The organism is Nostoc sp. UIC 10607, assembly GCF_047228265.1.
In the GTDB taxonomy this organism is placed as follows: Bacteria; Cyanobacteriota; Cyanobacteriia; order Cyanobacteriales; family Nostocaceae; genus Nostoc; species Nostoc foliaceum_A.
The window spans coordinates 1-57671 of sequence record NZ_JBIQNW010000001.1 but is presented as its reverse complement, the minus strand read 5'-3'; the positions used below and the strand labels follow the sequence as shown (position 1 = coordinate 57671).

The following is a 57671-nucleotide window of genomic DNA, read 5'->3' as shown; positions in this document are numbered from 1 at the left end:
TTAGTCTAAATTATTGAGTAAATACATCTAATTTTTACCATTTTTATCCAATTTAGTAGTAAAACAATTTAAGTATTCTTGCTGCGGGACAGGAGTAGCTTCTTTGTTATTGTCATCTGATGCTTTGCAAGTCAAACTTATCTAAGCTAATGGCATGGCAAAATCAGAGGAGCGTGCTATATTTTACGCCATTAGCTGTGTCTTAATAACAGCGCAAAACTCAAGTGTGCGCGGTGACGGTGTGAGGATTTGCCAATATGTTGAGATATTAACGGCTCCCATGAATGTGAATTAGGAGAAAAGACTGTGAAATTACGCTGGTTACTATCCAGTACTATTGGGACTATCTTCATGTTATCGTCGCCGGCAATGGCCGCGAAACTGGAATCTTGGCGTTTTGATGCCAATCAAAACAGGCTGGAAATTAATACTTTAGGGAATGTTCAACCCCAAGCACAATTAATTTTTAACCCCACTCGTTTGGTAATAGATTTGCCAGGAACCACATTTGAGCGTCCGCAGCTAACCCAACAGGTGGGCGGTGCAATTCGCGCTATCCGTGTTGGACAGTTTGACGAACAAACAACCCGCATAGTCGTTGAACTAACTCCTGGTTATACGTTTGACCCTAAGAGAGTACAATTTGTTGGCAGAACTGGCGAATCCCCTGCGGGGACACTTCGTGAACGCTGGATGGTGCAATTACCTACGCCAGAAGCTGAAAATGTACCCTCAACAAATACTGGTGGGCAACAAGAGCAAGCTATAGCAACAGAAACTTCACCGAGAACATCTCCACCAGTCTTCTCGCCAAGAAATATTTACAACGTGGTGACAACAAGTCCTGTCAATCCACCTAAAAATGGAATGGTTGCCGCCAGGGTTACTCAAATTGATAACTTACAAGTCACAGGCGATGGTTTTTTCATCCGCACCAATGGTGGTAATCCTCAGATTCAGGTAAATCGTAGCAACGATCAAAGGGCAATTAACATCGATATTGCTGACGCTACTTTATCACCAAGCCTAGAACAGCGCGATTTGTCCATTAATCGCTATGGTGTCAGCCGCATTCAGTTCAGCCAACTGCAAACAAGCCCATCTGTTGTTCGCATGACTTTACAGGTGGACGAAAATAGTCAAAATTGGCGAGCAACTACTAGCAGTGTTGGTGGTTTTGTGGTTTTGCCCAGTCGTGGCATTGCCCAATTTCCTGGAGGTAATAGTCCACGCCCTATACCATCTACAAACACCTCACCTGCTACCATTCAGTCTGTGGAACTGGCTAATAACGGTACACAACTATTGATTAGATCCGACCAAGCTTTATCTGCTATAGGAGGCTGGGATAGAACTTCTGGTCTGTACCGCATTTCCATTAACAATGCTCAGTTAGCTCCCAAAGTTACAGGCCCGACTTTTAATGCTAATAGCCCTATCCTGCGAGTCCGCCTGCAACCACAACAGTCCAATACTGTCACTGTCTTGGTTCAACCAGCAGCTGGAGTACAAATTGGGGAACTCAACCAGCTTGGTGACCAGCTTTTGGCTTTACAATTACAACGCTCTGCTAGTGTCACACCCCCTATTGCTTTACCTCCTCTGCCATCATTAAACCAAGGTCAATTCCCAAACTCCATAGATAATCCCCGTCCTATCTCCCAACCACAGCCGCGCCCGTCGGTTCCCAAAGGGAAATTACTAGTTGTGATTGACCCAGGCCATGGTGGAAAAGACTCCGGTGCTCCTGGTCTGGGCGGACTGTTAGAAAAGGATGTAATCCTGCCTATTGGTAAAAGGGTAGCAGCCATTTTAGAGCAAAATGGTGTACAAGCAGTGCTAACACGGGATGCTGACTTTTTCGTAGAACTTCAGGGACGGGTAGACATCGCCGAGCGAGTTAATGCGACTTTGTTTGTCAGTATTCACGCTAATTCGGTTGATCGTCGTCCTGATGTGAATGGGTTAGAAGTGTATTATTACGAAAGTGGTTATGCTTTGGCTGAAGTAGTTCGCAATTCCATTCTCCAAGACATCCCCACCATTAAAGACCGGGGAACCCGCAAAGCTAGATTCTATGTTCTCAGAAAAAGCTCTATGCCCTCGATTTTAGTGGAAACAGGCTATATGAGTGGTTACGAGGATAATCCCAGATTGGGAACACCAGAGTATCAAAATCGTATGGCAGAAGCGATCGCTCGTGGCATTCTAAAATACTTACAGCGCTAATATAGTACAAATTACTAATTAAAAAGGTGGTATTTAGACTCCTTTGGCATCCAGAATTTAGTGGTCAATTAGCAAATTGTCTGCTAAATTCTGTATTTTAAATCCCAAAACCTAAATTAATATCTGCCTGTGTATTCATCTTCTATCTTTGAAGCTAATCTTGATGATTTTTCTGCTCAAGAACCCCAACGTGCCCCAATAGGTATTTTTGACAGTGGTGTGGGTGGACTGACGGTACTGCGACAACTATATCGGCAACTCCCCAATGAATCAATTATTTACTTTGGGGATACAGCTCGACTTCCTTACGGAATTCGTTCACAAGCAGAAATTTTACAATTTACGCGTGAAATTCTTACTTGGCTACAACAGCAGCGGGTAAAAATGGTAATTATGGCTTGCAACACCAGTTCTGCCCTAGCCCTAGAAACCGTGCGTCAGGAATTCAACATACCTATTTTGGGAGTAATTCTACCAGGTGCAAAAGCTGCGGTGCAGCAAGGAAAGCGGATTGGTGTAATTGCTACTCCAGCTACGGCTAAGAGTAATGCTTATAAGCACGCCATACTCGAAATTGCTCCTGATGTCCAAGTCTGGCAAGTTGGATGCCCAGAGTTTGTGCCACTAATCGAACAAAACCGCATTCACGACCCCTATACTGCTGAAGTCGCACGAGCCTATCTAGAGCCTTTACTAGAACAGGAAATTGACACTTTAGTTCATGGCTGTACCCATTATCCCCACCTTACACCAGTATTGCGATCGCTCCTCCCCTCTCAAGTCCAACTAGTTGATCCAGCTGTTCATGTTGTGGCAGCTTGTGCCCAAGAGCTAGACTTATTAAGCTTAAAAAATACCCACCTACCACTGCCAACTCGCTTCGCCGTCAGCGGGTGTCCGCAACAGTTTTCTCAGTCAGGAGTGCAATGGCTAGGCTATACCCCAATGGTTGAAGAGGTTTGCTTCACCGATACCGCTATTTCCCAACTCCAATAAAACTAATTTGTCCTTATACCAATTCTTTGTGAAACTGTACAAAATTAGGCTTAGTGAGACAAGGGGCTTAAGCCCCTTGTTTTATGCGACCTCACAGGTAATCGGTGTTAGTTCTTAGTCCTTTAATCAAAACAAATGATAAATGACGAAGAATGAAGGACAAATGACTATTGACTATTAACTGCTTCAGTCACTTTTGCCCTTACTGATATCTCTTGCTTGTGTTTTCCTTCGGCAGATGAAGGGAAAATTGTAGGAACATTCTTTGTACCCGTTCGCTTTGCCAGCGCTAATAACAGGTAGACCGTGAACAAATATCCAGACGCTAAAATAAAAATCATCATAGGTATACTTCCGTAAATCATTGTTCTACTAGCAGCTTTTCAAACGAATACAAAATTCCATAAAATTAGTAGAACCTCAGCCAACCAAGTGCATCCTTGATCGCTGTAGTTTCCTATGGTAAAATTACCTATAGAGATTAAATTCTCTACGGACAAAGAATTTATTGTTTGATGCGACTTCTTGCAGACCATAGATCCCACAGCAGTTAGATTGCCGTTTAGCAATCTAAAACTACGATTCTCAGCGGTCTACTTGATCTGCGTTATTATTGCTCACACTGCTGTGAAAAGAGCAATGCTTGCGCTCAACGTGCACTGAAGACGTGTAGCGGCTCCCATATGGGTATTGCATAGCTCCAAACCAGGAGTTTTGCATATCGTAGGAAAAATCAAAGGAATAATTCCTTTAATCTAAGCTACGACTAATTATTTTAGACTCACACCACTGATACAGTAAAACCACTTAGCAAGTGACTTACTTTTGGGGTGTGAATATCTGAAAAATTTATAATTCCTATATTTTAGCGTAACACAACAACCCTGAATTTGAAGCCCATTCGACTACTAAATTTAAATTTTTTTGAATAGCTACACTTCAGTCCTGAAGAAATTTAGTCTTACCTAATTGGTAGATATTTAAATAGCATCTATTTTGTCAATAAGCAATATTACTCAAACTGTACTTTGAATTTTAGCGATAAATGTGTACTAGGAAACTACTTAATATAATTTAAGCTGATATTTATTTTCATATACTGAGGATTCATGTTTTAAGTTAGATTAAAACCTGAGTTACCAAAAATTAAGCGTAATTGCTTATTGACAAACTCACAATTAACCTTACTTATCACCGATAAACTCATGAAAATGGGATTACCTGATGAAAACTTTGCGCTGGCACAGGGTTATCTTAAAATGAGTGTAGGATATGTAAACTTTCGTAACCTAAGTCAGAGTCCGCCCATCCATGACCCCAGCCACCTCCCTGTTTACCCCTGTGGAAGCAGACCTGCGACTACTAGCAGATAACCTAAAACAGCTAGTTGGAAACCGCCACCCCATTCTGTTTGCAGCAGCCGAACATTTATTCGGAGCTGGGGGAAAGCGTATCAGACCAGCAATTGTCCTGCTAATATCGCGGGCAACAATGTTAGATCAAGACATTACACCCCGTCATCGCCGCCTAGCTGAGATTACAGAAATGATTCATACAGCAAGCTTGGTACATGACGATGTGGTAGATGAATCAGACGTGCGGCGAGGCGTTCCTACCGTTCATAGTTTGTTCGGTAATCGCATTGCCATATTAGCAGGAGATTTTCTTTTTGCCCAATCGTCCTGGTATTTAGCAAACTTGGACAACTTGGAGGTGGTGAAACTGCTCTCAGAAGTCATTATGGATCTGGCTACTGGAGAGATCCAGCAGGGGCTGAATCGTTTTGATGCTGGCATCTCTATTGAAACTTACCTCCAAAAGAGTTATTACAAAACGGCTTCATTAATAGCCAACAGTTCTAAAGCTGCTGGGTTGCTCAGTGAAGTCTCCCGTGAAACTGTTGAGCACATGTATAGCTACGGTCGTCATTTTGGTATAGCATTTCAAATTGTTGACGATATTCTAGATTTCACCAGTACAACAGATACCTTGGGTAAACCAGTGGGGTCGGATCTTAAAAGTGGTAATCTGACTGCACCCGTTTTATTTGCTTTAGCAGAAAAACCATCCTTGGAAGTGCTGATTGACCGAGAGTTTGCTCAAGAAGGGGATTTAGAGCAAGCACTGGAACTAATTCAAGATAGTCAAGGTATACAGCAGGCACGAGAGTTAGCTGCTCACCACGCTAAGTTAGCAATTGAACATCTTGCAGTTCTCCCACCCTCAGAATCCCACCAGGCATTGATTAACATAGCTGAGTACACACTGAGTCGCCTATATTAAATCACTTACCAGTTATACAGGTACAAAATGGGGCTTTAGACCCCAAGCGAAACCTTCTACCTGTTCTTAGGTGGGAAAAATTGGCTTAATGGTAAGCTAAAATTTGAAAAATGTTCACAGATAACTGTTTGTTAACTAATTTTAGATTAAGCGGAAAATTAAGCCGATCGCTTAGTTCTTTAAAGAACTAAAAGCTTAGTGATCGGCATTAATTTCTCTTTATCAAAAACTTTTTCAAACAAATTTGAGATTTAAAATTTTGGATGTGGGATTGTATCTAAAAAATCCCACATCCAAAATTTTTCTATGCAATATCAGGGGGTATCTGTTTAGACGATCGCTGTTGTCGCAACTGTTGCTGCATAAGTTTTTCCAGATCAGTTCGCCGAATTTCAACGGTATGAGTGGTCTGACCCGGCGTTTCCAAAAAAATGATGCTATCTACGGGTTCCAATGCCACCAATTGGAACAAAATATGGGTGACAGGAATAATTTTAGCTAGCATTTGAGGGTCAAGCCCAGCAGGGGAAATTAGAGAGACATCCTGTATGGTAGGGAAAGCGTAAATCACACGCTTTTCCAATCCTGGATTAGCACGATTGCTCAATGTAGTTAAAACCCAGCTTGACTCCGAATTTTGGAGAATATAGTACTGGGAGTAACGTAATTTTTGAGCGATCGCTCTAAGGGCAGGAGCAATTGCTGCAATCAGATGTGGTGTTATACCATCGCGGGGTGCATTGTCAATCAGCAATTGAATTTGTGCTTCTAAATCCATAATGACTTGTATACGGCTCCTGGGTAATGGCAATAACATCTATCAAAGTGTGAACAATCCCATCGAAGTTGGGAATAATAAAATCAGCCACATTCTCAATGTAGGATTGGTCTGCGTTTAGCTTATACGTAAAACTGAAAAAGCCAATACCCACAGTCGTACAGGTTGTATTTAAATACTTAGGGTCTTTTGAAAACCGAGACTATGAATTCAGCCGCAACCGCAACTATTCCATCTGCAACTATTCTGGGAGAAAATTCTAAAGGCGTGGAGGTGATCTTTCAACTCCTGTCCAGGGAGTTTCAACAATCAACCAAAGCTTCGGAACAGAATTGCCACGACGTAGCAACACGTATTACCACCGAAGTATATCGGATTTGCCATGAAAGCAAACGTATCCAAGCTTCTGGAACTGTAGAAAGCTCGGCGATGACCCTGGCTCGGCATCGGCTACAGCAATGTCTCAGGTACTATCAGTTGGGTTCAAATCGGGGCAGGGTAGAATTACACAGTACTCTGAGTGCAATTATTTATCGATACATTAATCCGCCTCAGAAGCAATTGAGTTATCAAGGGCGACTGACTATAATTGAAGATTTCTTACAAAGTTTTTATCTGGAAGCATTAAACGCTTTCCGGCGAGAAAATCAACTCGGTGCTACTTATCGCCCTCAGACGCTTCTAGAATTGTCCGAGTACATGGCATTTACCGAGCGCTACGGCAAGCGACGCATTCCCTTACCAGGCCGTCAGCAGCAGCTAATTATCTTGCGGGCGCAAACTTTTTCCCAACAGCAGCCCCCAGAAACCAGCGTAGATATAGAACAAGCCGCAGAAGGCAGCAATAGTGAAGCCGATGGTTCTTGGGAAGAACCAGCAGTGCATCAATTGCGCTCCACAATGGCAACGCAAGCCGAACCTGAACCTGAAGAAGATACCTTGCGTTCCGTTGTGGTTACAGAATTAATGAATTATCTCGAACAACGGCAACAATCTGACTGTGCTGATTACTTTTCCCTCCGCCTCCAGGATCTATCAGCGCAGGAAATTGAGTCGATTTTAGGTTTAACCCCTCGTCAGAGAGATTATTTACAGCAGCGCTTCAAGTATCATTTGATTCGGTTTGCATTGTTACACCGTTGGGAATTAGTTCACGAGTGGCTGGAAGCCTCTTTGCACACCAATTTGGGCTTAACTCCCCAGCAATGGCAAGTATACACAGCACAGCTGGACAATAAGCAACGGTCTTTATTAGAGTTAAAGCAACAAGGACAAGCCGATGAAAAAATCGCAAAAACTTTAGGGCTGTCAATGGCACAACTTCAAAAACGATGGTTTAAGATTCTTGAGCAAGCTTGGGAAATTCGTAACTCATTAGTTTCCGGATCAGGTGCATCTACTCATGAATAGTGACTCAGAATCCTTACAATCTCAGTGTCTCGGTTGGTTATTGATAGATGATGTCAAAAATACCGAGCAATCTGTAGAATGTGAGCAAAATGACGGGGTAAAAAACCTCCACAATGAAGCCACTGCTTCAAAAAGCAATGAGCCAAAATTGGGAGGAACACCCCAGACCTTTCAATTGGGAGAAATTCCTACTGTGCAAGATCGTTTTCAAGCCGTCCTTAAGCGTCGGTTACAAATCCAAGCCCAAGACCACCCACCTTTGTTTCCCTGGGAAACACAATTAATCGACTATCCCGATTTTGTTGATGAGCCGTCGATGACGCTCGTTCCTGCCTGGGGGTGGATGGTACAACAGTCAAAGCTGAACCTGCCGCGTCCCTTACCGGAGAGAGTTTTCCAGCAATTGCTGGAAAAATGTCAGGCGATGGTGACATCTTCGGTACCGCTGGGAGCAAAATTAGTTCAAGTGGTGGAAAACTTTTTTCCCAACGAGTCTCAAGCACTAAACGATATCGCGGGATTGGTACTAAGAAGTACCTATCGGTCTGTAAATACTCTGGAGACAATTCCCAATATTCAGAGCGATTACTCAGATTTACAACCGCGTCAACAGATGGCTTTGTCGTTGCTAGCAGCTAAACAACTGCTGGAAAATCTGACTCTACCACTTTCAGCAACTAGTCCAGTGGTAGAAAGAGAATGGCTAACCAGTGTCGGTACTTTAAATATCAGAGTAGAGTATCAGTCTGTAGGTAAACTTACTAAGTTACTTGTCCAGGCTGATTTACCCGTTAAAGGAACTTTGACACTTCGGGGAAGTGGCACTTTAGCAATGGCAACATCTTCGACTTCGGAGTACTTAAGTGTAGAGTTAGGCTGCGAGCAACTTAACCCAACTTATACCCTGGAAGTTGAGTTTCCAGAAATAGACCAACAGCCGCTCTTATTTGTCATTAATCCCACTGTGTAACCTTAATTGCCACCGCTAGTACGTAATACTGAATATCTTAAGGTAACCTTTTCTAGCTGTTGCCTTGGGGCTTTGTCGTCTTATCGACATTACTAGCAACAGGGTGCTTACTTGTATCGTTTGCGGAATTTAAGGCGTGGAATTAACCAGTGGGTGTAGACTTACCCTCCACCCCATAACTGATTTTTTGTGGGTACTCGTCAGGACACTCGGTTACTAGCAAAGCCTGAGAAACGAGTTAGTTTCTTGTGTTATGCTGATTTTGCCTCGCCTCTATTTTACCAAGCCACCAATTTTCCAAAACAAAATTTATTCGCTGGCATTGTTTTTTATACACAACTATGTTCTTTCTTGGTATCAATACGGTTCAGTTAAGGGCTACTGGCAAAAATTTTGGGTTTTTGAGACGCAATAAATCGCCGTCTCTATAAGTTTTTTGTTCTTATCTGAACTGTATTGCTCTTGGTATTACAGTTCGTGGTAACTTCATATACCAATGTACTTGGTTAAGGCTAAAACTCTTTATCAAAGTCAATTTATTTAACTTTGACGCATTCACGGAGCTTCTGTCTGCGACACGCTGCGCGTAAGTGTCCCGCAGGGAACGTAGAGAAGCAGCTACCGCAGAGGCGCAGAGAACGCAGAGAGAAAAAAGAAATGCTTAACCCAAGCGTATCGCGTTACTTCTAAGGGAAAGTAAGCTACATCTGTTCCTTTGCTTCCCTTGTCCACCAGGAGAAGGGAAGCATAAGGAAAGGATAACAACAGGGTTTTCAAACTCCAGCGAGGGGTTTTAATTTGTAAAATACGCGCTAAACCTTCATAGTTGCTTAAAGGCAGGATAAGAAAGCTTCTTCTAAGGGGAATACTTTAAAGTAGGGCGAACAGTTTCGTCCTCAGCATAGTTTCCGTGGCATCTACACTTAGACTCGAAATGCTCAACTTATCCAAGATGAATCGGTTTTGGCGTGTCCCTGTAGGTAATTTCTGGCGGCAAAATCCGCAGGGGTCGCCTTTGATAGAAGTGGAAGATTCAATTTCCTTGCGGGTGCTGGTGCTAGCGTTGGTTATTTTGGGAATTGGGGCGACGGATATAGCGGCTGAAACTTCATTCAGTTTTTGGGCGTTACCTTTGAGTGTATTAGGTGCGATTTGGAGTTACTATCGTCGCTGCGATGCCAATGTTGCAGTTAAGTTTTGTATCGCTATAGGAATGTTAGTAGCACTGGGTGCTTTCTTTGGGCGGTTGGTGGGGGAGTTGAATGATACGCGGTTGAGTTTAGCAGAGTTATTAATTCAACTCCAGGTGTTGCACAGCTTTGATACACCCCGCCGGAAAAATTTGGGTTATTCGATTGTTATAGGACTAATTTTATTGGGTGTGGCGGCAACGCTAAGTCAAACTTTAGCATTTGCACCTGTGTTGCTGTTATTTTTAGCGATCGCTCTGCCAACTTTAATATTAGACTATCGCTCACGCTTGGGTTTGCAGCCCTTAAAAACTCAAAAGGAAAAATTCAATCAGAAGAATTCCTCAACTCTTAATTTTAAATTTTTAATTCTGACTTTTTTGCTAATTGTCAGTCTGGGGCTGGCAATTTTTGCTGTTTTACCCAGATTCCCTGGCTATCAGTTACGGAATTTTCCTGTAAGTTCTGCTATTCAAGTAAAAGGCAGTTTCACAGGACGTAGTATCATCAATCCCGGTTATGTCCGCCAAGGTAATGGTAATAATCAAGGCAGTGGTAGCGGTGGTACAGGACAAAACCAAACTGGTCAACCAGGTAAAGTAGATAATAACTTTTATTACGGTTTTAATAGCCAGATTAACCAAAACTTGAGGGGCGAGATGAAACCTAAAATTGTGATGCGGGTGCGATCGCAAGTTGAGGGTTTTTGGCGAGTACTAGGATTTGACCGTTATACAGGTAAGGGATGGGAAGTTTCCCGTAATGAAAATGTTACGACCATCAAGCGATCGCCTTGGTCTTACCAAATTTTCCTGAACCCACCTTTGATTACTGGTAAAACTCAAGAGATAGTGCAAACTTATACAGTGGTGGCGGATTTGCCTAACCTAATTCCGGCGATGGCTTATCCCAAAGAGATTTACTTTCCGACACCAATGATCGCGGTTGATACAGAAAATGGATTGCGATCGCCTGTGGAATTATCAGAAGGACTCACCTACACAGTAGTTTCTGAAGTACCATACCGCGATCGCACTTTATTAGGTCAAGCTTCTAGTAATTATCCGCAACAGATTAAAAAGCATTATCTGCAAATTCCTCCTGAAATTGCTGAAAAAGTTCGGCAACGCACCGAAGAAATTCTCGCTAACTACAATCGTGAACGAGTCGCAAAGTCTTCTAAAAGCCTAGATTCACCCTATGAAAAGACTCTCTACCTAGCTCAATACCTCAAGCAAAACTACTCTTTTCCCCAAAATCCCTTAGATTTGCCTTATTTGGGAGAAAAAGATGACTTAGTAGAAGCTTTTTTATTCAAATATAAAGGTGGTTATCCAGACCACTTCTCAACAGTTCTCACGGTAATGCTACGTTCTATTGGTATCCCAGCGCGGTTGGTAGCAGGGTTTAGTGCAGGACAATTTAATCCATTTACAGGGCTATATATTGTCCGTAATACTGACGCTTATGCGATGACGGAAGTATATTTTCCGAAATATGGCTGGTTTGCCTTTGACCCGATTCCCAATCATCCTCTGATACCACCTTCAATCGAAGATACTCAGACTTTTAGTGTATTACGCCAGTTGTGGCATTGGGTTGCTGGGTGGCTACCTTCTCCGGTGACAGGTTTGTTGAATAATGTATTTGGGACAATATTGAGGTGGGTGATTAGAGCGATCGCTTGGTTTTTAGCTTTATTCTCTCAAGGATGGTTTGGTGTATTAACTGGTTTAATTTTGACAACCACAGCAGCTTTCTTCGGTTGGCTGGGTTGGGGCCAGTGGCGAGAGTGGCGCAACCGCCGATGGTTAAAGAAATTGCCAGCAATGGAGAGCCTTTATCAACAAATGCTGCAATGGACAACCCAAAAAGGTTTAGGTAAGCATCCAGCACAAACACCTTTAGAGTATGCCAAAGGATCGTACCAGCATCATGCCCCAGCGACTGCTGAGGTTATAGATGAGATTAGCCAAGCCTATGTTGGTTGGCGTTATGGTGGTCATGCTCCTAACTTGAAGCGATTACGACAAAGATGGCAAGAACTGAAAAAGGCTGGTAAGACTGATAAGTAACCCAAGTTGTAGGTTATCAACTGATCTGTGTTTGTTACCCTCAATTCATGCGATCGCAAGATTACCTTGGTGTTTTCTTAACGCTTGATACATATTGCTAGAAATTTAAAGAGTAATTTTTGACATGGTTATTCTCAGAACTCTGAGAATAACCATGTCACTAAATCACGAAGAATGCCTTGCCATACTTGAGCAAATTCGCTGGAGTGGAAAGCCAAAATGCCCATATTGCGAATCAACCAACGCTACTGCATACAAGAATGAACGCAGGTATCACTGTAACGAATGCTTTACCTCATACAGTGTTACGGTGGGTACACTTTTTCACAAGACTCATGTAGAATTACAAAAGTGGTTTTTAGCAATTCACCTTGTCCTGAATTCACCAGGGGGTGTTAGCGTGCGTCAGCTTGCCAAAGAAATCGGAGTCAATAAGAATACTGCTTGCTACATGATTGAGCGTATCCATAAAGCTAGGGTTGAAGAGCAGGAGCTATTACAAGAAGTTATGAAAGTATAAGTATATTTTTAGATAAACCAAACTCATGTAAATGGATAGATTTAATATTTTGTTTGAATTGTAGCTCAATAATGAGAGGTTTTATATGCAAAGATATCCAGGACAAATACTAGCATGGTGTTCTGAAGTAATAGTAGGTATATTCATTACACACCTCCTTGTAAATAATCCTACACCTATGAATATAGTTATTTTCGTAATAATTATATTACTTTTATTAGGCATTCATTTTAGAAAAAATATTAATATTATGTATGACAGGATACGAAGCCAGGATAAAATTAGTGAGCTAAATGAAGAAAATAGTAGTTTGAAAGACGAAATTCATAAATTAGAATTTGCTTTAAAATACGAAAACGAAAAAATTAATAAGGCTATCAATAGCCTAACAAATAAGTTACCCTTAGATAAAGACGAAGATATACATATTCTCCAAAACGTATCTGCACGAATAGAGCAACTTGCTAACCAATTTAGCAAAGACTTAGATGTGGCAGAACGCATGAGTACGTCTCAAGCCGAGAGGATTCAAGCAGCGTTTGCCACAGAAAAAGCAGAGCAAGAAAAAGAAAAAATACAGTCGAGTACAAATTATTAAAATCATATTCAATTTAGCTATATACTCTCCAAATCACAAGTCTATGATTATAGCCGTTGCTTTAAAGCTTTTTCTATTAGCTCAAAGTAGTAATTTTGTATATCTGTAGGGTTATTTGTCTTGAGACTATTGAGCAGAGAAATATACCTTTTTAGATTCTTATAATCAGCTAACATAGACACTTTGCCATTATTAATAGGTTCAATTACCCAAGTTTTAATAATATCTAAATCACCAGCGATAATACTATAAATTACAATAGTATCCATATTAGTTATATCCTTTTTAACTTCTTCATCGGAATTTTTTCGTCCAGCAATAAATGGGTTGTTAGAATTATAGTATTGGTGAACAAGATTTTTATATTGCTGTCGCATTTGTTGTATCTTGGTTGCCAGTTGTGTGAAGTCTTGAATAGTTTTGTTTAGGTCTTTATTTTGAGACATAAATAGTCATTTTTACATTTTACCTATAAGCATGAATGGTATACACTAACTGCCAAAGGATCTACACCGCTAACTAGGACAGTGCATTTTTATTTATCTACTTTCATCAAAGCCAGAGTGAAAAGATAGTAAAACTTATGTACTATTATGCGATCGCACTCCCGCCACCAAATTCAATTTACAGCCAAGATTCGTAAGACAATTCCCTCACTTGCCTTACGCGCTCCAAATCACTATCCTGTGAAATAATTGTCACATTATGACGCAAAGCGATCGCAATTTCAGATCCCCTAGCAGTCAAAACTAACTCTGGCATAATCAAATATAGTCCGCACCTAAAAGAAGAGATTAAAGGCACTATAGTTTGCATTTATTTTGGATAATTTCTCAAATTAGCTATTATTCTGGATTTCATCTAACTTGGCACGCACTGCCTGAATATCCTGCCACATCAACCATTTCGGCGCACCTTTTTCTTTAGAAGGGTTACGCAGCAAATACGAAGGATGAAAAATTGGCATACATAAACGTCCTTCCCACTCCAGCCATTGTCCGCGAATTTTCGTAATTCCTCGCTTATCGCCAGTGATTCCTTTGACAGCAGTTGCACCTGTTAACAGGATTATTTTGGGGTCAACTAGGCGAATTTGTTCTAATAAATAGGGTAGACAAGCCGCCACTTCTGTTGGAGTAGGAACTCTATTATCTGGTGGGCGACATTTATTGATATTGGCTATGTATACATCTTGCTCGGTAGTCAAATTTACAGATGCGAGAATTTTCTCTAACAACTGCCCCGATCTACCTACAAATGGTAAACCCGTTTCGTCTTCATTTTGACCAGGCGCTTCCCCTATAACCATAATTGGGGCTTTGAGATTACCGCGTCCGACGACAGCATGAGTCCGAGTGTCTCCCAATGCACAACGGTGGCAGCGATCGCAATCCTGTGCCAACTCCGTCATGGCAGAATAAGTTCCGGGAGCGATCGGAATTTTCGCGTCTGTAGGAATCAGTTCTCGTTGGTTAAGGGTTGAGTCGTCGAAGAGGCTGAGTTGGGTTTCGCTGCTCATGAAAATTAGGATTTTGGCATCAGCACCATCTGTCTTATCTGAGTTAAATACTGCTTTGGTTGGAGATTTATCAGAATAAATAGACTTTTGCTGAATACTTAATTATTTATACAAATCTTATTGTATCAGTTAATTTGAGACAAAATTCAGTCATGATAAAAGCAATGCCGTCCTAACATGCTGGGGGAAACCATGTCACATACCCCATTTTTCGCCGATCGCACCCATGCGGGTGAGGAATTGGCGCAAGTGATTCATGATGTTTTGACTCAGCAAGCTATTGATTCTGGGGTAAAGCCTGTACCAATTGTTTATGCTTTGCCAAGAGGGGGTATACCAGTAGCAGCACCAATAGCACGTCTTTTGGATTGTCCGTTGACAATTGTTGTGGCGAAAAAGATTAGCCATCCAGAAAACCCAGAGTTAGCAATTGGTGCAGTGACTACTTTTGGAAATGTGCTTTGGACTGATCAAAAGCTATTTCGCCTTAAACATGATGCGCGGTGGCGGGAAGTAGCTTTAAATAAAGCGATCGACCAAGCTAAATCTCTTGAGGCTCAATTAATTCCTGCTTGTCCGCAGGTGAATACAGAGAATGCTACGCTCATCTTAGTTGATGATGGCATTGCTACGGGTATGACAATAGCGGTAGCGGCAGTTGCTATCAAAACGCTTTCTCCAGCAGCAGTTTGGCTATGTACTCCAGTAGCGCCACAAACATTGCTACCCTGGTTAGAACAGTGGGGCGATCGCACAATTGTCTTGGAAACACCAGAATCTTTTAGGAGTGTGAGTAATTTTTACGCCCAATTTCCCCAAGTAGATACATTAGAAGTTCTCGTATACCTCCAGCAACAAAAGACAATAGGGGAAATGGATCTGTGTGAGTAATTTTAAATTGTTTCCCTGTCTTGCTTTTTAACTATTTGGAGATGTTCCTTGCTGGTATTGCATAGCTTTGGCATAATCGCCCAAGGCGTAGCAAGCAGCTTTCAGACTCGCAAGAGCTTGTTCTTCACTGCGCCGATCTTTAATCTTCCTAGCTAATAGCAAACGTTCTTCATAATACTTCATGGCTTTAGCATAATCACCCAAAGCTTCACAGGCAACTCCTAAACTACCTAAAGACTGTTCCTCGCTACGCTTATCTTGAATTTCTTTGGCTAATTGCAAACGTTCTTCATAATACTTAATAGCTTTAGCATAATCGCCTAAGGCATAACAAGCATTCCCCAAGTTCTTTAGCACTTGAGAAGCACTGCGAACATTTTTTAATGAGCGCGCTATCACTACACATTGCTCATAATAAGCGATCGCTTTTGGGTAATTGTCCAAAGCATACCAAGCATTACCCAAATTCTTGAGTACCTGTTCCTCTCCCCAATTATCTTTGAGTTCGCGCACAATCTCTAGGCTTTGCTGCTGATACTCAATTGCTTTTGTAAAGTTGCCTAAAGCTTTATACACCAATCCCAAATTATTCAGTGCCGCCACTTGACTTCGTTTGTCTTGCAACTGTTGCGTTATTTTCAAACACTTTTCCAGAAACTCAATAGCCTTGTTATGGTCATTCAGGTGACGATATGCATTGCCTAAATGGGAAAGTGCTTGCATTTGCACTGCTAAATCTGAGGTGTTCTTGAGCAAAGACAGACACTGTTGTGAGTAGGAGATAGCACCTTTGTAATCTCCAGCGCTGTAAGTTACCAATCCTAAAAAAGAAAGTGCCTGTGCTTGTTTTTGCAAATCCCCAACTGCCTGAAACAGTCCCAAGGATTGTTGTAAAGACTTCAGTGCTGCTATTAATTCACCAGTTTGCTGCTGTTGAACTCCTTGGCGTAGTAGATTGGATGCTTCTGATAAATTTTCGTCACTTTCCTGTAAAGGTAATATTTCTGCTTGTGAACCAGAATCAAATTCATGAGTAATTGTATTACGCTTCACTGGTTTTAAGTATGTTATGGGTAATTGCAGGGGAACTGTATTTTTCGATCTGTTATTCCATTCGTCTTTAGACATCAACCCTACCTGTTAAGTCTGTTGGTAAATCTAGTGTTCCCAAAACCAGAAGGTATCTTTCATCAGGTTGGTTTACCACAGCCTACGTTTAGCAGGGGTGAGAGTTCATCATAAGCGATCGCTTCGTTATTGAATCGTTGATCGAGGCTTTCAGATTACCACCTATGAAGAGTAATAACTATAGTTGTTACTTAGCCAATAGGAAACTTTCAAATATAAAAACGTCTTTAAAGCGCAGAGTGTCAATCCTGGGAAGAATTGCTGCTTTTAACCTACTCAACAAGAATGTAAATTTCAGAAGTTTAGGCGAGTGTGTTTTTAAAACTAGAAAATATAAAAATATTTTTTCAAGGCAATGTATTACTAAAAGTGTGAGCCTAGTAATCTTAGTTTCACGCCTTTAATTGTCTGTCTCGGCTTTAATATCGATTATAAAAGTCGATATTGAAGCAAGCATTCATAGCAAGAATGTTATTTAACATTTCTATGATCAACATCTGCGCTGTATGTATGGTGCAATATCTCTCGCACCTCCATTAAAATTTTTCCTAGCATATTTTTACCACTACCATCGGCTCCGCAACCCCAGTAAAAATCGATGGGCGAGTTTTCAACAATTTCTGCATTGCCTGTGGAAAGTAAGATATCCCTGATATCTGTATGAGTTTGAAATTTACATAGGACAGCTTGCCGCATGATGTCGTCTTTAACTTGTTCCCAATCTTGACGTAGGGGACGGGTTCTTTCACGCCCCATTATTGCCGCATCTTTGGGTGTTTTGACTAGGCAGATTTGTTTTACATGAGGTGTACCTACAAACTTTTGCGCTTGAAAGTAGTGTTCGCTAGTTGGCCAATACAATCCATCTAATTCAAAACCGTGCGGCGAAAAGTTAGAGAAACAGCCATATTCTTCATGAGTGCTATAAAAGTAGATTGTCATAGAAGTTGATAAGCTGTTCTATATATAGTGTGCATATCTAAATTTAATCAAAGTCTTGTGAGATGGGCATCTTACCCGCTCTAATTATACAAGTTAAAGGTGGAACAGCTTTTTAAATTGTGTAACATAGTTTGGTTAATTCTTGCCTACTTACTTAGTTGTAGGAGTTTGCTAAAGTTAAGATAAAGAATATCAATAATTAATCCTCCCTTTCCTCCTGAAAATGCGGGGCTATGTCCGCTATTTCTGAGAGTATTTGGGAGGATGTTCAAGAGATAAATGTCACTAATCTTCTAAGTATTAATTATTGACTCAATTTAAACGCACCTGTTAAAAGTTAGGTGTTGATTCAACCAACAGGTACAGAAACATTTGGCACAGAGACATTATTTAGGATAGGCTGGCGGGTTTTCAGATCAAACTTGAAGCCATGTGGCAAGATATGAAGCTTTGCTCCGCAAATTGCCAAAGGTTCATCCTTCAATATTTCGCCCATATTGTTGTATGTAGCCTCTGATTCATCGACAATCGTAACCGCACCTTCACCAATCACTTCAATTTGGTTATCTGTAACTACCATAGCGGTATTCTCGTCAATACCGAATCCCAAAACAGCAGGTTCTAGTATTAAAGCTGAAATTAAGCGTCCCAAGCGTCCACGCTGAGAAAAATGCTGGTCAATTACCACTCCTGGTAAAAAGCCTAAACCGGGGCCCATTTCGACGGTTTCAATGCGAGGATGTGTCTGTGAATCACCTTCCACTATCATTTTATCTGGCATCACGGCTGCTCCAGCGCTTGTGCCTGCAATAACTATACCTTCAGAGAACCGTTGATGAATCGCCTTATCTATTTCGGTACCCTTAAGGATGCTGGTGATGCGAGCTTGGTCTCCCCCAGTAAAAAATACCCCAGTTGCTTTACTAATTGCTTCTAATGCGGTAGATGAAGATGCATCTTCGCGGGTTTCTGTATCAAGGATGCGAACATTCTCGGCTCCCAATCGCTCAAAAACTCTAATATAATTTTCTCCGACTTCTCTTGGTAATTCTGTCGCTGCCGTCATAATTACAATGTACGCCTTCGTACCGCCAGCGCGTCGCACAAAGTCCCGCAGAATTTGGGAATCTCCATCCTTGTCTTCAGCTCCGCCAATAATTACCAACTGCCGTTTGGAATTACTTTCCACCATGATGGCTCCTGATGTGAGTTAATAAATTTCACTAAATCATGACAATTAAACTATCAAATCATCCCTTTGGTAGATCACCTGATAGAAGGTAGTATTAAAATTTGTTTGCGATCGCATCGCAATTGGGATCAACAGATTTTTGGGAAAAATTACATAAAAAGCTATCCTCATTAATTTTCGTTGACGTAATAAAACCCATAGCACCAACTACCTCTAGAAATATTTTCTAGAGGCATTGTTGATTATCTTCTTGCTAATTGACGATTGAAAATTTATCGTGCAATTGTTAAATAACTGGTATTAACTCTAGCCAAGTAAATGAAATGTTTGATGGTCATTCCTAATGAATACGACTTCTGTAAAGCAAGTTAGTTAAGAAAAAACGTGCTTGTTCCAGTGGCAGATGCCTGGGTTTACCTTGGTAGACAATTTGATACTCATTCATGTCCGGGCCGTCACCATGCCCAGAAATCAGCTTTTGGTGAAAAGCTTCCTCAGCAAGTTGCCGAATTTCATCTCTTAGAGCAGCTTTTGTGCTATTCATGCTTTGCTGTCTTTTCAATACCGCACATTTATTTATACAAACTATTGGGTGGGTGTTGTACCCTTCAAAAGTTATATCTTTGACTATTCATGAGGATGAATTGGCTTTGCTGAGGGAGGGGTGATTTAATTATGCCTTGAGATAGTTGAAAAGAGTTACTAATAAAGTTAACTTGGGTTCTGATTAGATCAATGGCTGTTGCCATCACTCTCCAAAAATAATGTGAATCAATCTACAATCAATAAGTCTGAGTAACCATAACTCAGTATCTAAATTTCAGGGTGTTTAGCCAAAGGTTCGTAATCAATGGTTCTACAAAAAAGCAGTGATTTAGTCCGCATTAATGCTAGAAGAACGGATGTATTCGACATTTTCAACTTCAAGCATTATGTTGGGCCCAACCCCTATTTAGATATAGGGGCGCTAGTATTTGACTTTGCTCTAGTTGACTCTAGAGAGCCTTTGCCTGTTGAAGATTATATTGCAAGCATTGGCGATCGCTATCCACAACTGGGCAGCCAAAGCTACGAATCTTATGCTCATCTTTTTGCCCAAGTTGTATCCGAAGTTGGAAAGCTGGACATGGATTTGCACCTTAAACGTTGGAGTGTTAAGCCATATCCTGATTTCGTGCGGATTAGCGTCCAATCACTACATGAACGCACAACTAGAGAGGTAGTTTATTTTGTTTGGGATTGGTTTGAAGCTATTACCCAAGACGAAGACTTTACCTTTGATGAACAGTTAGTGAGGCTGCAAAATAAATTCCGCGCATCTGTCTATGGTGGCCCCACGGTTTATGCCCTATTGCGAACAGCCTACGAAAAAGGTATTCCCGCGTTTTATTTGTGGGAAGAAGGATTAATGCAATACGGCTTGGGAAAAAAACATGTCCGGGGGGTAGCCACAACATTTAACTGTGATAGTCATCTAGATTCGGAGTTTACCACCCGCAAAGATGACTGCAAGGCATTTTTAAAAACGTTGGGTTTCCCAGTCCCTGAAGGTGATATCGTCTTCTCTGAAAAGGAAGCCTTGATCACAGCCAGACAAATTGGCTACCCAGTGGCAGTTAAGCCAGTGGTAGGTCACAAAGGAATTGGTGTCACGGCTGATGTGCAAGACTCCAAAGAACTGGAATCTGCTTATAATAGGGCGCTGGCAGCGATTCCCGAAGATCAGCTAACTCGGATAATTGTTGAGAAAAGTATTTCTGGATCAGATTTTCGCTTGTTGTGTGTAAATGGCAGATTTGTTGCCGCCACAGAACGCCGTCCAGCATCGGTTGTTGGTGATGGCTACTTAACGCTTGCAGAGTTAATCCGTCTAGAGAACCGCAAACCTGCACGGCTAGACACACCTACCTCGCCGATGAGTAAAATTCAGATTGATGAAGCGATGGAACTCTACTTAGATGAACAGCGCTTATCATTAGACAGCGTTATTGAGAAGGGTCGCACTGTTTACCTCCGTAAAGTTGCCAATCTTTCCGCTGGCGGTATGAGCATCGATGCAACGCACACGGTTCATGATGACAATATTATCTTGGCGCAAGATATTGCCCAACACTTCCAGCTGACTTGCCTTGGTATTGATGTCATCACCAAAAGTCTCTCGGAATCTTGGAAATCCAGTAACTTTGCTATCTTAGAAATTAACGCTGCACCAGGCGTTTTAATGCATCTTAAACCTTCTGTTGGTGAAAGCGTTGATGTGCCTTCTCATATTTTAGAAACCTTTTTTGAGTCGGGTACAGATGCTAGGATACCGATTATTACCTTTAATAAAATATCAGTTGAAGAACTGCAAGTAACGATTGACCATATCCTTTTACAACATCCCAACTGGACAATAGGTGCTGTTTGTCGTGATGCAGTTTTTGTGAACCGGGCGAAAAAAGTATTAAGTAAAGATTACAACAGCAATGTCCAAACTTTGCTGCGTCATCCAAAACTTGATTTGCTGATTGCCGAGTATGCGGAAGACATCCTAGATGAAGAGGGCATGTTTTACCGAAGTAGCAATATGGTAGTTTTGGATAATCCCACCGAAACTGAGATGATGTTAGTCCGGGATGTTTTCGATGGTTCTACTGTGGTGATTAGAAAAGGCAACGATATTTCTATTCGTCGCAAAGGGTTGATTGAAGATTATACTTTGGGTGAAGATGAACCATTTACACGAGTTTTTTTGAAAGAAACCGGAACGATTTTGTGAGCTAAGTAAATAGGTGCTTAATTGCCTTCTCGTTTGAATGAGATATAAAGTTTTGTGATTACCACATTTTTGTAATAGTCAAATTTTCACCATCGCCCAATACGGTTCGGATAAGGTTTTTTGATGAAAGTTATAGATCACAAAGACGCGATAAATCGCCGTCTTTACAATAATCAGTCCTTTGTAGAGACGGCGATTTATCGCGTCTCTTCCCTTAACCGAACCGTATTGCACCATCGCCCGCCAGGAAATTTATTTCCTGGCTAGTAGCCCAAGTCCATTGAAATGGAGTGAAATCTTTTCTCAGTCTTCTTTAGAAGACTTTTGCTATTAGCCTAGTAATTCATTACTAGGCGGTTGTTAGAAATGGTGCAAGCTTTCTGTTTTGATTGACTTTTTAGTCTAAATGGACTATTCATCCGAATTAATCTATTTTTTAGAAGTTTAAAATATCTAATGATTCTTCTATTTCTAAATCTAATATTCTTTCTCGTGTATCTTTAAGTGCTTCTAGCTTACCTTCTTTACGATAGATATCTGCTGCTTTTTGAAAATCTCGAATTGCTCCATGCTTATCTGCTGTTTCTAAACGGATATTACCACGATTATAATAAGCATCTGCATAATTCGAATTAATCTGTATTGCCTGAGTATAATCTTCAATTGCTCCCTCCAAATCTTCTAAGTCAGAACGAGCATTACCACGGTTGTAATAAGCATCTGCATAATTTGAATTAATCTGTATTGCCTGAGTGTAATCTTCAATTGCTCCTTCCAAATCTCCTAAGTCAGAACGAGCATTGCCCCGTTTTTTATAAGCGATGGCATCTTGAGGATTAATCTTAATTGCTTGAGGAAATCCCGGTTGATATCCTAATAAATAACGAGCAATCCCACGGTTTTTATAAGCATCAGCATAATCAGGGTTAATTTTAATAGCCTGGGTATAATCTTCAATCGCTCCTTGATTATCTCCAACATGAGAACGAGCTTCAGCCCGGTTTTTATAGGCTACAGCAACATTAGGATTAATTCTAATAGCTTGCGTATAATCATTAATCGCTTCTTCTAGTCGTCCTATTTGATATAGAGCTAAACCTCGTTTATTATAAGATTTAGCATCATTAAGATTCATTTGAATGGCCTGAGAATAATCTGCGATCGCAGCTTCATAATCTCCTATTTGATAGTGAGCTAAACCTCGTTTATAATATAAATCAATATCGCTATTTTTTACTTGTAAGGCTTGATTATAGTTGGTGATTGCATTCGTGTATTCTCCTTTCTCAAAACATTCATCGCCCAATCTTACATAAAGTATATTTAAGTCTTCATTACGATATTGTAAATAGTTGTCTACTTCATGTTGAAAATAAGATTTGCTCAACTGATTATTAGTTGGCTTAGATTGAATTTCCTGCTTGGGAAGATATTTGTAAATTGATGGTTTTTGCCTAGAAGAATTATTTATAGAAGATTGTAACTGTTCTAAATAGCACCATAAACCGCCACCATACAGTAATTGTTCTATACCAAATGAAATTTTACCGGTTTTCAGCTTAATCATCCGGGTTGGCAGAAAGCCAGCTAAGAAAAGGTGATACTCAGATTGTGCTTCACTCACATCTTCTTGAATCAAAATGCAAACTACAACTGCATTTTTTTCAACCTCTTCAGAACTAATTGACCATCTAACTCTATCAATACTACCATGACGAGATTTAACCTCAATACCAATAGATGGGTCAGAAGTCAAGGTAAAATCTATATTGCCATCGCCGCCGAATCGCTTTTCATAATCGACTTCGGTAATAAAATCAGCTAAACGTTCTTTGACTACTTCCTCACCCAACTTCCCTTTAAGATAACTAATAAAAACGTCACGGACTGGCGAAACACGTTTATATTTTTCAGCCATCAACCAGCAAAATTCCCGTAGTGCCTTTAATCTCTCTCCAGAGATTATAGTTAATTCACTATGTTGACCTTCTGTTTCACAATGAAGCAGAGAACCAGATGTTAACCTTTTAATAAAATCAGACTGTAGCGATCGCAGTAGGGTAATCCAGTCCATTTATGTTTCTGCGAATCTTTTGATGAGATCATTCTAAGCTGTTACGCATTTAATTTGTACATTTACCTAATGACTGATGACTGTTGACGGTTAACAGTCATCAGTCAACAATTAAACGCATCCTACGAAGCTAAACAGTAGAGAAATTAGCCATTAAAAACGCGACTGCGCCACTTATTCAATCGCGCTTCCCCAATTGTGGCAGACCGACGGGCATCAGCAACTTGCTCTTGCAAACCTGCAATCTGTTTTGCCTGCGCGTCAGCTTGCTGTTGCAAAGATGTATATTCGTCTGTGCTGCTTACGTAACTGGAAGTCTGCCAACTACTACTAAATTTTGTTGCACCGATGCTGGCAAAGGGTCTTAAGTCTGCTAATTGTTGTTGCAAAGTTGCAATCTGGCTATCTTGCTCTTGAACCTTTTGCCGCAAGTCTTGTTCGGCTGCTGTGGGAGCTGCAAAAAATGTATTAAATGGAGCAGCAGTTTCTGGCTTGGGTTTGAATATTTCAGCAAATATTGCACTAACATCCGTGGGTTTCAATTGGCCATAAGGAGTGTTGGTAATTAGCGATCGCACCAGTTGAGGTTTATTATTCGTTACTAAGTTCTTATCGCTGCTAGAGTTGCTTCGCAGCAATTGCAGCATATTGCTAAATTCCAATATCTTTTTACCTGTTTGAGTTTTATAACCCCGGTAATATGGCACGATGTTATCCCCAAAGGCATCTAGATACTCGTCGCTATCAAGATAAGAATCAATATCCGCCTCAAAACCCTTCTCATCTAAAATATTGCTGTGATGTATCGTTTCAGAGTAGTCATCGGGAGCGCGGCCCAGCAGGTGCTTAAAGTTTAGTTCAATAGCCCGGTAGCGGTAAACGTTATCAAAAAATCTGGAGCGATACAACTCTGATTTGGCAATCTGACGCACAAACTCACGAACATCGATTATCCCTTGCTTGAGTTGGGATTCTGGAACGATCAGCCGCTCACTTTCCATAATGTAGGCATTACCCAACACTTGCCGATAAACTGCCCGAATTACAATTTCAATGTCATCAATTGAAGCATTAGCCCACAGTTCTATGGGTTCCGTTTGGGGAAATGCTTGATATTGGCTTTGTCTGGTTCCGTTGTCTATGAAAGTCTGCATAGGGTTAATGTCGGTAAAAGTGACTAATGGCTATTTTTAAAGGTAATGGGAGCTAGTACCGCTTCTCTTACGAGACGCTGCGCGATCGCAGAAGTCAAAAAGAGCTAGTGCGTTGGGTTAAGAGACTTGTACTCCTTTGGAGAACTCGTAGAGTAATAACTGGTTCTCAAAAGCCAAAAGTCTAAAAACCTTTTTGCCTATAGCTTTCAACCTGTTCTCATCTGGCTGGTTACTTCTGCCCAACAATACTAAATGGTTGTTAGTTATTAGTTATTAGTGCTTAGTTTTACCAATAACCACTAACGACTAAGCTTTACTAATTCCCTTTACAGTCATGATTAATTTATCAAGTTTTGGGGAGTCTTTTAGTTACATTTTCTAACAAACTGAGACGGCTAACTGTTAATCAGTAACAGCTAATCATTGTAAACAATTAGCAATTAAACATTAACAATTAGCCGTCAACCCCTTTAGGGAGTATTTAAAATTCAAAACTTAACTTTGAATTGCAATATAGACGATTGTCAGAAAGATTTCCGCAAGATAGCGACTCTCAAGGACGCTCATCAAATCTAGTGTAGAAACCACCGTATTTTATCCAGTATTGTTTCAAAGTATGATGAGGCGTATGTAAACTGGCTTTTGCCTGATATAAAATTACTTGACGATGATCGCCCATCCAGATTTTATTAATGGGGTCAACGGATATTACTGTTCCTCCTAAAGAAGCGACACATTGAGAGAATCTTTCAATGGTCGTATATTCTAATGTCTCGAATATAAAAAAGTTACCCGAACAAATCAAGTGGCGACTGCGAATCCAGCAGCGCATCTTTTTTTCAGCCTGTGGAGGTAACATTTTAGATTTAATAGACTCAAGCTGAATCAACATAATGCGTTCACTGCAAGTAATTCATCAGCGAAACTTGCCCGTTTTTCAAACCGCAAAGGGCCAGCAGTTGACCCCCATATTTGATCGTGGGTTTCAATATCCATACCTTTATCTAGACTTATCCAAGTATGCTCGGTTACTTCTACTTCGCTGACAAGATATGTCTGGCATCCATTGCGCTTAATCAGACATTGATTGCCCGGCTCTACACTCCCTCGAAACATTTCACCTTCTCGTTGGAAAACCATCGAACAGTGATAACGCCGTTCAATGCTCTCTGGGGTGATGGTTTTGAGGATATCTAATTCACGAGCAGCACCTGCATAAAGCATAGGGTCTTTCAAACTGTAATTTTCGATATAAATGCGATCGCCCAAATCGACTAGTCTATGTACTCCCTGGCGATAGGGTGTCCATAAATCGTGGTCATATGCTTGTTCAGAATAAAAACCGATGGCAGAAAAAAATTCAATTGGTAAAGGACGAAAAAAAATGTGAATGTGAGCGTAAAGTTGGGGATTGGCAAAAGATTGTTTGTAGTTGCTAAAATCTCCTGCCATCCAACAGGCTAAGGTGAGCAAATCGCTAGCGTTGGTGCTAGATTCACTGGGCGCTATCGTCATATTCAACCTCAGGAGTGACAAAACTAGATGATTCCTTTTATGTTTTAACCTGATATTTGCTAACTGGTTGAACTTGACAAAGAACGAATTTCTGAAGAAAAGGAAGCTGTTGTCACGCCTTTACCATCACTGGTCTTAATTGTCGCTACCCGAAATCGCAGATTTGGGGTAGCAAACCAAATGCGTTCCTCAGCAGCAGCGAGTTCATACTCTGTCAGCAGGGTAAAAATCCCATCGTCACTTAGATGATATTTAGCGACTGCTGGGATTGTTTCGGCGTATCCCTTGTCCCGCAAGAGTTTGCCGCTAGAAGGATTTTCGACACTGGGAATTGGCACCAGCACGGTACTACCAGAAATTGGTTTATCGTCCCAGTCTGACTCACCTTCCCAAGTCATCCGAAAGGGGTGGGTGATACTGCTGGGGTCAGTGTTATACAATTGACAGATTGCTAGTACCGCCGGATCATCGGTGGATAAAGACTCAATGTTAATGTCAGACAACACTTGTTCAAAATGGGCGAATGCTAAATGATGACCGCTACGCTGCGATCGCCATCGTCCAATTGAAAGTTCAAAGAATTCAGTAATTTCCATTAGAAAAGTGATTTTAAAAAGTAGCTTAAAATCCAAAATATATCTTGGATTTTAAGTTATTCTCCCAGTCTATATGCTAGCCTCCTTGACCACAACTGCATTTAGGAGTGCTGAGTGCTGAGTTATTATTCTCTCCCCAGTCCCCAGCCCCTTACTTAGACAAATCTAAGCAACTTCAGTGATACTGATGATTTTGCCGCCCGTTCTATGAATGTTTTGCACTTGCCCAGACAGTTGGTTGTAATTAACTACATATTCGAGGTTGCCCAGACGAGTACGCAGATTAGCGGAACCTTTAACCGCCTTAATCAAGAAGCGTTTGCTGGTGCTGCTTACACTAGAACCAGCGACGGGAGCCTTGATGGATGTGGGTAAGTTTGAACCTATATCGCTGATCAGCTTGGCTTTGCGATCGCTATCGCTACTAGCTACACCTCTGAGCAAAGTAAAGGTGCGGTTAAAACTAACATTCTTAATTCCTATTTGGGAGCTAGTAGTGCGAGGATAAGGAACAATATTATCGCCAAAATTCTGCTGATATTCGTCGCTATCGATATAGGATTCGATCTCAGCATCATAGCCCTGTTCGTTATAGATGCGGACGTGTTCGGAAATTTCTGCCTGATCGGCAGGAGGACGACCTAGCAGGTGTTTGAAGTTCAGTTCAATAAACCGATACTGAGATGAAGAGTTGAAAAACAGGGATTGGTAGAGTTCTGATTTAGCAATGATGTTGACGAATTCACGGATGCTGATTTTGCGATCGCGTAATTGCGATTCAGCAGTAGCTAGTCGCTCACTTTCCAACAAGTGAGCATTGCCCAAAACCTGTTTGTAAACCGCCCGAATCAGTGTTTGTAATTCACTTTCGCTGGTGTTGGGACGCAGCTCAACCTTCGGTGAATCAATAGCCCAAAGTGACATTGAAGTATCTCCTGAAAAACGTGAATTAAATGAATTTTTTGAGCATCCTACCGCTTATGGAGGTAGAATTTCGCATCAGTTGTCAGTTATTTTTGCTACTGACTAGCATTTGTAAAACTTTAGTTTTTTAAAGTGGGTTAGATATCTTCGTATATGACAACTGACAGCGGAATCGATCAAACTTCAGATCAGCGATCGCTTTGGCTAACTTTTTCTGAATGATGAACACTGAGGATTAGTGATTGGAGACCAAGGACGGCGGAAATTCTTCCCCAATCTCTAATCTCTAATCTCTAATCCCAATTTTCTATTTTTTTTCAGTAGAGCTAGTCTGCAATAGCTCTATTCTCAGCTTCTGATTTATCTTTTTCCCAAGCTCAGTTTGTGGATAGATTGTCTAGTTGACAGGAGTAATACTAGCAATCACACCGCCTTGCTTGTGAATCCGTTGATACTCTTGTGAAAGCTGATCGTATGGCACGAAATAGACCTGGTTACTGCGGCGAAACTTGGAAATGTTATTTACCACATTTGCTTTGTAGCCAGTGACTTCAACCCGGTAGGTTTTACCGCCCTCACCAGATCCCACGCCTTGACGAGTGCGAGGAGTAGATGTTGGGTTACGGAATGCAGCACCCTTGCTGGCTGGTGAAATCACAACGCTGGGCGTACTTTGAATTACCAGACTATTCAATTTTGGCTGTTTACCAGCTAAGTCACCTTTCAGGCTGCTGCTAGAAGAACCACGTACCAATTGGAACAAGTGGGTAAACTGAACCAAACCCTGGATAGCTTCGGTTTTGTAGCCGCGAATATAAGGCACAATGTTTTCGCCAAAGGTCTCTTGGTATTCGTCGCTATCTAAATATGAATCAATCTCAGCTTCAAAACCTTTTGTATCCAGAATAGTGCTGTGTGTACGCGTTTCTTCTAGATCCAATGGGGCACGACCAAGAAAATGTCTGAAATTTAATTCAATCGCCCGATAGCGAGGGACACTATCAAAAAACCGCGATCGGTAAAGTTCCGACTTTCCGACTTGACGCACAAACTCACGGACGCTAATTTCACGCCCTTTGAGTTGGGATTCAGGAACGGTAAGCCGTTCGCTCTCCATTACATAAGCATTGCCTAGAACTTGCTTGTAGACGGATCTAATTACGGTTTCAACTTCCTCATTAGAGCGACTTGGCCACAGATCAATGGGATCGGTATCTTCAAACAGAGCAACCCCTAATCGTGATGCTGGTCCAAAAGCCATTCAAACTATCTCCCAGTTAACAACTAAATTTTATGAGAAGAATATTCAGCAGATGTTAAAAAACTTTACATCTTTGTGACAAAGGAGAGGCCATTGCGACTTTTAATCCTTATTAGTCTTGATGATTTAAGTTTTTACATCGTTTGCCTTTACACATTCTGATACGATGCCGAAGCCATATGTATTAAAATTTGTTAAGTTAAATAATAGTTTAGAGAAATTTCAGCTTTTTTTTAGTATCTGATTTGCGATTGGGATACAGGTAATGGTATTGTGTTTTACCTTGACCAAGAGTATTAATAGTGCTGAGTTACGGAAGTTTATCTTGGTAAGTGGGCAAGAATAAATCAAACTATGTTACGCAATGTAAAATTAATTAAATTGACTCGTAGTAAACGGTTCTAGCGCTTACTACGAGTCAATTTGATTATTCACGCCCACTTACTTACTGAATTTGGAAAGTAGCTAGTTGGATAATTAAGTGGTCAAAATAGGGAGCAAGAGTTTCCTGCTGATTGGCTTGGCAGCGTTTCAAACTAGCAGCCTTGATGCTTTTTAAGCCTAAGACCATTGCTTCTATTGGAACTTGTAATTCTTGATAGAGCAAATTCATATAGTGCAGTCCTGTGGGATTGGTATACTCAGCGTGCCCACCTGCTATGCCATAGGTAATACAACGGAGAAAATGCCAAAAATCTCGCCAGCAAGCTTGGGCGCGTTCAGGCGGATAAAGTCCACCTCCAGGTTGGGTAATTTCAGGATAGATTGCTAAAACCTGCTCTCTAGCTTCATCCACAATTTCGGCGGCGCGATCGCGTAGCAACTGAGCAACAGGAATCAAGGCTGAATTATTGGGTGACAAGGTTTTAATCTGCAATAAATCTTCGTCACTTAAATAGCAGCGAGCATCATCCGCAGTTTGAAATATGGCGATTCCTGCTTTTGAATGGGATTGTTCCCATTCAGCAAAGCTGACAATTCTAGCTTTAGTGATTAATTCTTTGACAGTTTCGCTTAATTGAGTCATTGGTGGGTAGCGGGGAGTAGAAAGTGAGGGGAATGACATAATGCAATGCCTAATGCCCTTGATTCAATATTCTTAGAATGCGATCGCTATTTTTTGACATCTGTAAAATAAAGTAAAGAATAGCTCTACCAAATGCACCTATGGAAATCCATAAAATCCAAGCTGAACTGAAGAACCCAGATTTTCACTATCGGCTAAAGGCGATCGCAGCTCTTAATAATTATGAATCAGAAGTTGCAGTTCCTCTGCTAACAAGTAAACTTCATGACTCAGAATTTTTGGTGCGTTCATTTGTGGCCAGGGGTTTGGGTAACCAACAATCAGCGGAATCCTTTGCTGCTTTGATGCAAATTATGAAATTCGACGATACCCCTAACGTGCGAGCTGAGGCGGCAAATTCTTTATCGTTATTTGGCAGAGTCGCGGTTTCTCACCTAGTTGTGGCATTTTATCAGGATGACCACTGGCTAGTTAAGCGGAGCATTTTGGCTGCGATCGCTGAAATGGATTGCCCTGAAGAACTATTTGACATCTGCGTTCAGGGTTTAAAAGATGAAGATTTCACAGTTCAGGAATCTTCTGTTGATGCACTCGGCTTACTAGCTGATTCTGCCCAACATGCTGCGGCATTATCCCAAATACTAACGTTAGTGAATGATAAATCTTGGCGGATGCGCGTGCGAGTTAGCTATGCCCTCAAACGATTTAATGAGCCGGAAGCCAAAGCAGCGCTGAACCAACTCAGACAAGATGAGGATCACCGAGTTATTGGAGCTGCTTTAGAAGACTTGTTGCCACAATAGCTATATGGATGGGTTTATTTGGAATATTGTAATAAAACTTCTTTTCACAATAACCAATATATTATTTTACCTTAAATTTGAGCAAAATATCCGGCTAATCTGCCAAAATCTGGAAGAAAAGATCAACTTTTTCGAGATTAGGAGACATTTGTGACTGATATACCAACTGGCCAAATGACTTGGCGATTACCAGGTTCCTCAGAATGTGCTTTACATTTGCGGCATAATGCTTCGGAACCCTGGCGATCGTATAAAGAATTTCCACAATATGTTCTACCTGATCCGCCCGGTTTTTCCGAAGGATACGCTACATTTTTAGCGCTCCTGAAAAAGAACTGGCAGCCGTTGTAAACTCCCTACAGAACATCAGATCAAACAATTTTGGATTTTGGGTCACCTTTGGTGTGCTTCCAGCCCAACTTGAATTTTGGATTTCTTTCGCCGACAAGAAGTGCGGCCTGCATCTAAAATCTAAAATTGGCACGGTAAAGAACTCAAACTCTCACGAGTTGTTGTGCGGGTGTAGGCATTCCAAACGTCGAGTTCTGAATATGGACGGCTGAAAAGCATAGCTTTAGTTGCTTCTGTGAGTCCTTGAGCAAGAGTAAAATCTGCTCCAGCAATACTTTGAAGATGCTCCATCTCTGCGTCCCTGAGGTCAGTTGCTCGCAGGTCTGTATTCCGCAAATCGGCTCCAGTCAATCGCGCATTCCGCAAGCAAGCCCCTGTCAAATAAGCTTTCGTCAAGTCAGCGCCGCTCAAAGCCGCATCTTGCAAATTGGCTCCTGTCAAGTCAGCGCCACTCAAGTAGGCTCCACGCAGATTAGCACCTTGTAAATCTGCGTTTCGTAAAGAAGCTGTATTGAGAAAAGCACCATTGAGATTAGCACCTGGCCCCACCGCTCCCGAAGCTTTGTAGTTATATTCTTGGGGCCATTTTGTATGTGCATCATAACGCGCTACTTGGAGTTTAGCTCCCTCCAAATTTGCACCACTGAGATTTGCTTGTTGGAGGTTAGCACGGTTTAAATAGGCTCCCTGAAAATTAGCCCCACTCAAATCGGCTCCTTGCAGATTAGCGCCTCGCAAATCTGCCCCACTTAAATCGGCATTAATCAAGACTACCTCACTGAGGTCGGCTCCTAGTAGCTTGGCTTTACTCAAGTTAGCTTGTTTTAAATCGACTTCCCTCAGATTGAATTGGTACAAATCGGCCCAATCCACAGGGATTCCTGCTTTGAGGGCTGTTAAAATTTCTGGAGTTGGGCTGGGACGTTCGCTAGTAATAAGTTGAATTTCAGTATTTGTCATCAGCTGATTAAAATATAACTTTTGGAGTTAATCTACACTTTAGCTAAATCGGGACTTCATCTCATCACTCAGTATTCAATAACGCCAAAATTTTGATAAAACGAGGTTTCAAAACAGATGTATCTAATACCGCCCTTGACAATGATCGACTTCTTCCGTAAAAGTGAGGGAACATGGTTTACGGAACGCTCCGTTCATCATTTTGACTCGGCGGCAGATGAGTCGGGGGAGTCGAATTTGATCATTAAAGTCATGGAAAAGGATGATCCTAAAGTCCAAGAAGTCTGTACAGCGCAAGGGATAGACCCTACTAAAGCAACAGGCGGTGCTAGTTTTGCATGGCAAGCTAACCTAGATACCAGGTTACCTAATACCGATAATGCCGCCATTTTGGTTGATGTTCCCAATGAGACAGGGCGTTCTGGAAAACTGATCCGCAACCAAGGCTATGTTGAGAGCATTCCGGTTGTGAGCCGGTATCAGTTTGCAGATGATGGAGTGCTGACGATTGATACTGACTATGACAATAATCAAGGTCAGGAACGTTGTTGGTTTGTTACGGATGATTTTCGGGTCAGGGTGAGTACGGTACGAATGATGAACGGAGTCAACTTGATGACTTATTGTTCTGAGCGTCGTTGTGTTTCCCAAGAACTGCTGGAGCAAATGATCAGTCGGAATCATGCTAGGCGTTAGGAATGGGGAATGGGGAAACAAGAGAAGTACTTTGCAAAATGACCAATGACCAATGCCCCATTAAGGAATGTTGCTTTGTTTCTCATAAATGAGACGTGCATGATTGTCATCACTTATTTTCATGCAAGGGTTAACAAATCATGCTCCATGTATAAGCCTTTCCTGGAATTTTTAGAAAAAGAGCTATTTCAGCGGTTTGATTTACAAAGTAGGGTCATTCCCCCTGGTTTGGAATTCAAAGTTAGCGATCGCGGCAGAAACCCAGCAACTATTCGCAGTTGGTGTTACCAATGTCAAGAGTTGCGGAAAATCCGTTATACCTACATTGATGCCGGGGAGAGTGCCCAAATTTTTAACAGCGTGGTTTATCCTAGTCATGGCTACGATCTACCTCTGTTAGGGATTGATTTTTTATCCTTTGGTAAAGTCAAAAATCTGATTGTGCTTGACTTTCAGCCTTTATTTCAGGATGAAGAATATCAAAAAAAATATATAGTTCCGCTGAAATCTCTTCATGATAAATACCCTGATTTGGCGCAAAACTTAGAAATGAAGTTTTACGATGCCAATCAGTATTTTTCTAAGTATTTATTGTTTGCCAAAACCGATCCTGAAACAGTAGCAACGCGAGTCTTTGAAGCTTTTCAGGATTATTTAAACTTGTATTGGCAAATGTTAGCAGATGCAAAACCGCTCCAAGATCCTGAAGATATCCAGCGGATTGTCAAAGCCCAAAAAGACTATGACCAATATAGTGCAGACCGCGATCCAGCATCTGGTTTGTTTAGCAGTTACTTTGGTCATGATTGGGCAGAGCGCTTTCTCCATGAATTCTTATTTGAAGATGCTGTTCCCCTAGCAGTCGCTGCCAGCAAAAGATGAAGGCAGGAGGCAGGAGGCAGAAGTTTTTTAATTTTTAATTTTTAATTCGGAGCGAAGCGACGTGACACTCTATCAACCATTTCTCGATTATGCGATCGCCTACATGCGATCGCGCTTGGATTTAGAACCCTATCCTATCCCCACTGGGTTTGAGTCTAAGAGCGCTGTTGTGGGCAAGGGCAAAAATCAGGAAGAGGTTGTAACTACTAGTTATGCTTTTCAAACCGCAAAATTGCGGCAAATTCGTGCAGCTCACGTACAGGGTGGCAATTCGCTGCAAGTGCTGAATTTTGTGATTTTCCCCCGCCTCAACTACGATTTACCGTTTTTTGGGGCAGATTTGGTGACATTGCCAGGAGGACATCTAATTGCTTTGGATATGCAGCCTTTATTTCGGGATGATCCAGCATATCAGGCAAAATATACCGAACCAATTCTGCCCATTTTCCACAGTCATCAACAGCATCTATCTTGGGGAGGAGATTTTCCAGAAGAAGCACAACCCTTTTTCTCTCCGGCTTTTCTGTGGACTCGTCCCCAAGAAACGGCTGTAGTAGAAACTCAGGTGTTTGCCGCTTTTAAAGACTATTTGAAAGCTTATCTGGATTTTGTCGAGCAGGCAGAGGCTGTAACAGATTCCCAAAATTTAGCAGCCATTGAGCAAGCCCAACTGCGATACCTACGATATCGGGCTGAAAAAGACCCCGCACGAGGGATGTTCAAACGCTTCTATGGTGCCGAATGGACTGAGGAATATATCCACGGCTTTTTATTTGACCTAGAGAGAAAATTAGCAGCTATCAACTAAACAATACTGCTTGCTTAAGAAATTGATCTGGTGAGGGGAGCAGGGGAGGAAAAAACGCTTATCCGAATAGTGCCCAAGCAACAGCGATCGCTACATAGTTTACCTGTTTTTTAAATTCCCCCGATCTTGTTCTATGCTCAAAGTCCTTCCTAAACAAACCGCCTCCATGCAAACACGCGATGGAGTCCGCTTGGATGCAGACATCTATCGCCCCGATGCTGATGGTGAGTTTCCTGTATTATTGATGCGACAACCCTACGGACGAGCGATCGCATCTACTGTTGTCTATGCCCATCCTACTTGGTATGCTTCCCACGGCTACATCATAGTAATTCAGGATGTCCGAGGACGTGGCACTTCTGAAGGCGAATTCCAGCTATTTACTCACGAAATTACAGATGGCGAAGATGCTGTAAATTGGGCAGCAAGTCTACCTTCTAGCAACGGCAAAGTTGGCATGTATGGTTTTTCTTATCAAGGAATGACTCAGCTATATGCCGCAGTTAATCAGCCCAGTGCCCTGACAGCAATTTGCCCTGCGATGATTGGCTATGATTTGTACACAGATTGGGCTTATGAAGGAGATGCATTCTGTTTACAAACTAATCTCGCTTGGGCAATTCAATTAGCTACAGAAAGCGCCCGTTTGCGAGGGGATAAAACAGCCTATCAAGCCTTATTTGCCGCTTCTCGGAATCTGCCTTTGACTAATCCAGAAACTCTCCAGCAACTTGCCCCTGATTCCTTTTATCATGAGTGGCTGACACATTCCCAAGCAGATGCATACTGGGAAAAACTTTCGCCTAAACAGCACTTGCAAGCTGTTGATTTGCCTATGTTCCACATCGGAGGATGGTTTGATACCTACCTGCGCGGCACTTTGCATTTATATAAGGATATGGCAACCCGTAACACTAAACCCCAACATTTGTTAGTCGGGCCTTGGGCGCATTTGCCTTGGGGTCGCAAAGTTGGTGAAATTGACTTTGGTATCAAAGCGGCGAGTCCAGTAGATCAGATGCAAGTCCGCTGGTTTGATCAGTTTCTCAAAGGTGTAGAGACAGGATTACTTCAGGAATCGCCTGTTTGCCTATTTGAGATGGGAAGTAATATCTGGCGCACTTTCCCCAATTTACCTACACCAACTCATAAATTCTATTTTTTGTCAACAACTGGACTTGCCAGCATCCGTGAAGACTCTGGAACCCTTTCCAATGCCCCATGCTCCATGTCCTCAGATGTATTAGTTCATGATCCTTGGCGGCCAGTTCCGGCTGTGGGTGGTCATGCAGCAATTCCTGCGGGTGTATTTGAGCGATCGCATATTGATTGCCGTTTCGATGTCTTAACTTACACTAGTGAACCTTTGGTAGAAAATTTACATTTGGCAGGAGATGTGATGGCAAAAATCTCATGTACAGCCGACCAACCTAGCTATGATTTGTGTGCGGTGCTATCAGAAGTCCATCCTGATGGGCGCGTGTATAATTTGACCCAAGGTTATGTACATTGTAGAGATAGTGCAAGTAATGTCTCCACAAAAATTCAACTGCAACCGACTTGTGCGCGAATTACTAAAGGTAACGCCTTGCGTCTAAGTTTAAGTGCAGCGTGCTTTCCAGCCTATGCGATGAATTCTGGAAACGGTGCAGTCATAACTAGCGACAATTTACGAGATGCCGAAATTATCACTTTGACTGTTAATTGTGGAGGTGAGGGTAATTCTCAGGTTGTATTACCTGATCTTTCCAGCTATGGAACCTAAAAAAGGTCAATTCGGTAAGTTTATTGTGGCAAAAGCTTTGGAATCGAGAGCTAAAACAGAAGCTACCAAAAGATGAAACCCCGACACCAATGAAAAAACAGTAAGCGCCAGCCAGAAACTCCCCCTTTGAGCAGAAAGAATCTTACTTTGTTATACTTTGACACTTTCGCAAAAGAGGGTTTTCATCGACGGCGGGGCATTTTATTACTGGTAAGTCCCTTAAATATAACTGCTATATATATCTATCTTTAGACATATTTTATTAAAAATACCTGCTTACTCAGTACACTTCGCATGGTGGATTGACTTAAATTAATTTACTTATGTTATGATTTGTATAGTTCTAATGTTATGATTTGTGTTGTGCTTTTAAGTTACTAATCAGAGAATTATTTGCTAGTTTAAGCTAAAATAACTTAAATTTAGAACTTTAAAGCCAGTTCAAGCAAACTTAGAAATTTTTTAACACCCAACCATTCCTTAATAAAATCTAAAGTTTTGTTACTAGTAACTCAGATATATCTAAATTCTGTGAGTTTTCAAGAATTACTGAGGTAGGTATGTTGAATACTGGGCATTGACTTGACTGAATGAAAGAGGGATTCTACTTTCATTTTGAAGCAAATAGAATGTAGCGAGTTTAGTGATATAAGGTTTGATACTAATGCAAAGGAACAGCGAACTAACGATTAATCAGGGTTCTAATCTCAAATTGAAGCTTGGAGATCAACGATACGAGCAGTTTTCTAGGGTAGAAGTTTTGCGGAACCGTACAGTTGGAAAGCCATTAGAGTTAAACATAGTGGAATAAATCTTAATTAAGATGAATTTCCCAAATTTAAAGTCAACAATCTCGGAAGATATAGGCAAGTAATATACCAATATATTGCTCGTGAGACTAGTTGACTAGTTTGAGGTTCAGCCGAATTAAAGGTTAACCCACTTACAGAATTTACTCAAATGAATGGTGTTGTTTAAAAACATTGCCAGTCAGCAATAAGTGTTAGCTTTTTATTGAAAGCTAATTTTGTCATGACTTTAATCTAAAACGATAAAGAGCATAATTTGTTGCTGAAGTGCATTAGGGTAAATCGGAATCATCACCGATAATCTGCCAATTTTTTAGTTGCAATAAATAAAGGTCAACAGACATGAATAAAGTTCAAGCATCCTTTGAAGCTACGGAAGCTGCATTTCACGTGCAAGGTTACGAAAAAATCGATTTTAGCCTTGTCTATGTGAACGGTGCATTTGATATTAAAAATAGAGAAATTGCAGAAAGCTATGCGAAATTTGGTCGTTGTCTAACTGTAATTGATGCTAATGTTTATGAACTTTATGGAAAGCAGATAAAGTCATATTTTAGACACTATGACATTGATCTCACAGTATTTCCCATCATCATTACAGAGCCAGCTAAAACCCTTGCAAGCTTTGAGAAAATTGTTGACGCTTTTTCGGACTTTGGCTTAGTTCGTAAGGAACCAGTCTTAGTCGTCGGTGGTGGTCTAATTACTGATGTGGCTGGGTTTGCTTGCGCTTCTTACCGTCGCAAGAGTAACTATATTCGCATTCCTACCACATTGATTGGTTTAATCGATGCAGGTGTAGCGATTAAGGTAGCAGTTAATCATCGCAAGTTGAAAAATCGCTTGGGAGCATATCATGCACCTTTGAAAGTGATCCTCGATTTCTCATTCTTGAAAACTTTGCCAACGGCTCAAGTTCGTAATGGGATGGCAGAGTTAGTGAAAATCGCTGTAGTTGCTAACTCTGAAGTCTTTGAACTGCTATACGAATATGGCGAAGAACTTCTTTCCACTCACTTTGGACACGTGAATGGGACACCAGAACTCAAAGAGATTGCCCATAAACTCAACTACGAGGCAATCAAAACCATGCTGGAGTTAGAGACTCCAAACTTGCATGAAATAGACCTCGATCGCGTCATTGCTTATGGTCACACTTGGAGTCCTACCCTAGAATTAGCGCCTCGCGTACCGCTATATCATGGTCACGCGGTCAATATAGATATGGCTTTGTCTGCAACCATTGCAGCACAACGGGGCTATATTCCAACAGGGGAGCGCGATCGCATCCTAAACTTGATGAGTCGTATAGGTTTATCACTCGATCATCCTCTACTAGATGAGGATTTATTGTGGGATGCAACCCAGTCTATAAGCTTGACACGAGATGGCAAATTACGTGCAGCCATGCCTTGTCCGATTGGTGAGTGCTTCTTTGTCAACGATCTGACTCGTGAAGAACTAGATGCTGCTTTAGCTGAACATAAACGTCTTTGTGCTAGATACCCTCGTGGCGGAGAAGGTGTTGACGCATACATTGAAAGTCAAGAAGCCAAGCTATTGGGAGTGTGAAGACATGACGAGTGTTTTAGGACGAGAAACAGCTAGACCAATAACGCCACACAGCATCTTAGTAGCCCAGCTACAGCAAACCCTCAAATTAGCAGAAGAGAGTAAGATTCCCGTAGAGATATTAGATTCTCTGCGTCAGGGAGTTCAATTAGCCGCAGGTTTAGATCCCTATCTGGATGACTACACCACCCCGGAATCGAGTGCATTGACAGCATTGGCGCAAAAAACCAGTAAAGAAGACTGGAGCAAACGTTTCAGCGATGGTGAAACAGTGCGCCAACTAGAACAAGAGATGCTGTCAGGACATCTGGAAGGACAGACATTGAAAATGTTTGTTCACATGACCAAGGCAAAGCGCATTCTAGAAGTAGGAATGTTCACAGGATATTCAGCCTTGGCAATGGCAGAGGCACTACCAACCGATGGGCAACTCATCGGTTGTGAAGTTGACTTTTATGTAGCTCAATTTGCTCAAGCTTGCTTTAGTGAGTCTCCCCACGGTAACAAAATCGTTGTGGAAGTAGCACCTGCTTTAGAGACACTCCACAAGCTCGCTGCAAGAAAAGAATCATTTGATCTGATCTTCATCGATGCCGATAAAAAGGAGTATGTAGAGTACTTCCAGACCATCTTGGATAGTGGCTTGCTGGCTCCTGACGGGTTAATCTGCGTGGATAACACTTTGTTGCAGGGACAAGTATACCTACCATCCGAACAACGCACCGCCAATGGTGAAGCGATCGCTCAGTTTAACCGTGTTGTCGCCACCGATCCTCGTGTAGAGCAAGTTCTATTACCCATACGAGATGGTATCACCCTGATTAGACGCGTGGCGTAATCAGGAGAAAAGGAGATCGGGGGACAAAGGGACAATTCTTTCTCCCCCTGCGTCCCCTGCTTCCCCTGCTCCTTCTACTTCCAAAAACTTATGGCACAATCAGTCTCCTTATCTCTGCCTCAATCTACAACGCCCTCAACTGGTGTCAGGGTAAAGGTAGTGGCTCTATTCAAGACTCTCGGTACTCTGACATTATTACTAATAGCCTTGCCGCTCAATGCTTTTATAGTGTTGATATCTTTGCTGTGGGGCATTGTAAAATCACCGTTTACGAAAAAAGCTGTCGTAGCTGCTCATCCTCAGACTATCTTGGTAAGTGGAGCCAAGATGACTAAAGCATTGCAACTTGCCCGCTCTTTCCATGCAGCAGGACATAGAGTTATTTTGATTGAAGGTCACAAATACTGGTTGTCTGGCCATAGATTCTCAAAGGCGGTGAGTCGTTTTTACACAGTTCCTGCTCCGCAAGAAGATCCAGAAGGCTATATCCAGGCGCTAGTAGAAATCGTCAAGAAAGAAAAGGTTGATGTTTACGTACCTGTATGCAGTCCTGTCGCCAGCTATTATGACTCTTTAGCAAAGCCTGCATTATCGGAATACTGCGAAGTTTTCCATTTTGATGCAAATATAACCAAGATGTTGGATGATAAATTTGCCTTCACTGATCAGGCGCGATCGCTTGGTTTATCTGTTCCCAAGTCATTTAAAATCACAGATCCTCAACAAGTTATTAACTTTGATTTTAGTCAAGAAACCCGCAAATATATTCTTAAAAGTATATCTTACGACTCCGTTCGCCGCTTAGATTTAACCAAACTTCCTTGTGACACTCCAGAAGAGACCGCAGCTTTTGTCAACAGTTTACCCATCAGTCCAGAAAAACCTTGGATTATGCAAGAGTTTATTCCTGGCAAAGAATTATGCACTCATAGTACAGTGCGGAACGGGGAATTAAGATTGCATTGCTGTTCAAACTCTTCTGCCTTTCAGATTAACTATGAAAATGTCGAAAATCCCCAAATCCGTGAATGGGTGCAACACTTTGTCAAAAGTTTGGGATTGACTGGACAAGTGTCTTTCGATTTTATCCAAACTGAAGACGGTACAGCTTACGCTATTGAATGCAATCCCCGCACGCATTCAGCAATCACAATGTTCTACAATCACCCTGGTGTTGCAAACGCCTATTTTGGTAAGACTCCCCTAGATGCACCTCTGGAACCCCTAGCAAGTAGCAAGCCCACCTACTGGATATATCACGAAATCTGGCGACTAACTGGTATCCGTTCCTGGAAACAATTGCAAACATCGCTTAATACCCTAGTACGAGGCACTGATGCGATCTACTGCCTTGATGACCCAGTGCCATTTTTTACTTTGCATCACTGGCAGATTCCCTTACTTTTACTAAAGAATCTCCAACAACTCAAAGGCTGGGTAAAAATAGACTTCAACATTGGCAAACTAGTTGAATTAGGTGGCGATTAAAAGAATTTGTAATTCGTAATTAAGTTAGGAAGAGGAATCATGTCAGTACTTCGTATCCTTCATTTAGTTGGGTCTGCATACAATGATTTTTACTGTGATTTGTCACGCCTTTATGCCCAAGACTGTCTGGCAGCAACAGTAGATCGATCGCGCTATGATTTTCAGATTGCATACATCACACCCGATCGCCAGTGGCGATTTCCTCCCTCGCTCAGTCGAGAAGATATTGCTGTTACCAAACCGATTCCTCTGTCTGATGCCATACAGTTTCTAACAGCGCAAAACATTGACCTCGTGTTACCACAAATGTTTTGTATTCCTGGAATGACTCACTACCGCGCCTTATTTGACCTGCTGAAGATCCCTTACATTGGTAATACTCAAGATATTATGGCAATAACGGCACACAAAGCTAGAGCCAAAGCAATTGTCGAAGCAGCAGGGGTGAAAGTGCCTCGTGGAGAACTACTTCGTCAAGGAGACGTTCCGACAATTACACCTCCAGCAATTATCAAACCCGTAAGTTCCGACAACTCTTTAGGGGTGACCTTAGTCACAGAAGCTACTGACTATGACGCTGCTCTGAAGAAAGCATTTGAATATGGTTCTGAGGTCATCGTAGAAGAATTCATCGAACTCGGTCGAGAAGTCAGATGCGGCGTTATTGTCAAAGACGGGGAGCTAGTGGGTTTACCCCTTGAAGAGTATCTGGTAGATCCTCACGAAAAACCCATCCGCAGCTATGCTGATAAACTCAAACAAACAGATGATGGCAACTTGCATTTCGCCGCAAAAGATAATATCAAATCTTGGATTGTAGACCCTAACGATCCGATTACCCAAAAGGTTCAGCAAGTGGCTAAGAAGTGTCATCAAGCTTTGGGTTGTCGCCACTACAGTTTATTTGACTTCCGCATCGACCCAAAGGGTGAACCTTGGTTCTTAGAAGCTGGGTTGTATTGTTCTTTTGCCCCCAAAAGCGTGATTTCCTCTATGGCGAAAGCAGCAGGAATTCCTCTAAATGAGTTATTAATGACGGCTATCAATGAAACGTTGGGCAGTAATAAAAAGGCGTTGCAGAATTGCTAGTGAATTTCTCGGCATAGGTTTTTCTGCTTGTAGGGGGTAGGTAATAGGACTGTAGAGGCTATCACTTGTTTAAGTGGGTACGAACTTTTAAAGACAGATATCGCACTAACTTAATTAGGATACAGCAACATTCTTGAGGATGGTCATCGGCCCTTGGGCTTTGAGAACCTCCATTTCTGCTGCGTTTCGCACTAGCAAAGCACCAGCGAATCCTAATGAATTCACAGATATAGACTGAAAATGCTCCTGCGATCGCGGTACGATCAACATCCATTCTCGTGTCGCTAGCAGATTGTAAGCACCAGATTCCCTTGCATCTAAACCCACAGCATGACGCAAAGTGCGATAAATTTCCAGTGTTGCTTGGGCCCCTGCTAATGGCGACTGCGCCCAATGAGGATCTAGGGGGGCGAAAGCATGTATAAAAGGAAGTCCTGGTAAAGTTATGTTTGAGTCCTGAAATTTTGCTGTTAGTAAAGGTTCAATAGGAACCTGTGGGCCTGAAAGTGCAAGTGGTAAGGGAACTAATTGCAAGTGCTTGTGTCGCTGACTAGCACCTGCGGTTTTGCCACTGTTGTAAAATGCTAAACCATCCAAATCAGCCAGACATGCCCACATAGCCGTAAAATCTTCCAGGGTGAGTAAGCTTTCCTGTTCCTCGAAAGCACGGGTGATGATTAACAGGTGATAATTAACAACATTGAATTTATTTAAAATACATACATGGGTATCGGAGATATCCGTCACAAATAAATCTTTTTCATAAGGCAAGAAAGGATTAAACTCTTGACCAGATGTAGCAGATTGTTTTTCCTGTTTCTCCTTGGCTGCTTTTTTGCGATTCAAGTTAGACAAAATCCGCACTAAAAAGCGCACGTTATCCTGTTCAACAAATTCAAAATCTGTCGGGATTGACAGCAGTGCCCCACATTGTAAAGCATGTTCAGTCTGTTCTTTGACACTTGTCCATAAAGTGCCAGGCTTAAGTAAGATTTTACCCTGTGCCATTTTATTCCTTCAGACATCGATAGAACAAGCAATTTGGGCGCACATTTGTGCACCCCTACGAATGACTATATTCCAATACAGTTCAGTTAATGTAGAATGCGATAAGTAAAATATCAAACCTTTCACAACAACGCAATACGTCTGCAACAAAACTGTCATAAATCATATCTACATTAGTAATACATCTAAATATTTTTCCAGACAGCAAATGCAAAACGAATCTCGCGACAGAGAACACCCATCAAATAGCATTTTACATAATACCGCTGATGCCAAATACCATAATCGAGCACCCTGGAAAAAGGCTGCCGCCTCTCTATCGCTGGTGCTGTTGGGATCAGGTATGACATTGGCAGGCGGCTATATAGCTGGACATTCTCAGCAGGTGTCTGAGAGTGCATCTAATTTGGCAGTTAGTCGAGTAAATGCCGCTCCCCCATTACCAGCCGCTACAGATCCTAACTTTGTGACACAGGTGGTGCAAAAGGTCGGGCCAGCAGTAGTGCGGATTAACTCTTCCCGAACGGTAAGAACCCGGATACCAGATGAATTTAACGATCCGTTTTTTCGCCGCTTTTTTGGTTCCCAACTGCCACAATCAGGAGAAAGGGTAGAACGGGGTACTGGTTCAGGTTTTATCATCAGTGCCGATGGTCGGATTCTCACTAACGCCCATGTGGTAGATGGTGCTGATACGGTGACAGTGACACTTAAGGATGGGCGCACCTTGCAAGGTAAGGTGTTAGGAAAAGATGAATTAACTGATGTCGCTGTTATCAAGGTTCAGGCACAGAATTTACCTTCAGTGGCTTTGGGTAACTCAGATCAACTGCAACCGGGAGAATGGGCGATCGCGATCGGCAACCCCCTTGGACTAGATAATACAGTAACTACCGGAATCATCAGTGCTACTGGACGCAGTAGCAATCAAATTGGTGCTCCCGATCGGCGAGTAGAGTATATTCAAACCGACGCAGCAATTAATCCCGGTAACTCCGGTGGGCCCCTGCTAAATTCTCGTGGCGAGGTAATTGCTATGAATACAGCCATTATCCAAGGGGCACAAGGATTAGGCTTTGCTATTCCCATTAACACAGTACAACGCATTTCCAGTCAACTTATAGCTACAGGCAAAGTAGAACATCCTTACCTGGGAATTCAGATGGTGGGGTTAACACCTCAGCTAAAACAAAATATCAACTCAGATCCTAATAGCGGTTTGAATGTGAATGAAGATAAAGGTGTATTGGTTGTGAAAGTTGTGCCAAATTCACCAGCTGCTAAAGCAGGGATACGTGCTGGTGATGTTATCCAAAAGCTTGGCGGACAATCAGTCACAGATGCCAGCAGCGTCCAAAAGGCAGTAGAAAATAGCCAAGTTGGGGGCGATTTACGTATGGAATTACGTCGCAATGGCCAGAATCTTAACATAGCTGTGCAACCTGGTGCTTTTCCCACACAAGTGCAATAAAAATTTTCCTATCAATTGCATAAAAGTGAATTTTCTGGGATAGGTATTTTACCCGTCCCTTTTTTTGGTGGTAAAGATAAGGTAGGCACTGTCAAAAACATCAGAATCGAAGTTTTCGGTATTAACAGTATCTCCCTGTAAAAATACTTTTTTTCAAGAAGAGAGTCATTTTTATATTTTTATCTATGACATTAGTCACGGTTTAACTAATTACCTTTTTCACTAGTTTATAGCTCTTTTCAGCCCTATTATTTATTTGTCAAAGAGATTAATATTTTGCTAAAAATTAATCTCTTTGATGTCTACATCATAGAAGGAAAGTTTGCGAATGAGTATTAAAAGAATGCTTGCTACAGCAGCGCTAATTTTACCAATTGCTGTTACCTTTATTCCTTCCCAAGCTGATGCTCAGATCAGAAGGCCAGTTAGGCGACCTGTTCCAGTTAGAATAATCAAAAAACCATCGCCAGTTAGGGTTTATACCCCTGTTCAAGCGAGAAGGAGAATATTGGTTCCTGGACGTTGGGTGCAAACAAATCGTGGTCGCCAGTGGATACCAGCTCGCTATGTATATAGATAAAAAGACCTATAACTGCAAAAAAATATTGCCCATCAATATTGATTGCAGAGTTATTTTTTCATAGCTTTAATTGGAGTTTAAAAATCCCCTTTAGAAATATTCTAAAGGGGCATTATTTCATGTTTACAATAAATAGGTAGACATAATTAAATATACGAAAAAATCCTAGTTTGTAGTGAGCAATTTATCGCTTATTCAGATTTATCAGGACTTTAGTCCTGACCCTTCGGGTTCGTTAGTCGCTCATGGGGGAAACCCCCAAGACCGCGCTAACTCACTACAAACTTGAATTTATTTATGCCTAGCAAGAAGTTGGAACTGAATTTTAGGCTAGAGCTACGACTGGTTGCTGCCACCGTCCCACTGCCTTACCAATCACCGCTAATTCTTGCATCAAGTTATCGAAACGGTCTGGTGTCAGAGATTGCGGCCCATCAGATAAGGCTTTGGCAGGGTTGGGGTGAACCTCTATCATCAGGGAATCTGTGCCAGCTGCGATCGCAGCCATTGCCATTGAAGGCACAAACTCAGACCAACCTACGCCGTGGCTGGGGTCAATCATAATTGGCAGGTGAGTCAGCTTTCGTAACACTGGCACTACCGATAAATCCAGCGTATTTCGCGTATACTGACGGTCAAAGGTGCGTATTCCCCTTTCACACAAGATTACATTGGGATTGCCAGATGCCAGAATATACTCGGCTGCCATCAACCAATCTTCAATAGTTGCCGCCATTCCCCGCTTCAATAGAACTGGTTTTGGCTGCGCTCCCACTTTTTTGAGCAAGGAGAAATTCTGCATATTCCTTGCCCCCACCTGGATTACATCAGCAATTTCAGCAATTTTATCTAAGTCAGCGGCATCCATCACTTCTGTAATAATGCCTAGTCCGCTGACTTCCCGCGCCTTCGCTAATAAATCCAAAGCACTCTCGCCGTGTCCTTGAAAAGCGTAAGGTGAAGTCCGGGGTTTGTATGCCCCACCGCGCAAGAACTTGGCTCCAGCTGTCTTGACGCGCCGCGCCGTCTCCACAATCATTTCTTCATTTTCTACGGAGCAAGGCCCGGCAACGACTACTAAAGGGTGGTGTTCACCAAATATTACCGCTCCATCGGGAGTATTCACGACCACTTCCGAAGCTTCGCCGTGACGGTACTGGCGGCTAGCTCGTTTATAAGGCTGCTCTACCCGCAACACCTGCTCAATCCAGGGGCTAAGTTCCTGAATTTGTAGTGGATCTAAGCTGGCGGTTTCACCCACTAAACCAATAACTACTTTGTGTTGACCAACAATTTTTTCTGGAGTTAGCCCCCAGCTAGTTAATTCCTCATCAATGCGGTTTATTTCCGCTTCTGGGGAACCACTTTTCATTACTATAATCATGTGAAAGTTCCTGATTAATTGAGAAAAATTTTCTGTAAATAGGCTAACTTTATTGTTGCCTATTGCCCTAATTACGAGTAGTTAAAAATAAAATTTATTTACAAAATAAACAGACAAAATATAGCGCTCAGTCAGTAGTTTTACTACTAAATAACTGGATATAAGGTATAAAAAAGTTTATATATTTTTAATTAGCAATGTTGAAGTTATAAAATTTCAACTTCAACATTCACTTCTTTATTTACCCGATACCGCAGTTATCTAAATACCTGAGCGCCGTTCATTATGAGTTTTTTTGTCGAGTTTCGCGCCAAACTGCCACCATTCGTCCCCAATTGGTGTTGAACTCACCCAAACCTAACAAACTTCCGACTCTTTCTTCATCCCAAGAGGCAGAAAGAACGCCATAAGTTATCCCTAAGACCCCCAAACCAAATAATCCCATATTCACCAATAACACGGCGATGGGAGGTAGTTGGATGTTGGAGTAGGTAGCAAGCAGATAGCTAACAACCAAGGCGCTAATGCCCAAAGCTGTTGGTACACCACAGAATCCAGCTACCCGTCGGATCATCCGCTGGCTGACTACTTGGGGAATAGCCATCTCTTCTTTGGTGTAAGGCCGTTTTCTATCAGCCTGTTTGCTAGATTCTTGTGGCTGTGCTGCTGGTTTACTTTGAGTTTTTGCGGGTTTTTGGCGCTTTTTTTTCGGTTCAAAGGGCAAGCGACTGCGTTCAGATTCTTCAGCAGACATAAGCGGTAATCCTATCCACGAATACCAAGGCGAGCAATCAAAGCTTGATATTTTTCCCGGCTTTCCTGCGATATATAAGCTAGAAGACGCTTGCGCTGACCAATTAGCTTCAATAGTCCCCGCCGGGAAGAATGGTCTTTTTTGTTTGCCTGGAGATGTTCACTGAGGCGGTTAATGCGCTCAGTTAGCATGGCAACTTGGACATCGGCCGAACCAGTGTCGGTTTCGTGTACTTGGTAATTGGAAATTATTTCTTGTTTCCGCAGTTGCGTCAGAGCCATGATCGATTCAATTTCTAGTTTTTCTAAATGTATGTAGCAGTCTCCCATAATATCACAGCCATCAAGCTGGATGTGGAATCATCTTTGCTGCTACGCCTTGCATTTTAAGAGACTCAGTAAGTCAAAAGTCAGACTCCAGTATCCTCTAGATAGTAGACGCGGTACTGAATCGTATTCGGATATACAACATTCTTATCAAACTATCTACAAATTGCTAATCATTGTGTTAGTGTCTTTGTTTGATAATCACACTTCAATATGAGATACCAGGTAGGGGGTAGTCTCCGCAGTGACGATCCCACATACGTTATCCGTCAGGCAGACGAAAAACTTTATACAAGCCTGAAGGCTGGTGATTTTTGTTACGTTTTCAATTCTCGCCAGATGGGCAAATCATCCCTACTACAGCGCACAAGTTATCGTCTCAGACAAGAAGGCTATAGCTGTGTTTACTTGGATGTGACCACATTGGGTAGCGAGGATACTACACCGGAACAATGGTACAAAGGTGTTATTATCAGCTTGTTCTACGGCTTAAATCTGGTGGGAAAAGTCAAATTTAAGCAATGGTGGGAGATGCAAGCAGGTCTTTCCTCAGTGCAAAAACTACACCAATTCGTAGAAGAAGTGTTGCTGCCAAATGTTCAAAGCGAATCTCTGCCAAACCCCAAAGCCGAACGTATTTTCATCTTCATTGATGAGATTGACAGTTTGTTAAGTTTAAGTTTTCCTGTCAGTGACTTTTTTGCCTGGATTCGTCATTGCTATAATCAGCAGGCACATGACCCGAATTTTCAACGCTTAGGATTTGCGCTGTTTGGGGTAGCTAGTCCATCTGACCTAATTTCTGACAAACGTCGCACCCCTTTTAACATTGGTACAGCGATAGATTTACACGGCTTTCAACTCCATGAAGCCACGCCATTGCTAAAGGGATTAGAGGAAGTTATAACTCAACCGAAAGCAGTACTTCAAGAGATTATTTATTGGACAGGGGGACAACCATTTCTTACCCAAAAGCTCTGTCAGTTAATTGTCCACACAGCTTTAAAAACATCTAATAGAAAAATTGATTTATCGCTAGAAACTGAAACAACTTGGGTAGAAAAATTTGTGCGATCGCAGATTATTCAACACTGGGAAGCCAAAGACGATCCCGAACACCTCCGCACAATTCGCGATCGCCTACTTTTTAACGAACACCGAGCCGGAAGATTACTAGGGCTTTACCAACGAGTGTTGCAAGCGGAAGAAGCAGGGGAGCAGGGGGCAGGGGGCAGGGGACAGGAAAAAGATACAGTTTATACTGCATTTTCTGATCTTTCTGTCCTGACAGATGATAGTCAAGAACAGGCAGAACTGTTGTTATCTGGTTTAGTCGAGAAACACAACGGCTATCTCAAAATTAAAAATCCCATCTATCGGAATGTTTTCAATGCTGAATGGGTAGTCAAGCACTTAGACAATCTCCGTCCTTACTCGCAAACATTCAATTCTTGGGTAGCCTCTTCCTTTAAAGATGAATCGCGCCTTTTGCGAGGACAGGCTCTAAAAGATACTCAAAATTGGGCACAGGGCAAAAGTCTGAGCGATTTGGATTATAAATTTTTAGCTGCTAGTCAAGAATGCGAACGACGTGAAGTGCAAACGGCATTGGAAGCAGCCCGGGCCAAAGAGGTAGAAGCACGATTAGAACAAGAGAAAAAAACTGCTAAACTGCAAAGATTTCTGTTAGTTGCAGTATTTATTGGGTTGCTCGTCTCTTGCTGTTTGGGGATAGGAAGTTTCATCTTGTACCGCAAAGCTCTCAAAAGTGAAAGTCAAGCCAGAAAAAGTGAAATTCGAGCGCTTGTATCCTCTTCTGAAGGATTATTTGCCTCAAATCGCCGATTGGATGCGCTCATAGAAGCTATTAAAGCCAAACATAAACTGCAAAAACTAGGTAAACCAAATACAAATATTCAGCGTCAAGTAGACAATGTATTACGCCAAGCAGTTTATGGAGCAGACGAGTACAATCGTTTTTCGGGTCATACAGCAGCTGTTTTAGCATTAGATATCAGCCCTGATAGTTCTCTGATTGCCTCAGCAAGTATAGATAAAACAATCAAGCTTTGGCGACGTGATGGTACAGAAGTTGCAACTCTCAAAGGTCATCAGGCAGCAGTTAGAGCAATCGATTTTAGCTCTGATGGCCAGCTACTCGCCTCGGCGAGCGAAGATGGCACTATTAAACTCTGGAAACTAGATGGCACTTTGTTAAACACTTTCAAAGGCCATACTGCTTCTGTCTGGGGAGTTGCATGGAGTCCCGATGGTCAGTTCCTTGCCTCTGCCAGTTTCGATAGAAGTGTTAAACTCTGGAAGCGAAATGGCACCTTGCTCAAAACATTTCAACAAGGTGACACAGTAGGATTTTGGGGAGTTGCATGGAGTCCTGATGGTCAAATAGTTGCGGCTGCAAATTTAGACAAGACAGTAAAACTCTGGAAACGGGATGGTTCTGGCTGGCAAAACGCCAAGCCTCTACAACCTCTCAAAGGCCATAACGGTTGGGTTGTAGGAGTAGCTTTCAGCCCTGACGGCCAAACCATTGCTTCAGCGAGTGAAGATGCAACTGTCAAACTTTGGCAGCAAAACAGCCCAGGTGGAAGCTACCGCCTTAATAAAACTCTTAAAGGACACAGCGCCGGGATTTGGGGAGTCGCCTTTAGTGCCGATGGTCAGACTATTGCCACCGCCAGTCTCGACAAAACAATTAAACTTTGGAACATTGATGGTACAGAACTGAGGACACTGAAAGGACACAGTGCGTCCGTTTGGGGAGTGGCTTTTAGCAAAGATGGCAGCTTTATTGCTTCGGCAGGCGCAGAAAACGTTGTTAGACTCTGGCAAAGTCAAAACCCATTCCAAAAGTCTATCATTGCCCATCAAGCTGGAATTTGGTCAATAGCTATCACCGCCGACAGTTTGGCGATCGCCACAGCTAGCCACGAAAATACTGCTAAACTTTGGAATCGCCAAGGTAAATTACTCAAAACTTTCACTGAATCTGGAGGCGCAATCTTCGAGGTTTCATTCAGTGAAGATGGCAAGTTAATTGCGCTTCGCACTTCCGATGATACGATAAAGCTCAAGAAGCGGGACGGTACTTTGGTCGCTACTTACAAAGATCCTCTCGGTAAACTCTTAGCAGCAGTATTGAGTCCTGATGGACAAGCGATCGCATTGGCAAATGTTGACAAAATTGCTCAGATATGGAAGCGCGTTAGCGTAGCGACTCCGCAGGAGTTTCGTCCTGCACCGCAGATTCTCAAAGGACATCAGGCGGAAGTGTGGCACGTCGTATTTAGTCCAGACGGTCGGCTGATTGGTTCAGTCAGTGGCGATAGTACCGCTAAATTGTGGACGCTTGATGGCAAGTTGTTCAAAACCCTAGTTGGACATTCGGCGACAGTCTGGAGATTAGCCTTTAGCCAAGACACTAAAATGGTGGCTACTGGAAGTGGCGACAATACTGTTAAGTTATGGACACTTGAAGGCAAGCTGCTGAAAACTTTTAAAGGTCATACAGCTGCAATTTGGGGAGTTGCATTTAGTCCCGACGGAAAAATAGTCGCTTCTGGTAGCGTGGATTCTACCGTCAAACTTTGGAAAATAGATGGTACAGAATTAACGACTCTGAGGGGACATACCGCAGCCATTAGGGAAATTGCTATCAGCCGCGACGGGACAATCCTTGTCTCAGGAGGTGATGACAACACATTGATTCTGTGGAATTTGCCGCGAATTCTCAACTTAGATGCACTGGCTTATGGTTGCGCCCTGGTGCAAGATTATTTGAAAACTAACACAGCAGTGGAGGAGAGCGATCGCATTATTTGCAATTAACCTGGCTTCTGTTATTTTGAGAAAAGAAAAATAATTATAGGTTTGTAGTTTGAGTTCAAGCACAAATAATAAACAATCCCTAACTATCAATCATTTCTTCACTGACTACAACTGCTCAACAAATATCTTGGCTGTATAGCTTGGCAAGTCAGGGACTAAACCATCTTCTCCAACTTCCACCTTTGAATTCGTGATCCAATCTTGCCAGTATTCAGCGGATGGGAAGCCTGAAATTTTATATTTATTTAAATTCTGGTCGGAAAAATTTGCCACGACAACCACACGAGAATTTTGCTCATCCCAGCGAGTATAAGCTAACACTTTATCATCGGTATTTTCGTAGAAAAACTCGATATTATCACTTTGCAAAGCTAGATTCTGCTTGCGTAGAGCAATGATTTTTTGATAGTACTCAAATAAATTATGATTCTGGTCGCCTGACAACAAAGACCAATTAATCTTCTGTGGCTTAGTTACATCTTCGCTTTTTTGCTGGTATTCGCCAAACTCTTCTCCCATCCACAGCATTGGTATACCCATTGCTGTCATTAAGAGAACGGCTGCTAACTTCGCTCGCTTAAATGCGTCTGCGTCAAAGATACCGCGATCGCCTAATTCTCGCAATAAACGTTCGCGATCGTGGGTTGCCAAATAATTTATCACATTGGTAGCAGTTGCATAACCCTGCCGTCTGGGATCTAAAATTTGCTTTAGTTGTTCTAATTCAAATGTTTCTCCACAAATATATGGAACTATAAAGTACCGAAAACTCTCATGCCAACAAGCATCTAATGGCCCATCTGGTTTGACTACAGTCTTTGTATCGGGAATATGTTCAGCAATATTGTAAAACTGCTTGGGTGCAGCATGGTTTTTCCCTTGCTTCGCCAGCCAGCCTAAAAATTCAAAGTTAGCTAACTGGCGCACTGCATCAAAGCGAATTCCATCAATGTGATACTCCTGAATCCAAAATTGCACCACATCCCCGACATATTTCCATGCAGGCTTAAGATTTAACTTTTCATCATAATTATCATAGTTAAACTCTGGCCCCCAGTAATTATCTGGATCTTCAGGATAATGCATGTGTTCGTAATACCAGTAATTCCGGTCGATCAGCATTAACGGGCATTCTTCATCTGTATGATTATAAATTCCATCCATAAAAACGCGAATGCCTCTACCATGACACTCATCTATTAATCGCTTTAAATCTTCTGTTGAACCGTAACTAGATTCTGTAGCAAAAAAGTGGCGCACTTTATAGCCCCAGTTATAGTTACCAGGGTACTCATTAACTGGCATTAATTCAATTGCATTAATTCCCAATTCAACTAGATAATCTAACTTGGCAATTACCCCTAAATATTTGCCTCGTTTGTCAAGTCCAACCTCATCACCAGTAAAATCTGCAACATGCATTTCATAGATAACTAATTCACGATTGTCAGGCAAAGCTTTGTCGTCATATCGCCAAATATAAGTATTAATAATGCGTCGTCCATCTTTTATCCGCACAATGCTGGATTTTTCTGTTTCATTAACATCTGTTGCTTTAGGGTCAATAACATCTACCCATTCATCAAGCGCAAATTTTGCGCTTTTGCTTTGAACACGAAATTTATATTGATAAATGCCATCTTCCAGTTTTACTTGAGTGCGGAAATAACCACCTTCACTTTTTACCATTGGGATTTCTTTCCACTCAGAAAAAGACCCAATTAAAGCTGCTCTTTCGTTACGAGGAGCAAACAACGTAAAATCAATTAAACTTTTCATTTCCATTTTTTTAATATATCTTCCCGTTAGCAAGTCGTATCATAACCTATAACAACACACTGTTTGGTAAGTAGTTAAGAATAAATCAAACTAAGTTATTCAATGTAAAAGTAATTGAATTTGCTTGTAGTAAACGGCTCCAGCCCTTACGACAAAACTTGAATTCTTCACTACCAGTTACTTACCCCAAGCATAAGGTTAGCACTTGCTCAGTAAATCGGCTTTTCTGATAGCTTTCGAGAGGTTACTTTCTTCCGAAGAACTATACATCTATCTTTAGTTAGTTTTGCTAAAAAAATAAATATCGGCCTTTAAAATTTACTTGTTTGTGAGTTTTCATAAGATAGAAGACTTACTTTCTGTTGCTTCAATAAAAGCCTCAAACTGACCATTAGGTGTCCATTGAATAGCCCCATCCCGTCCTGTAAAAAATAGTTTTGTTTGGCTTTGATTTAGCTCAGATAAAGTTTTTGGATCAAAGTTAGCAGAAGAAGCGATCGCCACTTGTGGTTGTAGAGCAATAACTAAATCTTTTAGTGACTGAGGCGCACACCATAAAACTTGTGGACGAGGTAAACTTCCACTTTTAACTAGTTGCTGTACCTCTTTAGACTTAATATTACCTACTAATAACCAATTCTGATCTAAAATTTGCAATTGTAAGATGGGTAATTGATCATTGATTAATTGTGCCACTATTGAATCCGTTTTCACCGCTTGACCAACTGCCAGCGGTTGGTAAGAACCCTGAGATTTTTGTAATTCTTGTTGAATTGCCTGACTTGCAATAAAATTTTCTGATTTGGGGGAATATTCATAAAAATTTTTTATTGGTAAATGTTGCAGTAATTCCAGCCAAGCATTACTGTCATTACCTTGAAAATCAGTTGCGATCGCCCAATTGATTTGATTTACACCCTGCTGTTGCAAAAACGGGAGAATTGTGAAACGTCCTGTCCCTTCATCACCACTATTAATTACAGTTACTGTCCCTCTATCTTGAACAACTATAATTGGTTCCGTACCAGATTCTAATACCGTTATCCTAAATAATGTATTTGTAGAATGCCATAAAGGAATGAATACTAAACCAATCGCAATGACATTAGCAAACCACCACCGCCGCTGCCACCAAGGGACTAGCCAAACCAGTATAATCAGTAAATAAATTGTCAGAAGCTGCCAAGTAGATATGCTGCCTACAGCAACAGAGTTTCCTGGCAATTTGCTAAAAAATTCTACTAGTTTAATTAGCCAATCAGTCGGGTAATGCAATACCGCAGCTAAAAAGCTCCCTGCCTGAGTCCAAATTAAACCTACTAAGGCACTAATGATTCCACCTATACTAATGATCGAAATTAATGGAGTACTAATCACATTCAGCAACAAACTATAAGATGGTACAACCCCAAATACAAAAAGTTGCACAGGTAAAGTCCAAATAGTGGCAGCTAGGGGAACAGCAATCAAAGCAGCGATCGCAGGTGGTAACCATGCTAGGCGATTGACTAATGCAGGTACTGTTACTATTAATCCTAGTGTTGCTAAAAAACTCAATTGAAAGCCTAAATCCCAAATCCATAAAGGATTAAACACTAATAACAAAGTCGCTGCTAATAGTAATGAGCCGAACTGTTTGACTTTTCTTTTTAATAGCAACCCAACTAATGCTGCAAAACCCATAATTACGGCTCTGAGAACCGCAGGCTGAAAACCTGTTAAACTCAGAAAAATGATTAGAGCCAAAAAGCCAAGGGTAAATTGCGTTCCTTTTTTTGCCCGCCTTGTTAACTGTAATATCACACTCAAAATTAAGGAAGTTTGAAACCCAGAAGCTGCTAAAGCATGAGCTAATCCTGCTTGTACAAACAAGTCGCGGATATCGTAGGGTAAATCAACTGCTTTGCTGCCTAAAACCATTGCACTGACAAGAGGCCCTTCTGGGATGCCCAACCAACGAACTTGCGATCGCACAATTCGCTCCCGAATTTGCCACCATCCCCATTTCCGTTCTTGCTCTAAAACATTTATTTGTCGCCCCATCAAACCAGCAAATGTTCCTTCTTGTTTGAGAAACTTCTGAAAGTCGAAACCTCCCGGATTGGAAGCCGCTTTTGGTTTGTACAAAATCCCAGTCACAGCAATTTGTTGACTAGGATATAAGCCAGTAGCTTGAAGTATAGGCACTGTCACATACAATTTGCCTGTAACTCCTTTTGGGACACCTGCTGAACCTTTATCATTTTTGACTTCATCTAGCTGAGTCGCTTCCAGCCAAAATTGTCCTCGCTGACTGCGAGTTAAGCGGGGATTACTCGCCACTACGCCACGAATAATTACTAGTTGTTCTTGATTACTGCTATTTCCAGGCGGGACGAACTGACTAATATCTTTTGCACCTGGTTGCGGTACTCGCCATTGAAAATATAAAGTTGCCAGTAATCCCACTAAGCCAGCAGCTAGCCATATTCGAGCATGAGGAGTAGTTTGCCAGATATTAGGCACTGCTTTATTTTTGCTTCCAGCATTTTCTGGCTTTTGAGCAAGTTGGCGTGAAGTGGTGCGTCTTCTAAAAATAATTGCTCCCACTATCCCCAAAGCAAAAATCCACACGCCACCCCAAGGAACTGCTGTAAACAGTAACCCAAAAATGTAGCCAAGACAAATAATTACACCACTGGTTTGAATCATAAAATTTTTTGTAAAAGCACCTGACAACCCGAATTTGCAGCTAACTTAAGAATAACTAGGGCAGCAATAGAGAAAAAGCGCCGTTGCTGAATTTGGCTATGAAATTGAAAAATCAAATATTCCAAACTCTTATTATCTGCGTTTGGACTGTCTCTGCGTGAGCTTTTCATCTCTTTAATCAGCAACACCGAAAATTTTTGATGCTTGTGGAGAAGTATAGTCCATCAAGTTGATACAAACAAAGCCCGCATAGGCGGGCCTTTTTCTCATAGCCTTAATGTTCTAGACTCAAGATTTAACGGTATTTCTGACTTTTAGCTATAGCCCCACATCATAAGGAAATACTTAGCTGAAACCCCAGCGCTGCGTGGAGAAACAGAACACAAAGTGCTACGCTGACCAAATATGCAATTGTTCCTAACGGACGAGAGTTCGTGTAGCTGTACCCTTTAGGATGTCGGGCTTTCTGTTGAACTTACAGTATCTTTGAGCAACGGAAAACCCAACTTCTCCCTTTGCTCAACATATAAATAAGCTACTTTTCTCGCTAAATGCCGAATCCTGGCAATATAGCGAGTTCTCTCTGTCACTGAAATCACACCTCTAGCATCCAGTAGATTAAACGTGTGCGAACACTTCATTACATAATCTAAGCTAGGCAAGACCAATCCTCTCTCCGTCAATTGGGTAGCTTCCTGCTCATACAAATTAAATAGTGTCAGTAGCAACTCAGGATTTGACGCTTCAAAGTTGTAGTTACACTGCTCAATCTCTGCCTGGAGGTAAACATCACCATAAGTAATGTTGTCCGTCCAATGAATCTTAGTAATTGCCTCAACTTCCTGGAGGTACATTACCAATCGCTCTAACCCGTATGTAATCTCAATCGACACAGGGCGGCAATCGATTCCCCCACACTGTTGAAAGTAGGTAAATTGAGTAATTTCCATCCCATCTAACCATACTTCCCACCCAGTACCCCAAGCTCCTACAGTCGCATCTTCCCAGTTATCCTCTACAAACCGAATATCGTGGTCTTCAGGACGAATACCTAAAACCCTTAATGAATCAAGATATATTTCCTGGATATTATCCGGCGACGGCTTAATCAGAACTTGGTATTGATAATAGTGTTGAAAGCGGTTAGGGTTTTCGCCGTACCGTCCATCCGTTGGGCGACGACACGGTTCAACATATGCAACAGCCCACGGTTCCGGCCCCAATGCTCTTAAAAATGTCTGGGGATTCTTAGTACCTGCCCCCTTCTCAATATCGTAGGGCTGGGCAATCAGACAACCGCGATCGCCCCAGAACTGATGCAATAAAGCTATAACCGACTGAAAATTCACGCTTCCCCCTTCCTGAGTTGGCACAGTGCATAAACCATTGTTGCCTAGAACCCGGCACTATGGGGAGTTTCAGGGGACAGAAAAGCCGTCCAAATAATTTTGGAAAAAATAGTTGACACAAAGAGTTGGGTTCGCTATATTGAATAAGTGCCTGAAGCGGAGAGCGAAAACGCGACGCATTCAGGGAACCGAACCTTGAAAATATTATAGTTTGAAAGCCACTATACAGCAAGTGGTCTGCGTCAAGAAAATAAAGATAACTAAGCTGAAGTTAAAAAAGAGCAGCTAATTGAGCTAACAAAGCAAACACTTCAAAACGGAGAGTTTGATCCTGGCTCAGGATGAACGCTGGCGGTATGCTTAACACATGCAAGTCGAACGGTGTCTTC

The 57671-nt window shown here is 41.8% G+C and carries 48 protein-coding genes and 1 rRNA gene; 25 read left to right on the top strand and 24 right to left on the bottom strand.

Annotation, left to right across the window (positions count from 1 at the left end; all coding sequences use genetic code 11):
- The first annotated feature begins 306 nt into the window (after window positions 1-306).
- The 3 genes from ACEYW6_RS00245 (at window position 307) to sds (ending at window position 5508) form a co-directional block, all read left to right on the top strand.
- The gene (locus ACEYW6_RS00245; RefSeq protein WP_412978183.1) at window positions 307-2229 is read left to right on the top strand and encodes an N-acetylmuramoyl-L-alanine amidase; all 1923 of its coding nucleotides are present in this window, start codon (window positions 307-309) and stop codon (window positions 2227-2229) included.
- Between the two features lie 129 nt (window positions 2230-2358).
- The gene (gene murI, locus ACEYW6_RS00240) at window positions 2359-3225 is read left to right on the top strand and encodes a glutamate racemase (RefSeq protein ID WP_412978182.1); all 867 of its coding nucleotides are present in this window, start codon (window positions 2359-2361) and stop codon (window positions 3223-3225) included.
- A gap of 1311 nt (window positions 3226-4536) precedes the next feature.
- Window positions 4537-5508, top strand: a complete 972-nt coding sequence (gene sds / locus ACEYW6_RS00235; protein ID WP_190896647.1) for a solanesyl diphosphate synthase — start codon at window positions 4537-4539, stop codon at window positions 5506-5508.
- A gap of 304 nt (window positions 5509-5812) precedes the next feature.
- Here the strand turns inward: sds and ACEYW6_RS00230 are convergent, their stop codons facing one another.
- Window positions 5813-6286: a hypothetical protein gene (locus tag ACEYW6_RS00230; protein WP_412978181.1), complete on the bottom strand. Its 474-nt coding sequence runs from the start codon at window positions 6284-6286 to the stop codon at window positions 5813-5815.
- 204 nt (window positions 6287-6490) lie between these two features.
- Here ACEYW6_RS00230 and hetZ point away from each other — a divergent pair, with 204 nt between their 5' ends.
- The 5 genes from hetZ to ACEYW6_RS00205 all read left to right on the top strand — a co-directional run bounded on the left by hetZ (window position 6491) and on the right by ACEYW6_RS00205 (window position 13049).
- On the top strand, window positions 6491-7696 hold the full coding sequence (gene hetZ, locus ACEYW6_RS00225) for a heterocyst differentiation protein HetZ (RefSeq protein WP_190896643.1): 1206 nt from the start codon (window positions 6491-6493) through the stop codon (window positions 7694-7696).
- Window positions 7689-8666: a PatU gene (locus ACEYW6_RS00220; protein ID WP_412978180.1), complete on the top strand. Its 978-nt coding sequence runs from the start codon at window positions 7689-7691 to the stop codon at window positions 8664-8666. Before hetZ ends, ACEYW6_RS00220 begins: the two co-directional genes overlap by 8 nt.
- A gap of 952 nt (window positions 8667-9618) precedes the next feature.
- A complete protein-coding gene (locus ACEYW6_RS00215) occupies window positions 9619-11931 on the top strand; it encodes a DUF3488 and DUF4129 domain-containing transglutaminase family protein (protein ID WP_412978430.1) in 2313 nt (770 codons plus the stop codon).
- 154 nt (window positions 11932-12085) lie between these two features.
- Window positions 12086-12451 (top strand): transposase, encoded by a 366-nt coding sequence (locus tag ACEYW6_RS00210; RefSeq protein ID WP_412978179.1) that lies wholly within the window; start codon window positions 12086-12088, stop codon window positions 12449-12451.
- Window positions 12452-12536: 85 nt separating this feature from the next.
- Window positions 12537-13049 (top strand): hypothetical protein, encoded by a 513-nt coding sequence (locus tag ACEYW6_RS00205; RefSeq protein ID WP_412978178.1) that lies wholly within the window; start codon window positions 12537-12539, stop codon window positions 13047-13049.
- Between the two features lie 47 nt (window positions 13050-13096).
- Here the strand turns inward: ACEYW6_RS00205 and ACEYW6_RS00200 are convergent, their stop codons facing one another.
- The 3 genes from ACEYW6_RS00200 to ACEYW6_RS00190 all read right to left on the bottom strand — a co-directional run bounded on the left by ACEYW6_RS00200 (window position 13097) and on the right by ACEYW6_RS00190 (window position 14568).
- Window positions 13097-13495, bottom strand: a complete 399-nt coding sequence (locus ACEYW6_RS00200; protein ID WP_412978177.1) for a hypothetical protein — start codon at window positions 13493-13495, stop codon at window positions 13097-13099.
- A 178-nt stretch (window positions 13496-13673) separates the two neighbouring features.
- Window positions 13674-13811 carry a hypothetical protein gene (locus ACEYW6_RS00195; protein ID WP_412978176.1) on the bottom strand — a complete coding sequence of 46 codons (138 nt, stop codon included), beginning with the start codon at window positions 13809-13811 and terminating at the stop codon, window positions 13674-13676.
- A 76-nt stretch (window positions 13812-13887) separates the two neighbouring features.
- Window positions 13888-14568 (bottom strand): uracil-DNA glycosylase, encoded by a 681-nt coding sequence (locus ACEYW6_RS00190; RefSeq protein ID WP_412978175.1) that lies wholly within the window; start codon window positions 14566-14568, stop codon window positions 13888-13890.
- Between the two features lie 192 nt (window positions 14569-14760).
- Here ACEYW6_RS00190 and ACEYW6_RS00185 point away from each other — a divergent pair, with 192 nt between their 5' ends.
- Window positions 14761-15459: a phosphoribosyltransferase gene (locus ACEYW6_RS00185; RefSeq protein ID WP_412978174.1), complete on the top strand. Its 699-nt coding sequence runs from the start codon at window positions 14761-14763 to the stop codon at window positions 15457-15459.
- A 27-nt stretch (window positions 15460-15486) separates the two neighbouring features.
- On the opposite strand, the gene ACEYW6_RS00180 is transcribed toward ACEYW6_RS00185, so the two are convergent.
- The 4 genes from ACEYW6_RS00180 to ACEYW6_RS00165 all read right to left on the bottom strand — a co-directional run bounded on the left by ACEYW6_RS00180 (window position 15487) and on the right by ACEYW6_RS00165 (window position 19265).
- Window positions 15487-16587, bottom strand: coding sequence for a tetratricopeptide repeat protein (locus tag ACEYW6_RS00180; protein ID WP_412978173.1), 1101 nt, complete (start codon window positions 16585-16587; stop codon window positions 15487-15489).
- A 471-nt stretch (window positions 16588-17058) separates the two neighbouring features.
- Window positions 17059-17529, bottom strand: coding sequence for an NADAR family protein (locus tag ACEYW6_RS00175; RefSeq protein ID WP_412978172.1), 471 nt, complete (start codon window positions 17527-17529; stop codon window positions 17059-17061).
- Between the two features lie 349 nt (window positions 17530-17878).
- Complete coding sequence (locus tag ACEYW6_RS00170) at window positions 17879-18721, bottom strand: cyanophycinase (protein ID WP_190896629.1); 843 nt, start codon at window positions 18719-18721, stop codon at window positions 17879-17881.
- A gap of 340 nt (window positions 18722-19061) precedes the next feature.
- Entirely contained in the window at window positions 19062-19265 is a 204-nt protein-coding gene (locus ACEYW6_RS00165) for a hypothetical protein (protein WP_190896627.1), read from the bottom strand.
- 306 nt (window positions 19266-19571) lie between these two features.
- Here ACEYW6_RS00165 and ACEYW6_RS00160 point away from each other — a divergent pair, with 306 nt between their 5' ends.
- Complete coding sequence (locus tag ACEYW6_RS00160) at window positions 19572-21482, top strand: acetate--CoA ligase family protein (protein ID WP_190896625.1); 1911 nt, start codon at window positions 19572-19574, stop codon at window positions 21480-21482.
- A 123-nt stretch (window positions 21483-21605) separates the two neighbouring features.
- A complete protein-coding gene (locus ACEYW6_RS00155) occupies window positions 21606-21749 on the top strand; it encodes a hypothetical protein (protein WP_412978171.1) in 144 nt (47 codons plus the stop codon).
- Between the two features lie 169 nt (window positions 21750-21918).
- On the opposite strand, the gene ACEYW6_RS00150 is transcribed toward ACEYW6_RS00155, so the two are convergent.
- The 8 genes from ACEYW6_RS00150 to ACEYW6_RS00115 all read right to left on the bottom strand — a co-directional run bounded on the left by ACEYW6_RS00150 (window position 21919) and on the right by ACEYW6_RS00115 (window position 30072).
- Window positions 21919-23556 carry a tetratricopeptide repeat protein gene (locus ACEYW6_RS00150; RefSeq protein ID WP_412978170.1) on the bottom strand — a complete coding sequence of 546 codons (1638 nt, stop codon included), beginning with the start codon at window positions 23554-23556 and terminating at the stop codon, window positions 21919-21921.
- 146 nt (window positions 23557-23702) lie between these two features.
- Entirely contained in the window at window positions 23703-24710 is a 1008-nt protein-coding gene (locus ACEYW6_RS00145) for a phycobilisome rod-core linker polypeptide (RefSeq protein WP_412978169.1), read from the bottom strand.
- A gap of 553 nt (window positions 24711-25263) precedes the next feature.
- On the bottom strand, window positions 25264-25602 hold the full coding sequence (locus tag ACEYW6_RS00140; protein WP_412978168.1) for a CpeR family transcriptional regulator: 339 nt from the start codon (window positions 25600-25602) through the stop codon (window positions 25264-25266).
- Window positions 25596-26225, bottom strand: a complete 630-nt coding sequence (locus tag ACEYW6_RS00135) for a chromophore lyase CpcT/CpeT (protein WP_412978167.1) — start codon at window positions 26223-26225, stop codon at window positions 25596-25598. Before ACEYW6_RS00135 ends, ACEYW6_RS00140 begins: the two co-directional genes overlap by 7 nt.
- Before the next feature lie 59 nt (window positions 26226-26284).
- Window positions 26285-26821: a phycobiliprotein lyase gene (locus ACEYW6_RS00130; RefSeq protein ID WP_412978166.1), complete on the bottom strand. Its 537-nt coding sequence runs from the start codon at window positions 26819-26821 to the stop codon at window positions 26285-26287.
- Between the two features lie 165 nt (window positions 26822-26986).
- Window positions 26987-27745: a phycobilisome rod-core linker polypeptide gene (locus ACEYW6_RS00125; RefSeq protein WP_412978165.1), complete on the bottom strand. Its 759-nt coding sequence runs from the start codon at window positions 27743-27745 to the stop codon at window positions 26987-26989.
- A gap of 397 nt (window positions 27746-28142) precedes the next feature.
- On the bottom strand, window positions 28143-29006 hold the full coding sequence (locus ACEYW6_RS00120) for a phycobilisome linker polypeptide (RefSeq protein ID WP_190899874.1): 864 nt from the start codon (window positions 29004-29006) through the stop codon (window positions 28143-28145).
- A 445-nt stretch (window positions 29007-29451) separates the two neighbouring features.
- Window positions 29452-30072, bottom strand: coding sequence for a phycobilisome protein (locus tag ACEYW6_RS00115; protein WP_412978164.1), 621 nt, complete (start codon window positions 30070-30072; stop codon window positions 29452-29454).
- A 101-nt stretch (window positions 30073-30173) separates the two neighbouring features.
- On the opposite strand from ACEYW6_RS00115, the gene ACEYW6_RS00110 reads away from it, so the two are divergent.
- The gene (locus tag ACEYW6_RS00110; RefSeq protein WP_190899872.1) at window positions 30174-30836 is read left to right on the top strand and encodes a HEAT repeat domain-containing protein; all 663 of its coding nucleotides are present in this window, start codon (window positions 30174-30176) and stop codon (window positions 30834-30836) included.
- Between the two features lie 150 nt (window positions 30837-30986).
- The gene (locus tag ACEYW6_RS00105) at window positions 30987-31187 is read left to right on the top strand and encodes a hypothetical protein (protein ID WP_094330067.1); all 201 of its coding nucleotides are present in this window, start codon (window positions 30987-30989) and stop codon (window positions 31185-31187) included.
- 120 nt (window positions 31188-31307) lie between these two features.
- Here ACEYW6_RS00105 and ACEYW6_RS00100 read toward each other — a convergent pair whose 3' ends face one another.
- Window positions 31308-32147, bottom strand: a complete 840-nt coding sequence (locus tag ACEYW6_RS00100; protein WP_412978163.1) for a pentapeptide repeat-containing protein — start codon at window positions 32145-32147, stop codon at window positions 31308-31310.
- Between the two features lie 117 nt (window positions 32148-32264).
- Between ACEYW6_RS00100 and ACEYW6_RS00095 the strand changes: the two genes are divergently transcribed.
- From ACEYW6_RS00095 to ACEYW6_RS00060, 8 genes are all read left to right on the top strand, one after another.
- A complete protein-coding gene (locus tag ACEYW6_RS00095; RefSeq protein WP_412978162.1) occupies window positions 32265-32843 on the top strand; it encodes a phycobiliprotein lyase in 579 nt (192 codons plus the stop codon).
- 147 nt (window positions 32844-32990) lie between these two features.
- Window positions 32991-33725: a 15,16-dihydrobiliverdin:ferredoxin oxidoreductase gene (locus tag ACEYW6_RS00090; RefSeq protein ID WP_412978161.1), complete on the top strand. Its 735-nt coding sequence runs from the start codon at window positions 32991-32993 to the stop codon at window positions 33723-33725.
- 61 nt (window positions 33726-33786) lie between these two features.
- Window positions 33787-34533 carry a phycoerythrobilin:ferredoxin oxidoreductase gene (locus ACEYW6_RS00085; protein WP_412978160.1) on the top strand — a complete coding sequence of 249 codons (747 nt, stop codon included), beginning with the start codon at window positions 33787-33789 and terminating at the stop codon, window positions 34531-34533.
- A 133-nt stretch (window positions 34534-34666) separates the two neighbouring features.
- Window positions 34667-36298 (top strand): CocE/NonD family hydrolase, encoded by a 1632-nt coding sequence (locus ACEYW6_RS00080; protein WP_412978159.1) that lies wholly within the window; start codon window positions 34667-34669, stop codon window positions 36296-36298.
- A gap of 1151 nt (window positions 36299-37449) precedes the next feature.
- Entirely contained in the window at window positions 37450-38679 is a 1230-nt protein-coding gene (locus ACEYW6_RS00075) for a sedoheptulose 7-phosphate cyclase (protein ID WP_412978158.1), read from the top strand.
- Window positions 38680-38683: 4 nt separating this feature from the next.
- Window positions 38684-39517: an O-methyltransferase gene (locus ACEYW6_RS00070; RefSeq protein ID WP_412978157.1), complete on the top strand. Its 834-nt coding sequence runs from the start codon at window positions 38684-38686 to the stop codon at window positions 39515-39517.
- A gap of 90 nt (window positions 39518-39607) precedes the next feature.
- On the top strand, window positions 39608-41005 hold the full coding sequence (locus ACEYW6_RS00065; protein WP_412978156.1) for an ATP-grasp domain-containing protein: 1398 nt from the start codon (window positions 39608-39610) through the stop codon (window positions 41003-41005).
- 39 nt (window positions 41006-41044) lie between these two features.
- Entirely contained in the window at window positions 41045-42094 is a 1050-nt protein-coding gene (locus tag ACEYW6_RS00060; RefSeq protein WP_412978155.1) for a D-alanine--D-alanine ligase, read from the top strand.
- A gap of 114 nt (window positions 42095-42208) precedes the next feature.
- Here the strand turns inward: ACEYW6_RS00060 and ACEYW6_RS00055 are convergent, their stop codons facing one another.
- A complete protein-coding gene (locus ACEYW6_RS00055; RefSeq protein WP_412978154.1) occupies window positions 42209-43102 on the bottom strand; it encodes an ATP adenylyltransferase family protein in 894 nt (297 codons plus the stop codon).
- A gap of 208 nt (window positions 43103-43310) precedes the next feature.
- Here ACEYW6_RS00055 and ACEYW6_RS00050 point away from each other — a divergent pair, with 208 nt between their 5' ends.
- Both ACEYW6_RS00050 and ACEYW6_RS00045 read left to right on the top strand, forming a co-directional pair.
- Window positions 43311-44573 (top strand): HhoA/HhoB/HtrA family serine endopeptidase, encoded by a 1263-nt coding sequence (locus ACEYW6_RS00050; protein ID WP_412978153.1) that lies wholly within the window; start codon window positions 43311-43313, stop codon window positions 44571-44573.
- 328 nt (window positions 44574-44901) lie between these two features.
- On the top strand, window positions 44902-45153 hold the full coding sequence (locus ACEYW6_RS00045; RefSeq protein WP_412978152.1) for a hypothetical protein: 252 nt from the start codon (window positions 44902-44904) through the stop codon (window positions 45151-45153).
- Between the two features lie 325 nt (window positions 45154-45478).
- On the opposite strand, the gene aroF is transcribed toward ACEYW6_RS00045, so the two are convergent.
- From aroF to rpsO, 3 genes are all read right to left on the bottom strand, one after another.
- Window positions 45479-46537, bottom strand: a complete 1059-nt coding sequence (gene aroF, locus ACEYW6_RS00040; RefSeq protein ID WP_412978151.1) for a 3-deoxy-7-phosphoheptulonate synthase — start codon at window positions 46535-46537, stop codon at window positions 45479-45481.
- Between the two features lie 283 nt (window positions 46538-46820).
- Window positions 46821-47291 carry a PAM68 family protein gene (locus ACEYW6_RS00035; RefSeq protein WP_412978150.1) on the bottom strand — a complete coding sequence of 157 codons (471 nt, stop codon included), beginning with the start codon at window positions 47289-47291 and terminating at the stop codon, window positions 46821-46823.
- A gap of 11 nt (window positions 47292-47302) precedes the next feature.
- Window positions 47303-47572, bottom strand: a complete 270-nt coding sequence (rpsO, locus tag ACEYW6_RS00030) for a 30S ribosomal protein S15 (RefSeq protein WP_041565894.1) — start codon at window positions 47570-47572, stop codon at window positions 47303-47305.
- A gap of 258 nt (window positions 47573-47830) precedes the next feature.
- Between rpsO and ACEYW6_RS00025 the strand changes: the two genes are divergently transcribed.
- Window positions 47831-51463 carry an AAA-like domain-containing protein gene (locus tag ACEYW6_RS00025; RefSeq protein WP_412978149.1) on the top strand — a complete coding sequence of 1211 codons (3633 nt, stop codon included), beginning with the start codon at window positions 47831-47833 and terminating at the stop codon, window positions 51461-51463.
- 105 nt (window positions 51464-51568) lie between these two features.
- On the opposite strand, the gene ACEYW6_RS00020 is transcribed toward ACEYW6_RS00025, so the two are convergent.
- The 3 genes from ACEYW6_RS00020 to glyQ form a co-directional block, all read right to left on the bottom strand.
- Window positions 51569-53242, bottom strand: a complete 1674-nt coding sequence (locus tag ACEYW6_RS00020) for an alpha-amylase family glycosyl hydrolase (RefSeq protein ID WP_412978148.1) — start codon at window positions 53240-53242, stop codon at window positions 51569-51571.
- A 336-nt stretch (window positions 53243-53578) separates the two neighbouring features.
- Window positions 53579-55933 (bottom strand): ComEC/Rec2 family competence protein, encoded by a 2355-nt coding sequence (locus tag ACEYW6_RS00015; RefSeq protein ID WP_412978147.1) that lies wholly within the window; start codon window positions 55931-55933, stop codon window positions 53579-53581.
- A 449-nt stretch (window positions 55934-56382) separates the two neighbouring features.
- A complete protein-coding gene (gene glyQ / locus ACEYW6_RS00010; RefSeq protein WP_412978146.1) occupies window positions 56383-57282 on the bottom strand; it encodes a glycine--tRNA ligase subunit alpha in 900 nt (299 codons plus the stop codon).
- Between the two features lie 313 nt (window positions 57283-57595).
- Here glyQ and ACEYW6_RS00005 point away from each other — a divergent pair.
- Window positions 57596-57671, top strand: a 16S ribosomal RNA gene (locus ACEYW6_RS00005); the annotation flags it as partial.

Excerpts from the sequence above, each read along its gene's own strand:
- ACEYW6_RS00165 (WP_190896627.1), bottom strand. The coding sequence starts at position 19,265 with ATGAATAGCACAAAAGCTGCTCTAAGAGATGAAATTCGGCAACTTGCT.
- ACEYW6_RS00070 (WP_412978157.1), top strand. The coding sequence starts at position 38,684 with ATGACGAGTGTTTTAGGACGAGAAACAGCTAGACCAATAACGCCACAC.
- ACEYW6_RS00075 (WP_412978158.1), top strand. The coding sequence starts at position 37,450 with ATGAATAAAGTTCAAGCATCCTTTGAAGCTACGGAAGCTGCATTTCAC.
- ACEYW6_RS00150 (WP_412978170.1), bottom strand. The coding sequence starts at position 23,556 with ATGGACTGGATTACCCTACTGCGATCGCTACAGTCTGATTTTATTAAA.
- ACEYW6_RS00230 (WP_412978181.1), bottom strand. The coding sequence starts at position 6,286 with ATGGATTTAGAAGCACAAATTCAATTGCTGATTGACAATGCACCCCGC.
- ACEYW6_RS00065 (WP_412978156.1), top strand. The coding sequence starts at position 39,608 with ATGGCACAATCAGTCTCCTTATCTCTGCCTCAATCTACAACGCCCTCA.
- ACEYW6_RS00130 (WP_412978166.1), bottom strand. The coding sequence starts at position 26,821 with ATGGAAATTACTGAATTCTTTGAACTTTCAATTGGACGATGGCGATCG.
- ACEYW6_RS00180 (WP_412978173.1), bottom strand. The coding sequence starts at position 16,587 with ATGTCTAAAGACGAATGGAATAACAGATCGAAAAATACAGTTCCCCTG.
- ACEYW6_RS00205 (WP_412978178.1), top strand. The coding sequence starts at position 12,537 with ATGCAAAGATATCCAGGACAAATACTAGCATGGTGTTCTGAAGTAATA.
- ACEYW6_RS00195 (WP_412978176.1), bottom strand. The coding sequence starts at position 13,811 with ATGCCAGAGTTAGTTTTGACTGCTAGGGGATCTGAAATTGCGATCGCT.
- sds (WP_190896647.1), top strand. The coding sequence starts at position 4,537 with ATGACCCCAGCCACCTCCCTGTTTACCCCTGTGGAAGCAGACCTGCGA.
- ACEYW6_RS00020 (WP_412978148.1), bottom strand. The coding sequence starts at position 53,242 with ATGAAAAGTTTAATTGATTTTACGTTGTTTGCTCCTCGTAACGAAAGA.
- rpsO (WP_041565894.1), bottom strand. The coding sequence starts at position 47,572 with ATGGCTCTGACGCAACTGCGGAAACAAGAAATAATTTCCAATTACCAA.
- ACEYW6_RS00080 (WP_412978159.1), top strand. The coding sequence starts at position 34,667 with ATGCTCAAAGTCCTTCCTAAACAAACCGCCTCCATGCAAACACGCGAT.
- ACEYW6_RS00055 (WP_412978154.1), bottom strand. The coding sequence starts at position 43,102 with ATGGCACAGGGTAAAATCTTACTTAAGCCTGGCACTTTATGGACAAGT.
- ACEYW6_RS00045 (WP_412978152.1), top strand. The coding sequence starts at position 44,902 with ATGAGTATTAAAAGAATGCTTGCTACAGCAGCGCTAATTTTACCAATT.
- aroF (WP_412978151.1), bottom strand. The coding sequence starts at position 46,537 with ATGATTATAGTAATGAAAAGTGGTTCCCCAGAAGCGGAAATAAACCGC.
- ACEYW6_RS00050 (WP_412978153.1), top strand. The coding sequence starts at position 43,311 with ATGCAAAACGAATCTCGCGACAGAGAACACCCATCAAATAGCATTTTA.
- ACEYW6_RS00160 (WP_190896625.1), top strand. The coding sequence starts at position 19,572 with ATGGTTCTACAAAAAAGCAGTGATTTAGTCCGCATTAATGCTAGAAGA.
- ACEYW6_RS00170 (WP_190896629.1), bottom strand. The coding sequence starts at position 18,721 with ATGGTGGAAAGTAATTCCAAACGGCAGTTGGTAATTATTGGCGGAGCT.
- ACEYW6_RS00200 (WP_412978177.1), bottom strand. The coding sequence starts at position 13,495 with ATGTCTCAAAATAAAGACCTAAACAAAACTATTCAAGACTTCACACAA.
- ACEYW6_RS00175 (WP_412978172.1), bottom strand. The coding sequence starts at position 17,529 with ATGACAATCTACTTTTATAGCACTCATGAAGAATATGGCTGTTTCTCT.
- ACEYW6_RS00125 (WP_412978165.1), bottom strand. The coding sequence starts at position 27,745 with ATGTCACTTTGGGCTATTGATTCACCGAAGGTTGAGCTGCGTCCCAAC.
- ACEYW6_RS00140 (WP_412978168.1), bottom strand. The coding sequence starts at position 25,602 with ATGTTGATTCAGCTTGAGTCTATTAAATCTAAAATGTTACCTCCACAG.
- ACEYW6_RS00215 (WP_412978430.1), top strand. The coding sequence starts at position 9,619 with ATGAATCGGTTTTGGCGTGTCCCTGTAGGTAATTTCTGGCGGCAAAAT.
- ACEYW6_RS00210 (WP_412978179.1), top strand. The coding sequence starts at position 12,086 with ATGTCACTAAATCACGAAGAATGCCTTGCCATACTTGAGCAAATTCGC.
- ACEYW6_RS00095 (WP_412978162.1), top strand. The coding sequence starts at position 32,265 with ATGTATCTAATACCGCCCTTGACAATGATCGACTTCTTCCGTAAAAGT.
- ACEYW6_RS00025 (WP_412978149.1), top strand. The coding sequence starts at position 47,831 with ATGAGATACCAGGTAGGGGGTAGTCTCCGCAGTGACGATCCCACATAC.
- hetZ (WP_190896643.1), top strand. The coding sequence starts at position 6,491 with ATGAATTCAGCCGCAACCGCAACTATTCCATCTGCAACTATTCTGGGA.
- ACEYW6_RS00155 (WP_412978171.1), top strand. The coding sequence starts at position 21,606 with ATGAAAGTTATAGATCACAAAGACGCGATAAATCGCCGTCTTTACAAT.
- ACEYW6_RS00120 (WP_190899874.1), bottom strand. The coding sequence starts at position 29,006 with ATGGCTTTTGGACCAGCATCACGATTAGGGGTTGCTCTGTTTGAAGAT.
- ACEYW6_RS00015 (WP_412978147.1), bottom strand. The coding sequence starts at position 55,933 with ATGATTCAAACCAGTGGTGTAATTATTTGTCTTGGCTACATTTTTGGG.
- ACEYW6_RS00220 (WP_412978180.1), top strand. The coding sequence starts at position 7,689 with ATGAATAGTGACTCAGAATCCTTACAATCTCAGTGTCTCGGTTGGTTA.
- ACEYW6_RS00115 (WP_412978164.1), bottom strand. The coding sequence starts at position 30,072 with ATGTCATTCCCCTCACTTTCTACTCCCCGCTACCCACCAATGACTCAA.
- ACEYW6_RS00090 (WP_412978161.1), top strand. The coding sequence starts at position 32,991 with ATGTATAAGCCTTTCCTGGAATTTTTAGAAAAAGAGCTATTTCAGCGG.
- ACEYW6_RS00060 (WP_412978155.1), top strand. The coding sequence starts at position 41,045 with ATGTCAGTACTTCGTATCCTTCATTTAGTTGGGTCTGCATACAATGAT.
- ACEYW6_RS00035 (WP_412978150.1), bottom strand. The coding sequence starts at position 47,291 with ATGTCTGCTGAAGAATCTGAACGCAGTCGCTTGCCCTTTGAACCGAAA.
- ACEYW6_RS00145 (WP_412978169.1), bottom strand. The coding sequence starts at position 24,710 with ATGCAGACTTTCATAGACAACGGAACCAGACAAAGCCAATATCAAGCA.
- ACEYW6_RS00185 (WP_412978174.1), top strand. The coding sequence starts at position 14,761 with ATGTCACATACCCCATTTTTCGCCGATCGCACCCATGCGGGTGAGGAA.
- ACEYW6_RS00190 (WP_412978175.1), bottom strand. The coding sequence starts at position 14,568 with ATGAGCAGCGAAACCCAACTCAGCCTCTTCGACGACTCAACCCTTAAC.
- ACEYW6_RS00110 (WP_190899872.1), top strand. The coding sequence starts at position 30,174 with ATGGAAATCCATAAAATCCAAGCTGAACTGAAGAACCCAGATTTTCAC.
- ACEYW6_RS00100 (WP_412978163.1), bottom strand. The coding sequence starts at position 32,147 with ATGACAAATACTGAAATTCAACTTATTACTAGCGAACGTCCCAGCCCA.
- ACEYW6_RS00135 (WP_412978167.1), bottom strand. The coding sequence starts at position 26,225 with ATGACGATAGCGCCCAGTGAATCTAGCACCAACGCTAGCGATTTGCTC.